The sequence below is a fragment of the Halomonas sp. CSM-2 genome, assembly GCF_002119345.1.
Classification (GTDB): Bacteria; Pseudomonadota; Gammaproteobacteria; order Pseudomonadales; family Halomonadaceae; genus Vreelandella; species Vreelandella janggokensis.
In genome coordinates this window covers 1-57027 of record NZ_NBYR01000001.1, presented here as the reverse complement: position 1 = coordinate 57027, position 57027 = coordinate 1, and the positions used below count along the sequence as shown (strand labels likewise).

Genomic DNA, 57027 nt, shown 5'->3' with positions numbered 1-57027 from the left:
GACGGCATCGAGCGCATCGCCGAAATCTCCTGGCAGGTCAACGAGGGCACCGAGAACATCGGCGCGCGGCGCCTGCATACCGTCATGGAGCGTCTACTGGAAGAGGCTTCGTTCAAGGGTGGCGACATGGAAAGCCCGCTACTGATTGACGCCGATTACGTGAATGCCCAACTCGGTGAGCTAGCCGTCGACGAAGACCTGTCGCGCTATATTCTGTAACCTGTCGGCTCGGCAGGGATGCCGAGCCTTGGCGCGCCACCAATGGCCGCCGACACCCAGCTGCTTTTGAGGTGTATCATGACTGCTCCCACCCCCACCCGCGTTCACTACCACAAGTCGACCCGCGAGCTTGAGCTCGGCTACGCCAATGGCGAAAGCTATCGCCTGCCGGTGGAACTGCTGCGCGTTTACTCACCTTCTGCCGAGGTACGCGGCCATGGCGGCGATACCGCGGTGCTGCAGGTCGGCAAAAAGGATGTAGGGCTGCAGAACATTACCCCAGCGGGCAACTACGCACTCAAACTGCACTTTGACGACGGTCACGACAGCGGCCTGTTCAGTTGGAACTATCTCTATGACCTGGCCCAGCATCAAACGGCCTACTGGGAAAACTACCTGCAACGGCTTGAGGAGGCCGGGGCCTCCCGCGAGCCTGCCAGTATCCAGTTCAAACAGCTGTGACGTAACGCCCCAGAGCAAACGCAGACAAGCCGGGGCGGACAAGGCTACAATGCCGACAACCTTATTAATGCGGCGACCGCTGGGTCGACGCTCATCGCCTCGAACTCTGGAGCCAGAGCCCCATGAGCCCCACGGATAAACGCACGACCGATTTTGGTTATCAGGAAGTTCCTCTCGACGAAAAAGCCTCTCGGGTAGCCGACGTTTTCCACTCGGTCGCCGCACGCTACGACGTCATGAACGACCTGATGTCGATGGGCATTCATCGTGTCTGGAAGCGCCTCACCATTGAGCGTGCCGGCGTTCGGCCGGGTCACCACGTCCTCGATATCGCGGGCGGCACCGGTGATCTGACGCTTAAATTTTCGCGCCTGGTCGGCCCGCGAGGCAAAGTCGTGCTTGCCGATATCAACGCCTCCATGCTCAACGTTGGTCGCGACAAGCTGATGGACAACGGCGTGGGCAGCAACGTCGAGTATGTACAGGCCAACGCCGAATGCCTGCCGTTTCCCGACAACAGCTTTGACTGCATCACCATCGCGTTTGGCTTGCGTAATGTCACCGACAAGGACGCCGCGCTACGTTCCATGGCAAGGGTCCTCAAACCCGGCGGACGCCTGCTGGTGCTGGAGTTTTCCAAGCCTAGCAATGCGCTACTCACCAAAGCCTACGACGAATATTCTTTCCGCCTGTTGCCGAAAATGGGCGAATGGGTGGCAGGCGACGGCGAAAGCTACCGCTACCTGGCCGAATCGATTCGTATGCACCCCGATCAGGAGACGCTGAAAGGCATGATGGAAAATGCCGGTCTCGAGCGGGTGGAGTACACCAACTTAACCGGCGGTATCGTGGCACTGCACCGCGGCATCAAGCTATGACACCAACCACCGAGAGGTCAGCATGCTGCTAACCCCGACCCTGTTGCTGGCCGGATGTGAACGCACGCTGAACGCCCTGCTTGCCCGTGACCCGGCGTCACCAGCGCGGCTTGCCCAGCTCTCGGGTAGTCGGCTGCTCGTGCGTTTCGAACAGCCTCAGTTCGCCCTGGTACTTCATTATCACGCCGCCGGGATTGACCTGCTGCGCGCCGACGATATTGACGAACGCCACGTTGATGCCGTCGTGGAGCTGACTCCGGAAACCCTGTCAGCCTGGATTGGCGGCACGTCGATCGAGCAGTTGATGTTTGAAGGCAAGCTGGCGATACGCGGCCAGGTGCATTTACTCGAAGCGACGCGCACGCTGCTTCTTGACCTGGATCTCGACTGGGAAAACGAACTGGCACGTTGGTTGGGGGATACGCCTGCCCACTCACTGGCCGAGGGGGTGCGGCGAGCGGCTGACTGGGGGCTGCGTACCAAGGACGAGTTGGTGCAGGATGTCTCCGAGTACGTGTTTGAAGAAGCCCGCTTACTGCCCGGCCGCCAGCAGCGCGATGTATTACGCGACCAGTTGACCGCGCTCGAGGTGGCGACTGACCGTCTGGAAGCCCGATTCAAGCGCCTCGAGCGACGGCTGCGAGCAGGAGCACGCCCATGAGTTTGCGGTTGTTTCGCATCAGTTGGGTGATGGCCCGTTACCGCCTGGATACGCTCCTCCCGCTTGATCGGTTTCCCTGGTGGTTGCGCCTTCTGCTGTGGTTCTCGCCACTGCGCCTGATGCCCGTCGGCCATCGCACGCGCGGCGAGCGCCTGCGCCTCGCGCTGGAAACACTGGGACCGATTTTTATCAAATTCGGCCAGATGCTCTCCACCCGACGCGACTTGTTACCCGAAGACATTGCCGACGAGCTCAGGCGCTTGCAAGACCAGGTGCCGCCCTTTCCGGGTGAGCAGGCCGTGACCCGGGTGGAAAAAGAACTCGAAATGTCGCTCAGCGATGCCTTTGCGTTCTTCGACACGGCGCCTCTGGCCTCGGCTTCCATTGCGCAGGTTCATGTCGCCCAATTACATAGCGGCGAAGACGTGGTGGTCAAGATCATTCGACCCGGCATCGAGCGCATCATGCGTCAGGATATGGCGTTGATGTATCAGGTGGCCAAACTCTTGGCCAAGGTACCCGAAGCCCGACGTCTACGCCCGGTGGAAGTCATCAGGGACTACGAGGCCACGCTTTTCGATGAGCTTGACCTGTATAAGGAGGCCGCCAACACCTCTCAGCTCAAGCGCAATTTCAAAGACTCCCCGCTGCTGTTTGTACCGACCATCTACTGGCCGTTTACCCGCCGCCACGTCATGGTCCAGGAGCGTATTCGCGGCGTGCCCGTCGCCGACCTCGACACCCTCAAGGCCAACGGTACCAATCTCAAGAAGCTCGCCGAGCGCGGTGTGGAAATCTTCTTTACCCAGGTGTTTCGCGACAATTTCTTCCATGCCGATATGCACCCCGGCAATATTTTCGTCAACTGTGATAACCCGGAAGATCCGCAATATATCGCCATTGACTGCGGTATTGTCGGCAGCCTGACACGGGAGGATCAGGATTACCTGGCCCGCAACCTGCTGGCGTTTTTCCATCAGGATTATTACGAAGTCGCTGCACTGCACATTGAATCGGGCTGGGTGGGCGAAAACACCCGCGCCAACGAGTTTGCAGCGGCGATTCGCACGGTTTGCGAACCGATTCTGGAAAAACCGTTGAAAGATATATCCTTCGGCCAGGTCCTGCTGGGGCTGTTCCAGACCGCACGGCGCTTTAACATGGAAGTACAGCCCCAATTGGTACTGTTGCAGAAGACCTTGCTCAATATTGAGGGCCTGGGCCGACAGCTTTACCCTGACCTGGACCTGTGGAGCACGGCAAAACCCTATCTCGAGCAGTGGATGAAAGAACGGGCGGGCGTCGGCGGCCTATGGCGCTCGTTGAAGCGCCAGGCACCGGAACTGTCGCACCAGTTACCCGAGCTACCGGTACTGGCGCATCAGGCGCTCAGCCGCATGGAGCACGAGCACCGCCAGCGTCACCAGCAGACCTCTGCCATCAGCGACATGCAACAGCAAATGGCTCGCCAGGGCAAACGCCAGCATCGCCTGCGTATTGGCCTGGTTCTGCTAGGCCTGGCACTGGCCTGGCAGCCACTGAGCCAATGGGCAGGCAGTCAGCAATGGCCGGTGCTTGTCGCAGCCGCCATCGGTCTGCTGCTGCTGGTATGGCAATAGTTCAAGAACCCGAGGATCCCCATGGACACGACGCCTTACACCCCTAATAATGCACCTGTGCTTGATGCGCTCGCCGACGTATTACGTCAGCGTCGTCACGCGTCGCCGGACGATTCTTATGTTGCCTCCTTGCATTACAAGGGATTGAACAAGATACTCGAAAAACTCGGCGAGGAAGCCACCGAAACACTGCTCGCCGCCAAAGACGCCGAACATGGCAGCTTTGACGAGCGACAGGCACTGGTCGCCGAAACCGCCGACCTATGGTTTCATAGCCTGGTGATGCTGTCGCATCTGGACCTGGATCACCAGGATGTACTCAACGAATTGGCGCGCCGTTTCGGCATTTCCGGCCACGACGAAAAAGCGGCGCGTCAACAATAGCCTTCAGGCTTTGCAACACAGCCCCATCACGAGGACACGCTTATGTTAGGTGGTATCAGTATTTGGCAGTTGCTGATTGTACTAGGCATCATCATCCTGGTTTTCGGCACGAAAAAGCTCCGCAACGTCGGTACCGACCTGGGCGGTGCGGTGAAAGGCTTCAAGAAAGCCGTCCATGAAGACGAGAAAGACGCCAGCAAGAAGGACGATGACCAGCCCCAGGCGAAAGTTCGTCACGATGAGGCTGGCAACACTTACGACGTTCAAGCGGAAGAGAAAGAAAAACAGACAGCTGATCATCAAGACGAGCGCAAATAAGCCATGTTCGATTTTGGCTTTTTTGAAATTCTGGTCATTGGCGTTGTCGGGCTCCTGGTACTGGGTCCGGAACGCCTTCCCCGCGCGGCGCGCACGGTCGGCCTGTGGGTCGGCAAGATCAAGCGCACCGTCTCGGGCATGCAGCGCGAAATCAGCGCCCAGCTCGAAGCGGAAGATCTGCGTCAAACGCTCTCTGACCAGCAGAAAAAGCTCGATGACAGCCTTCGCAAAGCCAAGCATGACGTAGAGCGGATAGCGGACGCCCCCGAAAAGCCAACGCCAGCCTCCGGCGACCCATCAACAACGTCGGAAAAGCGTGCCGCCAGTGCCGCCTCGCATCTGGATGAAGCACTGGAAACCGTCCGTGAGAAAGCACCCGCGTCGCCCGACGCCGAGTCATCTACCAAGGACAGCAAGCACCCATGAGCACCTCTGATGATTCGCAGGAGCCCAGCAATGATCAGAAACAAGCGCCGTTAATCGAGCACCTCATTGAACTGCGCTCGAGACTGATGCGCGCGGTTATCGCGATTCTTTTGATCTTTCTCGGGCTTTATGCGTTCTCGAACGACATCTATCTTTTCGTGGCAGAACCGCTGATGGCGCTGCTGCCCCCAGGGTCGCAAATGATTGCGACCGAAGTGGCCTCACCGTTTCTTGCACCGTTCAAACTGACGTTGGTAACAGCGCTATTTATTGCGGTGCCGTTTGTGCTGCACCAGGCTTGGTCGTTTATCGCACCAGGGCTTTACGATAACGAGAAAGCACTGGCAATTCCGATCCTGGTCTCCAGCATTCTGCTCTTCTATGCCGGGGCGGCGTTTGCATATTACGTGGTGTTTCCGTTGCTGTTTGCGTTTTTCACCCAGGCAGGGCCGGAAAACATCACGGTAATGACGGATATCAATCAGTACCTGAACTTCGTGCTCAAGCTCTTCTTTGCCTTTGGCGTGGCGTTTGAAATTCCGGTTGCCACGTTTTTACTGATTCTGTCCGGCGCGACCACGGTCGAGAGCCTCTCCCAAAAACGCCCGTACATTATCCTGGGCTGTTTCGTGATTGGCATGGTGCTCACACCACCCGACGTCATATCGCAAAGCCTGCTGGCCATTCCCATGTACCTGCTTTACGAGGTTGGCCTGCTGTTTGGCCGCCTGGTCCGCAAGCGGCGCGCCGAAAAGGCCGCCGAAGCGTCAGGTGAAGAATAGCTCGCACTAAAAACAAACCGCTGCCCAAAGGCAGCGGTTTGTGGATGGATATAGACGTCCGGCGGAAAGCGTCGCTAATGGGTCAGTCCATCATTTCATCGATCCGATCAACGAGCTTGAAGATGCCGGTGGCCGCTTCACTGATCCGCGTTGCCAGCATATAGGCAGGCGTCGAGACCACGCGGTGCTCAAGATCGACCACGATATCCTCGACACTACAGCTACGGTGAAGGCCGCCCATGGCGCTGATGGCCCCGGATACGCCAGGATCATTGCCCACCGTCACGGCGATCCCGTCGCCCAACAAACGCGTCGCCAACACTGGCGCAATGCAGATCAGGCCGATCGGCTTGGCATCTTCGCGAAAGCCTGACAGGACTTCCCTGAACGACGCCAACACCTGCATGCTGTCTCCCGCCAAGGCGAAATCCGATAGGTTTTGGGCGACACCAAAACCACCCGGTACAATTACCGCGTCAAATTCGTCAGCCGCCAGGTCAGTTAGTGGGCTGACGTCACCGCGGGCCAGACGTGCTGATTCCACCAGCACGTTACGTTTTTCGTCCGTGTCAGTCTCCTGGGTGAGGTGATTGACCACATGGTGCTGCTCGATATCCGGGGCAAAACAACGATATCCTATCCCCAACTGGTCCAAGCGCAGTAGCGTCAGGGTGGTTTCGTAAATTTCCGACCCGTCGAATACACCGCAGCCAGCAAGAATCACTGCTACCTGTTTGGTCATGCTTTTCTCCTTGTGCAGGGCCTGCTCGTTCAGCAGCGTTTGCGCCACTTTAGTCAGTCTTTCAGCGCACCACAAGACGGCTTTCGATGCAGACCAGGGCTGATATACTCAGCCAAGGTCGGCAGATACCCTCATTTACGAGTTTTTGTGGAGAATACCGTTGAGTACACCTACCCCTCGCCACTTTCCCGCGACGCGTCTGCGTCGCATGCGCCGCGACGACTTCTCCCGCCGTTTAATGCGCGAATCAACGCTGACGCCCGGCGACCTCATTCTGCCGGTTTTCGTCCTGGAAGGCAGCCAGCAGCGCGAAGCCATCGCCTCTATGCCGGGTGTGGAGCGCCTGTCGATTGACCTGTTGATCGAGCAGGCCCGCGACGCCTATGCGCTGGACATTCCCGCAATCGCACTGTTCCCGGTTGTCGGCGGTGAACAGAAAACCGAACTCGCCGAAGAGGCCTACAACGCCAACGGGCTCGTACAGCGCAGCGTGCGCGCACTCAAGGAGGCGCTGCCGGAACTGGGTATCATCACCGACGTCGCCCTGGACCCGTACACCATCCACGGCCAGGATGGGATTATCGACGAGAGCGGGTACGTGCTTAACGACCGCACCGTCGACACCCTGCTCAAACAGGCGCTCTCCCATGCCGAAGCCGGTGCCGATGTCGTTGCCCCCTCCGACATGATGGACGGGCGTATCAGCGCTATCCGCCAGGTGCTTGAACAGGAGCATCTGCACAACGTGCGCATCATGGCTTACAGTGCCAAGTACGCCTCGCACTACTACGGTCCCTTCCGCGATGCCGTGGGCTCCTCCGCCAACCTGGGCAAAGCCGACAAGCGGACGTACCAGATGGACCCGGCCAACAGCGACGAAGCCCTTCATGAGGTGGCAATGGACATTGCCGAGGGAGCTGACATGGTCATGGTCAAACCGGGAATGCCTTACCTGGATGTTGTCCGGCGGGTCAAAAGCGAGTTGCGCGTGCCCACCTATGCCTATCAGGTAAGTGGCGAATACGCGATGCACCGCGCTGCTTTCGACAATGGCTGGCTGGATGCCGACACGGTCATCCTGGAGTCTCTGATGTGCTTCAAGCGCGCCGGGGCAGACGGTATTCTGAGCTACTTTGCCCTTGACGCCGCACGTCTGCTGACGAATGCGCGTTGATCCTGGGAGGCTGAAGCCAGTAAAGCGTAGATGACAATGCCGTGACACGTCTTTGTCATCTTCCTCCGCCATACTGCGTTAACAGATGCGTATCAGGCAGTGATATGCTCAGAGACGACTAACGCCGGAGGCAGCTACCATGGACGACCAGGTCACCGATAACTCGCCCTACCCGCGCCATGACAATGACGGTAGCGACAGCGAGATGTCCACGCTTCGCGTCAACCGCACGCCCACGGGCGTTCAGGCCCGCGAAGCGCTGCCTGAGACCGATCTGGACGACCCGCAGCTTTACTTCAATCGCGAGCTCTCCCACCTGCAGTTCAATATCCGTGTGCTGGAGCAGGCGCTGGATGAAGCACACCCACTGCTCAACCGATTGATGTTCTTGCTGATTTTTTCATCCAACATGGATGAGTTCTTTGAAATTCGCGTGGCCGGACTCAAGCACCAGATTGCCCTGGGTGACGATACAACGGGTGCCGACGGGCGGCTGCCAAGGGCGGTGCTTGCCGAGATTTCTGACATTGCCCACGCGCAAATCGTCCGCCAGTATCAGATTCTCAACGATACATTGTTGCCTGCTCTAGAAGCGCAGGGGCTAAGGTTCCGTCGCCGCGACCAATGGACAAAGGCGCAAAAAGACTGGGTCCACGAGCTGTTCAACAACGACATCATGCCGGTCATCAGTCCCATCGGGCTGGACCCCTCGCACCCTTTTCCGCGGTTGGTGAACAAAAGCCTCAACTTTATCGTCGAGCTGGAGGGCAAAGATGCCTTTGGACGCGCCGGGGGCATGGCGATTCTCCCCGCGCCCCGCTCGTTGCCACGCCTCATGGCGCTGCCCAAGCATCTGTGCAGCGAGGGCTATACCGAGTACGTGTTCCTGTCGTCGATGATTCATGCCCATGCTGAAGAACTGTTTCCAGGCATGAAGGTGCGCGGTTGCTACCAGTTCCGCCTGACACGCAACGCCGACATGAGCGTTGACCCGGAAGAGGTCTCCGACCTGGCCTCCGCGCTGCGTGGCGAGCTTTTGGCTCGCCGCTATGGCAGTGGCGTACGTCTGGAGGTGGCCGATAACTGCCCGGACGACCTGACCAACTTCCTGCTGCGCCAATTCAGCCTTGAAGCTGACGACCTGTACCGTGTGCAAGGCCCGGTCAACCTGACCCGGATGATGGCCGTTCTTGGCGATGTTGACCGGCCGGAGCTGCTATACCGGCCGTACACGCCGGGGATCCCCAAAGCCCTGAAAGGCGGCAGCCTGTTTGATGCCATCGCCAAGCAGGACGTGCTGCTGCATCACCCTTTCCAGTCGTTTTCGCCAATTGAGGACCTGCTCAGCGAAGCAGCCCGCGACCCGAATGTGCTGGCCATCAAACAGACGCTCTACCGCACCGGGGCCGATTCGCCGATTGTCAGCGCACTGGTGGACGCGGCCAGCCAGGGCAAAGAAGTCACCGTGGTGATCGAGCTGCGCGCGCGCTTTGACGAAGCCGATAATCTACAGCTGGCATCGCGCCTGCAGGAAGCCGGGGCCATCGTGATTTACGGCATCATGGCGTACAAGACGCATGCCAAGATGCTGCACATCGTGCGCCGCGAACGCGGTGAACTACGCCACTACGCCCATCTGGGTACTGGTAACTACCATTCGAAGACCGCCAAGCTGTACACCGACTATAGCCTGCTGACCGCCAACAAGGCACTTTGCGCCGACGTTCACCGGGTATTTCAGCAACTGTCGGGGATGGGCCGCGCGCGCAAGATCGACACGCTGCTCCATGCGCCGTTTACCCTGCACGAGCGGCTCATGGAAATGATCGACCGTGAAGCCCAGGTCGCCCGCAAGGGCAAGCGAGCCCACATCATCATCAAGTGCAATTCGCTCACCGAGCCGAAACTGATCAAGGCGCTTTATCGCGCCTCCCAGGCGGGTGTTGAATGCGACCTGATCATTCGTGGCATGTGCTGCCTGAAACCCGGCCTGCCGGGTGTGTCGGACAATATTCGTGTGCGCTCGATCATTGGCCGTTTCCTGGAACACACACGGGTTTTCCATTTCCACAACGACGGCAAGCCGGAGATCTGGTGTTCAAGCGCCGACTTCATGTCGCGCAACATGTTCCACCGGGTGGAAACCTGCTTTCCACTATTGGATAAAAAGCTCGCCACGCGGGTACGCAAGGACCTGGAAACCTACCTGGTCGACAATTGCCAGAGCTGGCTGCTGCAAAGCGACGGCAGTTATCACCTTCAAAACCCCGGTAGCGGGGATGCGATCAGCGCCCAGGAAACCCTGCTCTACGCCTACGCCAGCAAAAGCTAGCCCAGTTAAACACCCCGGCACCAAGCCGGGGTTAAACGTCCTGTAGTATGTCGCTTACGTATAGCGCTGACGAATCTGCCGGGCTGCCTGGACCATATTGGCCAGGGCCGGCTCCACCTCCGCCCAGGTGCGGGTTTTCAGGCCGCAGTCCGGATTGACCCACAGCCGCTCGGCGGGCATCTTTTCCAGCGCCTTTTCCAGCAAATCGACCATCCACGCCACATCGGGAATATTCGGCGTGTGGATATCGTAAACACCGGGCCCCATTTCATTGGGATAGGCAAAGTCCTGGAAAGCGTCCAGCAATTCCATATTCGAGCGTGACGTTTCGATGGTGATCACGTCAGCGTCCAGCGCCGCAATCGCACCTATGATGTCGTTGAACTCCGAATAGCACATATGGGTGTGAATCTGGGTGCTGTCGTCGACGCCTGAGGCACTTAATCGGAAACACGTCACTGCCCAGTCCAGGTAGCCCTGCCATTCATGCTGGCGCAGCGGCAAGCCCTCGCGCAGGGCGGGCTCGTCGATTTGAATGATCCTGATGCCGGCGCGCTCCAGATCCTGCACTTCGTCGCGCAGCGCGAGGGCAATCTGCTGACAGGTGGTTTCCCGGGACTGATCATCGCGTACAAACGACCACTGCAGGACCGTCACCGGCCCCGTCAGCATGCCCTTCATGGGCTTGTCGGTCAGCGTTTGCGCATACTCGCTCCAGCGTACGGTCATGGCGGCCGGACGGTTCACGTCACCAAAAATGACCGGCGGCTTGACGCACCGCGAGCCATAGCTTTGCACCCAGCCAAAATGGGTAAAGGCAAAGCCGTCCAGCTGTTCACCAAAGTACTCCACCATGTCATTGCGCTCGGCCTCACCGTGAACCAGCACATCCAGACCCAAGGCTTCCTGACGCTCGACCGCGTAGGCAATGTCCGAGCGCATGCGCGCCTCGTAGTCGGCCTGGCTTATCTCACCCGCTTTAAAAGCACGCCGCGCCGCACGAATATCGGAGGTTTGCGGGAAGGAGCCAATCGTCGTGGTCGGCAACAGGGGCAGGTTCAGGGCACGCCGTTGCGCCACCGCGCGTTCTGCATAGGGAGAGCCGCGCTGGCTGCCCTCGGACGTGATAGCGGCAACGCGAGCACTGACGGCTGGCTGATGAATACGCCCTGATTCACGCCGGACATCCAACGCCTGCGTTGCCGCTTTCAAGCGCTGCTCATCAAGGTCGGTGGCGCGATTATCGATCAGCCGGGCCAGGGAAACCACTTCGTCGAGCTTTTGGCGGGCAAAGGCCAGCCAACTGACCAAAGCTTCATCAAGGCCTGTCTCCTGGGCAAGATCCACAGGCACGTGCAGCAGCGAACAGCTTGGCGCCAGCCAGAGCCGCTTGCCCAGGCGAACCTTGAGCGGCAGCAGGCGTTCGCGCAGCGCGGCAAGGTCGGCACGCCAGATATTGCGGCCATCAACAAACCCCACCGATAGCACCTGGTGCGGGCTCAGTCGATCAATCACGCTGTCTACCTGCTGAGGCGCGCGCACTGCATCAATGTGAAGCCCATCCACCGGCAGCCGGGTCGCCACCGACAGATTATCACCCAGGCCGCCAAAGTAGCTGGCCACCATCAGCTTCAAGGGAGCGGACTGCAAGCGGTGATAGGCACGTTCAAAGGCCTGCTGCCAGGCAAGGGGCAAGTCCTGCACCAGTGCTGGCTCATCCAGTTGAACCCACTCGACCCCCTGGGTGGCCAGGCGTGCCAGCACGTCGCAGTAGACATCCAGGATGCTATCCAGCAGCGTCAATCGGTCCAGCTCGGCGCTTTGGGATTTCCCCAGCCACAGCCAGGTGAGCGGACCGGTCAGGGTCACCTTGGGGGTAAATCCCGCGGTCAATGCTTCATCGACTTCGTCGAAAAGCCGGTGGGAGGCCAGAGCAAAACGTTGCCCTTGGTGCAGCTCCGGGACCAGATAATGATAGTTGGTATCAAAGTACTTGGTCATTTCGCAGGCAGCTGCCGGTTCGCCGCTGGGCGCACGTCCCCGCGCCATGCGAAAGGTGGTATCCAGGTCAACGTCACCCGCCGCCACTTCCTGTGCCGCATTGAAGCGCTCGGGCACCGCGCCTAACAGCACCGAGACATTCAGCACCTGATCGTAAAACGCGAAATCGCCCACGCTGACCATGTCGAGTCCCGCCGCCTGCTGGGCTTGCCAATGGCGCAAACGCAAGTCCCGGCCGGTCTGTTCAAGCACTTCGCGGGAACACTCGCCCTGCCAGTAGGCTTCAGTGGCTTTTTTGAGCTCGCGACGAGCGCCTATTCGGGGATAGCCGAGGATATGAGAAACTGTCATGATGAAACCTTGCAACGTGAATGATTTCACTTAGTCTGGGCATCGACAGAAAGTGAATCAAACTAAAGTTTTTAATATTAAATATGAAAAACCTTCATCATGATTGAATTACGCCACTTGCGCACCCTGCTGGCGCTGCGTGAGACAGGGTCTCTGGTAGAGGCGGCCGAGCGGGTCCATCTCACCCAATCTGCGCTGTCACATCAGTTGAAAGACCTTGAAAGCCGGGTGGATAGCCCACTGTTCATGCGCAAGACCCGGCCGGTTGAATTCACCCGCGCCGGACTGCGTTTACTGGCACTCGCTGATGAGGTTCTGCCCGAAGTGCGCAAGGCCGAGCGCGACCTGGCACGCATGGCCGGAACCGAAATGGGGAGACTGCACATGGCCATTGAGTGCCACAGCTGCTTCCAGTGGCTGATGCCCACGGTGGACTACTTTCGCGATCACTGGCCCGAGGTCGAGATCGACATACCCAGCGGCCACCACTTTGACCCGCTGCCCGCGCTGGCGCGCGAACAGCTCGATCTGGTGATCACGGCTGATCCGCAGCCCATCGAGGGGGTGCACTACGCGCCGCTGTTCCGCTATGAAGGATTGCTCGCGGTTGCCAGGCAACATCCACTTGCCGGTCAGAGCTTCGTGACGCCCGAGGCACTGGCCGATGAAACCCTGATCACCTACCCGGTCGAGCAGTCACGACTTGACGTCTTTAGCCAGTTTTTAACACCCGCCAATGTGCGCCCCCGGGAAATCCGCACCGCCGAGCTGACGATCATGATGATGCAGCTTGTCGCCAGCGGCCGTGGTGTCTGTGCGCTGCCTAACTGGGCGCTCTCGGAGTACCTGGAACGCGACTACGTTAGTGCCGTGAAGCTTGGAGAGCAGGGTGTGTGGAGCACGCTGTATGCCGCCGTGCGGGAAGAAACGCTGGAGGCGCCATGGATGCAGGATTTTTTACGCACCGCACGGGAAACGTCGTTTGCCGTCCTCAACGGTATCAAACCGGCGACTCGCGACGCGGAATCAGTAGCGTGAAGCGCGCGCCACCCAGGGAAGGGCTGGTATCCACGGTGACGCTACCGCCATGGCCTGCCATGACTTTTTGCACAATCGACAACCCCAGCCCGTAGCCCCCCGAACTGCGCGCACGGCTATCGTCCAGACGGGCGAAGGGTTTGAACACGTCGGCCCGAGCATCGGCTGGAATCCCCGGTCCATCATCCTCCACGTCAATACGCACCAGGTGGGGCTCATCCCATAGTCCAATCACCACCTTGGACTGACCATGTCGGCAGGCATTACTGACCAGGTTCTGCAGCGCGCGCTGCAGGTAGCGAGGCTCCGCCAGGAGCTCGACGTCAGGCCCCGGCGCCAGCGTTATCGACAAGCCTTCATGAAGCGGCGAAAGCGAATCGATCACCCGCTCGGCCATCGCCCGACATTCCACCAGCGACGTTTCCAGCTCGGCGCCGTTGACCGTCTCGCCCCCCAGCCGGGCATAGGTGAGAATTTCATCGATCAGCTCATCCAACTCGGCAATATCGGTATCGATACCCTGAAGCTGGCGTCGTATCGCGGGCTGATCGGTCATATCCTCGACCATTTGCACGGCAAAACGGATACGGGCTACCGGCGTTCGCAGCTCGTGTGACACGGCGCGAATCATCTCCTGCTGCCCACGCAACAGCGACTGCACCTGATTGGCCATCCCGTTGAACGCCATGCCCAGGCGCCCAAGAAAGTCGCCGCTTTCGACTTTGACGCGGGTTTCCAGGCGACCACTGGCAATCCTTGTCGCCGCCAGCTCGAGACGCGCCATGCGTGATTCGATACTGCGCATCACCAGGTAGATAATCAGCGCCAGCACGACCATCAGAGCCATCAATAACGGCAGGTGAAGGTTCAACGGCAGGACGGAGCCCCCGGCTGCAGGCCCTACTTCAAGCCATTGGGAGCCGTCGGACAGCTGATAGACGAAGCTTATCGATAGTTGTTCACCGCGTAAACGCGTGACGACCTCGCCGCGATCGAGCTGGCGACGCTGCGCATCACTCAACGCAGCAGGGGGGCGATCGGTCAGCGAAAGTGGCCAGCCACCCTGCTCCAGTGCACCAAGCCGCTCACGACGTTCGTTACCGTCAAGCGGCGACAGCCACGCACCGAGTATCTCTATGGTGGCGTGCCACTGTCGCTCGCTCCAGTAAGGGAAGTCGGCCTGTAACAGCCAGGGTTGGCCAGGGAGGCGGCGCTGTAGTCGCCAGGGAGACGTCGCCACCAGTACTTTTCCCCGCTCCAGGCGGGCACGCTCGAAATAGCTCAGGGAAGCATCTTCCAACGGCAAAAGTGTCAACTGCATATCGAGCTGCTCAGCCCAACCCGCTAGCTTCGCCTGGCGTTCGCGCGGCGTGCTGTCGGCGAGTTGCTGCGTCATTAATGACATTGGCAGCGCCGTTAATGCCTCGCGATAGTCCTCGCGGCTAACCTGCTCGATAAAGGCGCGCCCGCCCAGGGCAATTAAAAACACCATTAGCAGCGCGGCACCCAGCAGCAGATAAAAGCGTAAAAACGAGCCGTGGCTGAGCACCCGCCGCATGTAGCTGTCCTTCTTAGCTGTCTCTTACAAACAGGTAGCCCTTACTACGTACCGTCTTGATACGGTGGGGCTGGTTGGGGTCATCACCAATCTTGGGACGAATACGTGACACTCTCACATCGATCGAACGATCCTGCCCATCATATTTGATCCCACGCAGATCATTAAAAATCTCTTCACGGGTGAGCACACGCCCGGCATTGCGCGCCAGCAACCAAAGCAGGTCGAACTCGGCGCTGGTCAAATCGATGCGTTCCCCCGACAGCCAGGCTTCACGGGTGGCATTATCGATTTCAAGATTCTCGAAGCGCAGACGTATTTCGCCTTCCGAGGCTGGCCCGTCGGCACGCCGCAACAGCGCTCGCATGCGGGCCAGGAGTACCCTTGGCTGAACAGGCTTGGGCACATAGTCATCCGCGCCCATTTCAAGTCCCAATACCTGATCCAGATCGTCCGTACGTGCCGTCAACATCATGATCGGACCTGCAAAGTTGGGTCGCACGCGACGACAGATCGCCAGGCCGTCTTCCCCGGGCAGCATTAAATCAAGAATCACCAGATCCGGCTGCAGGGTCAGGATGCGATCCACTCCCTTCGCCCCATCAGCCTCCAGCGTGACTTGAAAGCCGTTGGCTTCCAGATAATCCCGGGTCAGCTCAGCCAGGCGCTGATCATCCTCAATGATGAGCACGTGATCCTGGTCGGGATAATCAGGCTTGTGCGATTCTTGACTTCCAAGCGTCTGAAACCGTTCTTCTAAGTGATCCACCATCCTAGTTGTCAACTCCACTTAAGCTATGTGTCTTATCGCCTGCTTACCCCACACAGAAGCAGGCTGTTTATGTTTATTTACAGAATACCTCAAAAGTGCTCAAGCGCTTGTCAGCTGACGCAATATGCACGTTTCTTAAACATTTTACCCAAAAGCCGCCGCTTGATTCTTGCCACACCGACAGCTAATGTAAGTGACTACGCTGTCGTCAACCTGACAGGAGGAGACGGTCATGGGAAGTGACAAACCCAAAAGTGTCATCAAACGTGTTTACGTTCCTACCCAAGTGCGTGATTTGCCTAACGGGGAGAAACTTAAAATCCCTGGGCATTACAAATCCCCTCCCGGTGAAGAACAAAGCTGATCGCCATTTATCTATAGTAGTGACTTAATAAGGCAGGCTCAGGGCCTGCCTTATTCATATCTACATCACCAGTAACGTTTCGCTATCCTTTCGGCCCCAGCAGCAACCACACGATCAGCCCGACCAGCGGAAAAAACAGCAACACCAATATCCATAGTAACTTGGCCAGGCCACCGGCAGTGCTTTTCGCTACCTTAATGATGGCCCAGACGATGATGACGAGCCAGATAAGCCCCAGTAATCCACCCACTTCAATGCCCATATCAACTCCTTGTATTGGGATCCATGACTGTGCAGCTAAGCATATAGCTACAGCTGACACAAGCGACTAAGAGGATGCCTGCCAGTTCAGGGCGGCCTGGCGACCACGCGCTTCATTTACCCTTGCGCAAACCAGCATCGCCACGCCAAACAATACCGCGCACAGTAGGATAGATGCCTGGAGACCGACCAAGGCCTGCAACCCTCCCAGCAGCACAATCCCGATGACACCTGCCAGCTTGTTGGCCAGCCCCCAAAAGCCAAAGAACTCCGCTGACTTGGTCGTTGGCGAGAATAAACCGACCAGCGCGCGGCTTGCCGATTGACTGGAACCCAGGCTCAGCCCGGCTAAACACCCCACGAACAAGAAGACATACTGGGGTTGCCATTGCCATTCAGTGACCTGGTTCACCCAGTCGGTGAACTGCGGGGTCAGCCAGATAGCCAGAATGGCGGCGATCCACAGCCCCAGAGTAATCTGATAGGTACGCTTGGCACCCAGCCGGTCCTGAATCCAACCAAATCCTAACGCCCCGGCGGCCGCCGTAATTTGCACAATAATGAACATGATATTGCGCACGCTTGCTTCCCAACCAATCACCTGGGCGCCGTAAATAAAGGCAAAGGCGATGATGATGTACACCCCCGCCATCGAAAACAGCAGCGATACCAGAAACACCGACAGATCCCTGAAATGCTTCAGGTCATGAAAGGTAGCCGTGACGCGCCGACGCGCCGTATGCCAGTAGGATCCGCGATGCGGTTGCGGCATTGCCCGCTCTTTCAGCCATATGAAGGTGGGTATGGCGGCCACCAGGAAAAATCCAGCAGCGAAGGGACCTACCCAGCGAATGCGCTCGAAGTTATCAGCGCTTGCTTCGCCCAACACCACCAGCGTGAACCCCGCGGCAAAGAGCCCACCGATATAGCCCAGCGCCCAGCCAAACCCGGAGATCTTACCCAATGCCTCGGGAGGACCCAGCGAAGGCAGAAAGGCCGCGATAAATGACTCACCCATCGAGTAGGCATAGTTCGAAATGATGATGAGTATGAGCCCGATGACCACATAGCCAGGCGCCACAAAATACAGCATAGCGGTCGTCGCAACCGTCGCCAGGTAGCTGAACAGCAGGAAGCGTTTCTTTTCTGCCCGCTCATCCATGATTGCGCCGCATAAGGGTGCGGTGACAACTACCAACAAATAACTGGTAGCCAGGGCGAGACTCCATAGCAGATTGGCAAGACGAAAGTTATCGCCGCGGTCACCCACAATCACGGTGGTAAACAATTCACCGAAAACCACAGTGATAATCAGCAAGGTATAGGCTTGGTTGGCAAAATCGAACATCGCCCAGCCAAAAATTTCACGACGCGAAGCGAAGCCTGAAGCAGCTTGGGTAGGTTGAGCGTGCACCATGATGTCTCTCACCAGCAAACAAGGTGCCAAGCGTATCAGGTTGGCGCACAAAAGCGACACGCCTATCGTTGGAAGAATAGAGGTGACAGTCGCGGCAGCTTGCTCTAAGTTTGATTGATCATCTAATAACAGGGACGTTAATGCATGAAGGAAGCGGGGGAGTGAGGTGTCGTCGAAAGCCAATCGTAGGGCGCTGGCTAGCAGGCCTGCTGTTGCTTCTCGCACCGCTGGCACTCGCTGGCGGCTCGTCTTCTGACCTGACATCGCTCACCTTTGTTACCGAAGAATACCCTCCCTATAATTATCAGGACCCACAGACTGGCCAATTGGAAGGCCGAGCGATCACGCTGCTTGAGTCAATACTTGAGCAGGCTGGCACACCTTTCAAGCGTGAGGATATTCTCTACTACCCTTGGATACGCGGCTACGAGTTGGCGCAAAGTGCACCCAATACAGCGTTATTTTCGACCACCCGCACCCCTGCCCGAGAAGCACACTTCAAATGGGTAGGCCCCATCGCACGCGACCGGGTCGTACTGTTGACCTGGGATAACCAGGTCGCTCGGCTCGCGTCGCTGGAAGAGGCAATTGACAAGCGGTTGAGCATCACGGTGATTCGTGAAGATATTGGCGCTCAGGCGCTGCAAGAAGCCGACTACCCGGCCGAGTTACTCCGCCCGGCCATTGATAACCGCAGCGCCTTGCACATGTTACGTCGTGGGCGCGTCAATTTATGGGCCTACAGCGATGAAGTGGCGCGCTGGATCGCCACACAGGAAGGCGTTGAGGCCAGTCGATTGACTGCCGTGCATACGTTAAGCGAATCGGATTTATACTTTGCTTTCAACCCGGCCACGGCTCAAGGCCTGATTAATCGCCTGCAGAAGGCCCTGGAGAATGTTCGTGCTGGACAAAAAGACCGGGAGGCCGGCCATCATGCGAACTAACCCAATACAACAACGCATCGCGTCATGCTGGCGGTCTTTGCTTGCTACGTTATTGCTGGCCCTGAGCCAGCCACTCAGCGCGACACCGCTGATCATCAATACCGAAGATTACCCACCCTTCAATTACCCAAGCGAGCAAGGACAGATCATGGGTAGTGCCACCCAGGTGCTGCGCGAGGCATTGCAGGCGGCAGATATTGACGCGGAGTTTCGGGTGCTGCCCTGGGCAAGGGCGTATACGGCTGCACGCCTGCGCGAGCAACACTGCGTTTACTCGACCACCCGCACCACTGAGCGCGAGGCGCTCTTTCGCTGGGCGGGGCCGCTGGCTATCAACGAGTGGGCAGCATTCAGCCTTGCTGGCCGGGATATCCAGGCGAGTTCAATACAAGAACTGGCTCACTTTCGTGTGGGTAGCTTCCGCGAAGATGCGGTGGGTAATCATGTCGCTGCTCAGGGAGTCGACGTGCTGCGCGCACCAAATGAACGCGAAAACCTGGCGCGCCTGGACGCGGGACTCGTTGATGTCATCGTCACCGGCAAAGCCACCGGCGAGTTTCTGGCCAACGCGAAAAACGTGGCGTTACGGCACCTGTTTACGTTTTATCGCGCACCGCTTTATCTTGCCTGTCATCCCAGCGTATCCAAGGATCTGATCAAGCGGCTACAGCACCACCTTCCTCCCCTTGGCGAGGCGCGCGGAGTTTCGCGCCATGAATAAAACTTCCATACCGTTGCGCTCGGGTAGCCTGACGTCCAAGCAAGCGCTGCTCACCATATTGCTGGCTATCTTGATCAGCGTTATTGCCGGCAGTGTAGAGTTGTTTAATCACGCCTTGTCGATGCGCCAGAATGTTGCCCAGCGTGTTGAACAGCAGTTGGCTATCGTCAGCGGCGCTGCCGCCGAAGCCGCTTTTCAACTGAACCCTGACCTGGCTCACCAGATCGCCTATGGGTTATTCAGCGATAACGAAATTGCCGAAGTCGCCATCCGCGACGATTTCGGCAGCCCCCTGTCCGAGTTTGCTCCCACCGAGGCGGTTGAATCGAGTTGGTTAAGCCAGCGGCTGTTTGGCGATATGCTGCATTACCAGATTCCGCTGAATTATTACGTGGCCGTCGACTTACCCGAAGCCGTGGTGGGCGAGGTCGAACTTCGGCTTGATGAGCAGCGCCTTACCCAACAATTCCTTGATCGCAGTATATCGGTCGTTGGCTCCAGCGTGCTGGAAGCCTTTATACTCAGCCTGTTGATTATTGCCTTCTTCCATTACTTTATTACCCGACCACTGCTCAAGGTCCACGACGCCATCGCGCATGCCGATCCTGAACGCCCCGGCGAGTGGGATAAACCGCAGTTGCGGGGCCACCGTCATGATGAGCTGGGGCATTTGGTCGACAGCCTTGACCACTTGCTGCAGGCCTTCCAACAAGGGTTGGACCAACGCGACCAACTCCACCACCTGTCGCATATTGATGGACTGACCGGTGTCGCCAACCGGCGGCATTTTGATCTGTTTTATCAACAGCAGTGGAAGCGCGCCAAGCGAGGTGCCCAACCCTTCTCGGTTATCTTTATCGATATCGATAACTTTAAAGAATTTAACGACCATTACGGTCACGCCATGGGAGATGACACGCTTCGCGCGGTGGCACAGGTGTTGAATAACTGCATCGACCCGGCCCATGACCTGCTTGCACGCTATGGCGGAGAAGAGTTTGTCTGCGTCCTGCCCAATCAAGATGAAGCGGCCGCGCTTGACGTCGCCCAGCGTTTACGCCGGGCAGTGCTGTCTTTAGCCATTCCTCACGCTTACTCAAGTACGCATACCCACTTGACCGCCAGCATGGGGGTCGCCAGCACATCAGCCCAGACAACGCTCAGTGCAGCGGCACTGCTGGCACAGGCAGACCAGCACCTGTATCACGCCAAGCATCTGGGCCGAAACCGCATCGAAACCCGTTCGCGGACAGCTTGAACGACCGGCTCACAGCCACCAGTGTGCGACGACAGCGGCAAGCCCGATCACCAGCGCCGTTATGACAGCGACACACACGGCATGGTCCAGCCAGCGATCAAAGGCAGCCCCTTTGGACTGCCGCCGTGTGGCTCCGTGCCGTGTTTGCCTGACCATCAGTCGTTACCCTTCATGGGACACCTTCAGTGATTGATACGCCGATTGACGACGTTGGGCGCACGGCGTAAACGCTCTTCTTCGCCTAGCTCTTCCGCTTCAAAAGCATCGGCCCCCACAGGCGTTTCACCGTGGCGACGGTAGAGCTGGGTAAGCATCGCTTTACGGTCGGCACGCAGTTCGCGCACCAGCACGATCACCATCATATAGAGAATAAAGGTAAACGGCAGCGCGGACAGCACCGCTGCCGATTGCAGGCCGGTCAGCCCGCCCGCCAAAATCAGGGTAAAGCAGATCGCGGCGATCAGCACACCCCACAACACCCGCTTGTAAAGCGGCGGATTGATAGAACCATTATCGGTCATTTGCGCCACGATGTAAGACGCCGAGTCGGCGGACGTCACCAGGAAAACAAAAATCAGCATGATGGCAATGAGTGAAAGCACGCCGGAAAACGGCATCAGTTCGAACATTTCAAATAACGCCACCGTAATATTGTCCTGGGTCGCCGCCGCCAGACCAATATTCTCACCGACAATTTCCATGTTGAGCGCGGCGCCGCCGAATACACCAATCCACAAGCAGGCCAGTAGCGGCGGCACCAACAGCACGCCAAAGACATACTCCTTGATCGTACGCCCCCTGGACACGCGGGCCACAAAGGTACCCACGAAAGGCGACCAGGCGATAACCCATGCCCAGTAGAAAATGGTCCAACTGCTCGCCCAGTTCTCATCGCTATACGGCGCGGTACGCAAACTCATACCGATAAAGTTTTGCAGATAATCGCCAATCCCGACCGTAATGGTCTCGAGAATCGCGACGGTCGGGCCGGTAAACAACACATAAAGCATCAGGCCAATGCACAGGATCATGTTCAGATTGGACAAACGCTTGATGCCTTTATCAAGGCCTGACCAAGTGGAAAGCATATAAGCGCAAAACATTACGAACAGGATGACGAACTGCCAAAAGCCGTTTTCCGGCAGGCCAAAGACGGCATTCAACCCGCCATTCATCTGCAACACACCAAGGCCTAGCGAAGTCGCCACCCCCATGACCGTGGCCACGACAGCAAACACGTCCAGCCAGGAGGCGTAAGGACGTATTCTTGGGTGCTTCGCCGTGACCGATGACAGAACCGAGGACACCAGCCCCGCCTGGCCCTTACGAAATTGGAAATAGGCAATGATCAAGCCGACGACGGAAAACGCTGCCCACTGGTGAATCCCCCAGTTGAAATAGCTGTATTGGATCGCGTAGCGTGCCGAGGCTTCGCTTTCTGCGGTCACATCTCCGTAGGGCGGGTCAATGTAATGAAACATGGGTTCGGCCATGCCGTAGAAAACCAGGCCTACGCCGAATCCGGCGGCCAGCAGCATGCTGATCCAGGAAAAGAAGGTATAGTTGGGCCGACTGTCCTGAGGCCCCAGGCGCACCTTTCCGTATTTACTGAGCGCCAGGCCAAACAAAAACACCACAAAGCCAAACACGGAAAATAGGTAGAACCAGCCGAACAACTCGGTGATCGTTGCGAGTGCCGACTCTGCGGCACTGCCAAAACTTTCCGGGAAAGATGCGCCGACAACCACCAAGCCAAAAATGATCAGTGTCGATGCGATGAACACCGACTTTCCTCCATGATTTGCCATACAACAACCCTGTTAAAATGAACTCGTTACGCTGCAAAGGAGCGTAACACCTGCGCCCTTGCTCTGCATGCAACGCGACTTTAACTTATGGTCCAGCCAGGTGACTGAACTCTCCCCAACCGGTGTGTTCCAAGCAGTGACACCAAACGAGGGAGGCTTTCATGCCCCACATGAATCGTGATCAACGCAATGCCGCCTGGCAGGCCGCCCACCAGTGGCGCGCCCGGGCAACCCGGACTCAACCAAATGGCGTCATGGGTAGCTTGAAGCTGCTCTTTACCTGGCTGGCATTTGGCCTGTTAATGATTGTCGGCGTCGTGCTGGGTCTTTTTTTCCTGTTGGTGGGTTGGGCCATGATGCCCTTTGTCCGCCACAAGATGAAAAAACGCATGGAGCAGATGCGCGCCCAACAGGCCCAGGACATTGGCGGCAACCATTCCGAACCTTCTTCAGGCTCTCGCCATCAGGATGTTCTCGAAGGACAGTATGAAATTAAAACTGAAACGGGCAAGAAAACTGACGATGGCGTTAGTTAGATAGTGCTTGAATGCCCCCGTTTCCACGGCAGGTGGCTTTATTGGGGTGCATGAAGCCAGATAAAGGCCGCCGCCAGGGTAAGCGGCATTACCACCAGGCTGCCCAGGTTACCTATCAACACGATGGAAGCCACCTTGTGCGGCGACAGTCGATACTGCTCCGCAACCAGGTAATTCAACACGGCAGGCGGTAGCGCGCCGAACACCAGCAATACCGCCGCCTGAAGACTATTAAGCGGCAGCAGCACAATCAGCGGTAGCGCAATGACCAGTCCCGACAGAGGACACAGCAAGGCGCCGAGCAGGCCGGTTCGCCAGTCGCTGAAATCGATATCCAGCAGCCGCACCCCGAGCGCAAACAGCATCAGCGGAATGCATACCCCACCCAGCATGTTCATTGCTTCTAAAAGCCAGTCGGGCAACGGCATTCCGCTAACGTTGACGGCCAAACCCGCCAGACTCGCCGCGACAATCGGCATGCGCAGCAAACGCCACAGCGACGTGCGTGGATCAAGCATGTAGAGGCCGACCGAAAAATGCAGCAGCATTTCTATAATAAATACCACGACCGCCGCCGGAAGCGCTTCCTCTCCAAATGCCAGGACCAACAAGGGCACGCCCATGTTGCCGGAATTGTTGAACATCATCGGAGGTAGGAAGGTTTTGATATCCAGACCCAGCCAGCGTGCAACCGGCCACAACACCACCCCCGAGCCCAGCACAACGGCTACGGCGGCACTTGCCAGCCAGGCGTAATCGGCCAGTGGTGCCTGCCGGTCGGCCAGTACAGCGAACACCAGAAGCGGGACGAACAGCTCCATGTTCAGGGTATTCAAACTGCGAATATCCGGCGTGCGAAAGCGCCCATAGGCAGCACCCGCTCCCGCAATCAGAAAAACGGGCAGCAAGGTGCCAATAATATTACCGATCATCGCGCGCCTCTACTCTTCTGCTTACCTGCTGTACTGTGTTCATCCACTGTCCTTGTCAGCCTTCAAGGCGCCAAAAAGCGCTGCCACAATGCCGTTACGACATGACGATGGGCCTCGTAATCAGCGGCACGCCCCACGGCTTTGTCACCGGTCAGCGCGGCCCGGTGGGTCGCGCTCCGGTATGCAAGATACGCCTCGCGAAGCTGTTCCGCCTCTTCCTCTGGTAAGTGCCCACTCTCTGCCAGGGCCTCTAAAATACGAATGTTATCGCTATAGGTCAGCAGCGACGGCGTCTGGTTAGCAAGTGCTAACACCGCGTATTGACAGAAGAACTCGATATCCACCATGCCCCCGGCGTCATGCTTGAGGTCGAAGGTATCCCCCTCGCTTTTGGTGGCAAGATGATCGCGCATTTTTTGACGCATGTTGACCACATCGTCGCGCAAAGCGATCGTATCCCGACTGCGCCCCAGAATATCACCGCGCAACTGGTCAAACTTGTCTGCCAACGATGCGTTACCCGCCACCACGCGCGCTCGCACCAGCGCCTGGTGTTCCCAGGTCCAGGCGTGCTGGCGCTGATAATCGGCAAAGGCGGCGAGCGAGGTGACCAATAGACCGGAATTACCCGAAGGCCTGAGCCGCATGTCAACCTCGTACAGGCTGCCCGCCGGGGTTACCGCCGTGAGCAGATGAATAACCCGCTGCCCCAAGCGGGTAAAAAATACCGGCGTATCGATGGGCCGCGGGCCATCAGTGGTCCCCTGTCCATCGCTATCGTGGAGAAACACCAGATCCAGGTCGGACCCATAGCCAAGCTCGATTCCCCCTAGCTTGCCGTAACCCACAATCAAGAACGCGGGCTCGCGGGCATCACACCCGCTGGGTACGCCATGCTTGGCAGCGAGATGCTTCCAGGCCATCGCCAGCACGGCATCCAGGATCACCTCGGCGATATAAGTTAAGTAATCACTCACTTTCATCAAGTGCCGAGTGCCTACGATATCCGAAGCTGCCACGTGGAGCATCTGGGCATGCTTGAAGACCCGTAGCGCTTCGATCTGGGCTTCTTCGTCATCCTCGGGAAGCCGGTTCAGTGTCTGGCGCAGTTCATCCGCCAGACGGTCTTTATCGGCCGGCGTATAGAGGGTATCGGGGGTCAGCAACTCATCCAGCAGAATGGGGTAGCGCGCCAGCTGCTCGGCGATCCAGGGGCTTGCCGCGCATAAACGCATCAGATGTTCAAGCGCATGGGGGTTTTCACGCAGCAGGGCCAGATACGCCGTTCGCCGCAGCACCGCTTCGATCAGCGGCTGAACACGCGAAAGCGCCGTATCCGGCGTGTCATTATCGGCCAGGGCATCCAGCAGCAGAGGCATCAACGCATCCAGGCGCTCAAAGCCAATACGCTGCATGCTTTGCACCTGACGCGAATGATACAGACGGGACAGTCGCGTGAGTGTCTTGTCAGGGGCCTTGAACCCTGCCTCCCCCAGGCGTTCCAGGGCTTCGTCCTGCTCCAGCTCGCCACGCCAAAGCAGCCGCCACTGCTCAAGCCCCGGCGCTTGCTCATCGCTGTCGTTCTCCACTTCGTCTTCAGGCTCGGCAATCACCGCGTCGAAGTGCTGACGGACACGTTCGCGTACTTCATCCAACTGGTGCACAAGGCTCGGCCAATCATCATGCCCCATGGCAAACGCGACCCGTTCACGATCCGTTTCCGCACCGGGCAGTGTTTGCGTTTGGCGGTCTTCCAGGGCCTGCAGGACGTGCTCGATATCGCGCAGGAAGGCGTAATCCGGCAACAGATCATCCACCACTTCCTGAGGTAACAGCCCAAGCGCTGGCAAGCGTGTCAACGCCGTATGCAAGGAAGCCACCTGAAGTTCGGTGTCGCGCCCACCGCGAATCAGTTGAAATGCCTGCACCACAAACTCGACCTCGCGGATGCCGCCAGGCCCCAGTTTGATGTTTTGCTGCATGCCTTTACGCTTCACCTCGCGATTGATCATCGCTTTCAGTTCGCGCAGCGACTCGATGGCGCCAAAATCCAGATACTTGCGGTACACAAAGGGGCGTAGCCCGGCCAGCAGCGCCTCACCCGCGTCCAGGTCACCCGCAACAGGACGCGCCTTTAGCATCGCATACCGCTCCCACTCGCGGCCCTGGTCCTGATAATAGCTGGAAAGCATCGCAAAACTGCCCACCAGCGGCCCGCCGTCGCCCAGCGGGCGAAGACGCATGTCAACACGGAAGGCAAAGCCATCGGCGGTCATGGCATCCAGCGCCGCGATGAGCTTCTGGCCTAACTTGGTGAAATACTCCTGATGCTCAAGCGGCTTGCGGCCGCCCTGGGTTTCGCCGTTTTCGGCAAACGCAAAGATCAGGTCAATATCCGAGGACAGGTTCAGCTCGCCGGCCCCCAGTTTCCCCATACCCAGCACCACTAGTCGCTGCGGCTCGCCATCACGTGTAGGGGCTGGCAGCCCCCAGCGCGGTGCATAAAACTGTTCGAGCCAGCCAAGCGCCGCTTCAAGACAGATCTCTGCCAGTTGGGAGACTGCATGGGCGGTATCCCACATGGTGTAGCCCGGCGGCCGATTGAGGTCCCGCCACACGATACCCAGCATACGCGCGCGCCTGAAACGGCGAATGGCCCGATGCATGGCGTCTTCGTCATCGGCATTTTCCAGCGCGCTGGCTAACAGCTGGATTTGGTCGTCCCTTGTCGGCGTGGCATCCAACTCACCGCCACTGTCGAGCGTCGCCAGCCAGTCGGGATAACGGATCAGCGTATCGAGCGCAAAACTCGAGACTGAAAGAACGCGGGTCAGGTCCTTGCGGCGTTCAGCGGACAGCGATGGCCAATCAGCAGACGGCAGTGGTTGCTGGGTCATGTCAGCCACGTTGTCCGCCTGGGAAAGCGCCTCACAAAGCCGCTGCCAAGCTTGCTTCGTCACCGGCTGAAGCGCTTTGGGTAAGATATCAAGCGGTAAAAACGCCTCATTGAGTTGCATAATGACCTCGCTGCCCTGGAGTGAGTCTTACGTTAGCCGACGAATTTCAGCCAGCCTAACAGGCCCCAGGTCAGCCCGGCGAGTATCAACGACAGCATCACCGCCGCTGAGCCAATATCCTTGGCCCGCCCGGAAAGTTCATGGTGCTCGGTGCCAATACGGTCCACCACGTTTTCTATCGCGCTATTGAGCAACTCAACGACCAACACGAAAAAACAGCTGCCGATCAGCAACAGCCAGCTCACCGGGCCTTCGCCAATCCACCAGGCAAACGGTATTAGAATGGCCGTAATGGTGACCTCTTGACGGAACGCGGCTTCGTTGCGGAACGCCGCTTTCAATCCTTTCCATGAGTAGCGCGTTGAATGCGCCAAATGCGTCAAGCCGGTGTGCCCTGGTTTCATGGCGGTTGCCTCAAAATAAAGTCGTCAATTGGCGAGTATCATGGCTTCAAGATCTTTGGTCAGCGGATCCAGCACCTGCGACCAGTTCAGGTAAGGTGTACTGGCATTACCGTTGACCAACACGCTGAATACCCCCCAACGCCCCTGAGCCGTGCGAAAGTAGCCGGCAGCAGCGCGCACGGCGAAGGGCTGATTAAGCGTACCGGTTTTTAACATGACATTGTGTTGAAAGGTATCGGAACCGCGCCGAATAAAACGCATCACGCCGTTGGCGGGTGACTGAAAGGCCGCTATAAAACTCGGAAATAGCGCACTTTCATGGAACATCTCGGTCAGCATTACATTGATACCATGCGCCGATGTACGGTTTTCGGTGGTCAGCCCGCTACCGCTGTATAGCGTCAGCGGCCCGTGCCCCGGCAGGCTCTCGGCATAACGCTCCAACGCCAGCCCCGCTTCGCGAAGCTGTACCTGGGGAGGCTCCACCAGGTTGAGGGCCAGCACATCGGCCATGTAATTATTTGAATAGTTCATGATGCGCAACAGCAATTCCTGTAGCGGCTTGCTATCCACCGCGGCAAGCCGCTGCGCATCACCTGGCGGCCGTATCGAGGTGATGCGCCATCCATCACGCACGCTAATCCCTGCCTGCCGGAGCATGCCCAGCACTACCTCGGCGGTGACCTCAGCGGCATCTCCCGCACCACGATAAACATCCCGTGCCCGGGCATTCGTTGATATTTGCCCGCTCAATCGAAAGATATCACCGTCGGCGTTGGTGATCCTTTCGGCGCTGATCTCGGTGCCACTGTTATCGGGCTTGGTGACCACCCGATTGTCAATCGTGGTCCCCAAGGACTGACCGTCGCATAGCGATATTCGCGCCGGGTTGCCGGGCACCGGCGCGGGAGCGACATTGGCACACCAGCTACCAAAATTCACACCCGCTGACGACAGCGGCGCGCTATAAGCATTGGCAACACGCGTCAGCGCGTCACAGCGGTCGGTGGTGATGCAGTCAACAGGGCCAAAGCGCCACTGATTGACAACCAGAGCACCCTCAACCTGACGCACGCCTGTTTGCTGCAACCGTTGCACCAGACGCCAGATATCTTCGGTGGTGAGACCGGGGTCACCGCCGCCCTCGAAAATCAGATCCCCGCGTAAAACGCCGTCTTGAACACGCCCGGAACTGACCAGTTGACTGGTAAACCGATGCTGGGGACCAAAGCGCTCCAACGCAGCAGCAGCCAGATACGCCTTGGTAACCGATGCCGGGGAAAGCTGGCTCATCGGCTCAATGCTTGCCAGCGGTGCCGCATCGGCATTCAGCAAACGCGCCTCGGCGCTGACAGCAAACCCTTTATCCTGAAGCTGGCCTACCCGGCTAAAATCAGCCCACAACGGGCAACTGATCAAAAAGCTCAGCACACCCACTGCTGACCGCCATCCCCAATCACTGCTACTAAAACGCTGCCAGCCACCGCGCAACATCCGCCTCTCCTTAATGCACGCTCATTTTCGAAAATACTTGCAACGTCACCACACCGGCGACGATCAGGCTAATACCGACGACCGCGGGCACATCCGGCTTTTCGCCGAAAACCACTATACCCACCAGCGTGACCAGTACGATCCCCAGCCCTGCCCAGATGGCGTAGGTGATCCCGACTGGCAAGCTACGCAGCACCAGACTCAACAAATAGAATGCCATCCCATAACCGCCGACTACCAGAAGGCTTGGTAACGGACGGGTAAATCCCATTGACGCTTTTAAAGCGCTGGTAGCAATCACTTCGGCAATAATCGCCAGCACCAAATAGACAAATGTCATGTCGACTCCAATGCCACACGCAAGCGCCATAGTGTTTGGCCGCTTTGATGATACTTGGCCTCAAACGGTGTTAAATATTCACCGCTGGGCACCCATTCAGTGACGTCGGCCCGCTGACCGGTCACCTGGCAGGCCGCCATGGCGAACTCCTCAATATACAGCGACCAGTTTGAGCGGACTTCCAGCAAGCCTCCCAGCGCCAACAGTGTGGGGAAGACCGGATGTCCATGCCAGCGCATTTTCAAATGCGACGCCTTTGGGTAAGGATTCGGGTAAAGCAGATAGTGCCGTTCGGGTGCCCACCCGGCCTCGTGCGCCAACCGCCAGAAATCGACCAGATCGGCGCGCACCAGCCGGGCATTGGCGGGCAGCTCGCCATGAGCCCGGGTGAGCCGGTCCTCGCTGCGATCAACACCGATAACCGTATGATCAGGGAACTGCTCCGCCAGCCGCCGGGTCGAAAACCCAACGCCGCAACCCGCATCGAGTATCAACGGACCTGACTGGCACTCATACCACTGCGCTACGGAGGCGAATGCTTCCTGGGTATGCCTCGCAATCGGCTTACGCAGTGGATGAGTGAGCCCACGGCTGACCCGGCGGGCCAAATCGTGGTGCGGGCCTGGCTGATTGGTCACCACCGGCCTCGAAGGCTGCTGCATATTGACTCTCTTGTAAAAGGATCTGTCGACCATCGCGCCATGTCACCCGCACCCGGGCACCAGCGCACAATAAATCGCGTAAATAATGCGATTCTACCAGTCCAGCATGGTTGCGGCATGACGCCGCTGCTCGCCCGGTGATATGATCACTGGCAGCAATACGCATTTTGTCATATTTATTAAGTGCAAAGCGGCGGGTAAGACTCTTTGCTTATAAGCAACAGGTGTTACTGTCAGTGACGCATTGCCGATAACTGTTATTTAAACCACCGCACCACGAGGAACCCGGCTTGTCACACTTACCGGTGATTGTCGGCATGGGCGGCATCAATCCCGCTGGCAGAACCTCGGGCCATCAGGCCTTCCGCCGGACCGTGCTTGATGCCCTCTCTGCTGACCAGCAACGCCAGACAATAGAGGGGCTGGCGGCACTGATGCGCCTGGCTTCGCCGTCTCCCCAGGGGTGGCACGACAGCGCAGGACAGCCCATCAAGGCCCCGGCTGATACGTTACGCGAATACGTTCTGAACCACACGCTGATTCGCCGCAATGAAGACCCGCGTTTCAGCGAGCCTGGGCTCCCAGCCAATCGCCATGTGAGCATGCAACTCGCTGAGCCGCTGCGTTTTCGGCTGCGCCGTCGACAGCTGCCTGAACAGCTACCCTACAGCTGGCAGGTTCAGGATATCGACCTGCGTACGGTTGAAGTCTGCGTGCCCGCAGGTGAGATGAATGCCCTGCTCCCCGATGCGCAGCCCCCAAAGGTGCGCGCGGCGGCTCAATTGCCTACCGGCTTCGACCCCGCCAGCCTTTACCGCAGCGTACATCACCCTCGCGGCTTGGCGATGTCAGTGTTTGGGGCCAGTGATTGCCTGGGCGCCAGCGGCCTTTCGTGGGAACACCTTCGCCAGCAGTTGAACCCGGACCATATTGCCGTTTATGCAGGTAATTCGATCGGTCAGCTAGACGAACTGGGCTGGGGAGGACTGCTGAAGAGCCTGGTCAGCGGACAGCGCGCCACCTCTAAGCAGATGCCGTTAGGCTATGGCCAGATGCCCGCCGACTTCTTGAACGCCTACGTGCTGGGCAGCGTTGGGGGCACCGGCGCCGCGCTGGGTGCCTGCGCGAGCTTTCTCTACAACCTGCGACTGGGTATCGACGATATTCGTGCCGGGCGACGCCGTGTGGTGATGGTCGGCACCGCCGATGCGCCGATCACCCCCGAGATTATCGAAGGCTTCCGGGCCATGGGCGCCCTGGCCGATGATGCCAGCCTCAAGGCGCTCGACACGCTGGAGCTGTTGACCGATGCAGATTACCAACGTGCCTGCCGCCCCTTTGCGCGCAACTGTGGTTTTACCATGGCCGAGGCCAGCCAGTTTGTGCTGTTGATGGACGATGCCTTGGCCCTTGAAGTCGGCGCCGATATTCTAGGCGCCGTGCCGGAGGTATTCGTCAACGCCGACGGCTACAAACGGTCTATTTCAGCTCCCGGTATTGGCAACTATATTACGCTTGGCAAGTCAGCATCGTTGATCCGCAACATGCTGGGCGACAACGCCTTGAGGTCACGCAGCTTCCTGCACGCTCATGGCACCAGCACACCCAAAAACCGCCTTACCGAATCCCACGTCTTTGATGAGATCGCCCGCGCCAACGGCATCGACGACTGGCCGGTGGTGGCGGTCAAAGCCTTTATCGGCCACTCCCAGGGTAGCGCGGCCGGCGATCAACTGGTCAGCGCACTGGGCAGCTTTGCCCACCAATTACTGCCCGGCATTCCCACCCTGGACGCCGTGGCTGACGATGTTTACGCCAACCGCCTGCGCTTCTCGTCAGTTGCCCAGCCGTTTAACGCCGATGCCGCCCTCATCAACGCCAAGGGATTCGGCGGTAATAACGCAACCGGCGTTGTGCTGTCTCCTGCGGTGACCGAACGCCTGTTAACGCAGCGCCATGGCGCAGCTGCCATCCAGGCTTGGAAAACACGCCGCGAAAGCGTTCGTGAGAATGCCGCCGCCTATCTGGAGCATGCCGACCAAGGCCATTACGCACCCCGCTATCAGTTTGGTGAAGCGGTACTTGAAGGACCCGAACTGGATATTCGGGTGGATCGCATCCATATTCCCGGATATGACCACGCGGTATCGCTGGAAAGCGATAACCCCTTCGGCCGCCTGGATGATGAGGAGCCAACGTCATGACGGATCAGCGCGTCAATATCGCCGTCTACCCGGGCACCTTCGACCCCATCACTCACGGCCATTACGATTTAATCGAGCGCGGCGCCCGCATGTTCGACAAGGTGGTAATTGCGATCGCCGCCAGTCCCGGCAAACACCCAACCCTGGATTTAGCCACCCGCATCGAGTTGGCTCAGGAGGTCTGTGCAGGGTTACCCAATGTGGGCGTCATCGGCTTTTCCAATCTGCTCACCAGCATGATGCACGAACAGGGCGCAACGATTATTCTGCGCGGACTGCGTGCCGTCTCCGACTTTGAGTACGAGCTTCAGCTCGCCAACATGAACCGCGCCCAGAACCCGGAGCTTGAGAGCGTTTTCCTCACGCCAGCAGTGGAAAACTCCTATATCTCCTCCACGATGGTGCGGGAAATTGCCAAGCTTGGCGGCGATGTATCACCGCTGGTTCATCCCAAGGTCGCAGAGACGTTGCGTAAGCACTACAATGGCTAAGACGCTAATGTTGAGCAAAACACTCGGGTAATCGCATTACCCGAGTGTGAACGCCATCCGTGAGGTATACCCATGGCCCTGATGATTACCGACGAGTGCATTAACTGCGACGTCTGTGAACCCGAATGCCCCAACGACGCCATCTCGCCTGGCGAAGAAATCTATGTAATCGATCCCAATCTGTGCACCGAATGCGTGGGTCACTTTGACGAACCCCAGTGCCAACAGGTTTGCCCGGTCGACTGCATTCCACTTGACCCGGAACGCCCCGAAACGCACGACCAACTGATGCACAAGTACCGTCTTATCACGGCTGCCTAGGCTAATCAGGTGCGTATATGGCAGCTAGCCTGGCCCATCATCATCTCCAACATCACGGTGCCGCTGCTTGGGCTGGTGGATACAGCCGTGGTCGGCCACCTGCCTGACTCCCGCTACCTGGCTGCCGTTACCCTGGGTGCCACCCTGTTCAGCTTCCTGTATTGGGGGTTTGGCTTTCTACGTATGGGCACTACGGGGCTAGTCGCCCAGGCAGTCGGCCGAGAAAGCGACAGCGATGTGCGCAACCTGCTTGGCCAATCGCTGATCATGGCCGTCGTTATCGGCAGTTTATTGATTGCCTTCGCATCGCCGATTATTGCCCTGGGACTATGGCTGCTAGATGGTAGCGAGGCCGCCACAGCCCTTGCGAGAAGCTACGCTGAAATACGTCTATGGTCGGCCCCGGCGGTTTTGGCCAATTACACCATTCTGGGCTGGTTCCTCGGCCAGCAGAACGCTCGCGTCACGCTGATGATCCTGGTGCTTACCAACAGCGTGAATATCGTCCTTGATGTGTGGTTCGTGATGGGCCTGGGCCTCACCAGCGATGGCGTGGCGTGGGCCAGCGTGATCGCCGACTATTCCGCCCTGGCATTCGGCGGTTTTCTCGTCTTGCGTCAGCTAGGCAAGCTCGAAGGGACGTTTCTGCGTAGCCGTCTGGGGGTTCTTTCTGCCTATGCGGCGTTGTTTAACGTCAACGCCAATCTTTTTATACGCACACTCGGACTTTTGTTTGCCATGGCATTTTTCACTGCCCAGGGTGCACGCCAGGGCGACACCATCCTCGCCGCCAATGCCGTACTCCTGCAGTTCATCATGCTTACCAGCTATGCCCTTGACGGCTTTGCCCACGCAGCGGAATCGCTGGTGGGGCGTGCCGTTGGCCGTGATGACTGGCCAGCGTTTGCCGACACGGTGCGGGCGGCGGCGCGATTTTCCTGGTGGACTGCCGCCGGCGCCGCACTCGTGTTCGCTGTGGGCGGCAATGGGTTGATTGCCATGCTCACCGGTCTTGAAGCAGTTCGCGCCACTGCCGCCACTTACTTACCCTGGATGGTCGTGATGCCACTGATCGCCGTGTGGAGCTACCTGCTGGACGGCGTGTTTATCGGCACGACATCCATCGCGGCCATGCGCAACAGCATCTTTATCGGCCTGGCGGCCTACCTGCCTACCTGGTGGCTAACCCAAGAACTTGGCAACCATGGTCTGTGGCTCGCCTTCATGGCATTTACCTGTGTACGCTCGGCTGTCTTGATAGGCTATTACCGTCACTACCGTCTTACTCGCTGGCGTTGATCAAGCACTTGTCAAACCTGCCTGTGAGGATGAAAAAACGGTCGTTGCCCAGTATATTAGCGGTGCACTTCCTAATAATGAAAAAGTGAGCCTGCCATGTTGAAAATGATATCCAAACCGGCGGTGAAGATGGTCGAACGCTATCTTCCCGATCCATACATCTTTGTACTGCTGCTGACCCTGATTGCCGCTGTCGCGGCGATTGCCATCGAGCGTCAGACGCCACTGGCTGTCCTGCGTTTCTGGGGCGACGGCTTCTGGGGCTTATTGACCTTCTCCATGCAGATGCTGCTGGTACTGGTCACCGGCTTCATGCTGGCCAGCTCTCCCCCGGTCAAACGACTACTGCAACGCCTCGCCAGTACGGCGAAAAGCCCCGGTGGCGCGATTATTCTGGTCACCCTGGTATCGCTTACAGCAAGCTGGATTAACTGGGGCTTCGGCCTGGTGGTAGGCGCGCTGTTTGCCAAGGAACTGGCTCGCCTGGTGCGTGTCGATTACCGACTACTGGTCGCCAGCGCCTACTCCGGCTTTGTGGTCTGGCACGGTGGGCTGGCGGGTTCAATTCCGCTCACCATTGCCACCGAGGGCCACTTTGCCGCTGACGATATCGGCATTATCGGCACCGGCTCAACGGTATTTGCGTTCTTTAACCTGGCCATTGTGGCGTGCCTGTTCATCTCCATTCCGCTGGTCAACCGGCTGATGCTGCCGGACGAAAAAGACAGCGTCTATGTAGACACCAAGCTGCTGGACGATGAGCCAGAGACCAAAGGCCGTATTACCCGCCCGGCTGAAAAGCTGGAAAACAGCACCTCATTGGCCTGGCTGGTAGGTATTCCAGGACTGTTGTTCCTGGCCGATCATTTCCTGCTGCGCGGGGGCGGCTTGAACCTCAACGTGGTGAACTTTCTTTTCCTGTTTCTGGCGATTGTTCTTCACCGCACACCGCGCAACCTGCTCAACAGCCTGCACGAAGCCATTAAAGGTGGCGCTGGCATTGTCATCCAGTTCCCCTTCTATGCCGGCATTATGGCCATCATGGTCGAGTCCGGCCTGGCACAGAGCATGTCCGAATGGCTGATCTCGTTTGCCACTGAAACGTCACTACCCTTCTGGTCGTTCATCAGCGCGGGGATCGTCAACCTGTTTGTGCCTTCAGGCGGTGGTCAGTGGGCTGTTCAGGCACCGGTCATGCTGCCCGCGGCGGAAGCCCTGGGGGCGGACATTTCACGCATTGCCATGGCGGTTGCCTGGGGTGATGCCTGGACCAACCTCCTGCAGCCATTCTGGGCCTTGCCGGTTCTGGCGATTGCGGGCCTGAAAGCCAAGGATATTATGGGCTTTTGCCTGGTTCAGCTGTTTATTACCGGTGCCATCATCTCGGTTGGCCTTGTCTGGTTTTAAGCTCAGGCAATGCGTCTGCGCCTGCCATGAAGGCAGGCGCTTTACATTGATCTCAAGAGACGAGTAGAGCCCATGTCGGATACCCCTATGACCGCCCTGCCCGGTCAGCATGAATTGTCCATGACTGTCTTAATGACGCCTGACATGGCGAATTTCAGTGGCAAAGTTCACGGTGGTGCGATTCTCAAAAAACTCGACGAGATTGCCTACGCCTGCGCCAGCCGCTATTCCGGCCATTACGTAGTCACCCTGTCGGTCGATCAGGTGCTTTTCAAGCAACCCATTCACGTTGGTGAACTGGTCACCTTTTTGGCCAGCGTCAATCACGTAGGGCGTTCGTCGATGGAAATTGGCATCAAGGTGGTGGCGGAAGATATCCGCAATAAACTGATCCGCCATACCAATAGCTGCTATCTCAGTATGGTGGCGGTAGACGCCGACGGAAAACCCGCTAAAGTTCCGCCACTTGCCTTGGCAACGCCATTGCAGCAGCTACGCTTTGAGAAAGCCGCCCTGCGCAAAAAAATGCGCAAACAAGCCGAGCATCAAGAACAGCTGGCCCAACAGCAGCATCAATCACAAACGCCGACTTGATCCGTCTTGCCGACGCCCGCCAACTAAGCCAAAGGAGCTGCCATGCCTGCCAGGGAGCGCTATCCCCATCTTCCCAAGGGCGTTGAGTACGCACACATTGGCTGGGACTTTTTCATTCTTGCGGCCGTGGTGATCAACCTCGGTTTGTTGTTGTTCGATTCACTATTTTTACTTGCTCCGATCAACCAGACGATAGAGGCGATATCGCCGAGCTTTCATGGCGCCTACGCGACCACCATTCATAGCCGCTTCATTACCATCGACCTGTTTTTTGTCAGCATTTTTATCGCTGACGTGTTGCTGGGCTGGGCCGTGGCGATTGCCGAGCGCCGTTACCACCGCTGGTTTTTCTACCCCTTTGTACACTGGTACGACGTCCTTGGTTGCATCCCGCTGAGCGGGCTGCGCTGGTTGCGCATTCTGCGGGTTATCTCGCTGCTTTACCGGCTGCACCGCCTGCGTCTTATCAACGTCGAGGGTTGGTGGATCTATAAGTTCTTCGGCAAGTATTACGATATCTTGCTGGAAGAGCTCTCCGACCGTATCGCCCTGCGGTTGCTTGGGAATGTTCAACAGCAAATACGCTCAAGCGACTCATTGACCGAACAGGTCATAGACCGTGTCGTCATGCCGCGCAAACAGCAACTCATCCAGGAAATTGCCCAGCGGCTTGAGACGTCTGTGGGCACTGCCTACCAGCACAACCGACACGCCATCATGGCGGCGATCAGCGAGTTGGTCAGCCGTACGCTGCGTGAAAGTCCCGAAATCCAGCGACTACGCCGCCTGCCCATGGGAGAGACTGCCACCAGCGCCATGGAAGCATCGTTAAGCGGCGTTGCCCAACGGCTGGTGGATGAAGTCGCCCTGTCGATTCACTCCCCCGAGTTTCAACGGCTCGTTGAAGGCGCGGCGGAAAATGGCTTTGATAGCTGGCTGACCCCAGACGAAGGCAGTGACCGGGTCACCGAACAGGTGGTGTACGACGTCCTGGAATTACTCAAAGAACAGGTCAACCGCCAGCGCTGGAAGGACCGCTACGACTAGCTGACAGACAAAAAACCGATGACACTGAAGGATCAATGCGGGCTAACCGCAGCTTAGCTTTTCGATCACGTCATTATCGTCGAGGTGGATATTCAGCCGCCCCGGGCGATGGTCCAGGGTGGCAGCCTCCTCTGGCCGCAACACGCGAACTTGTTGAGCACCGCTTTGTTGCGCCAGCGCGTCGCTTGAGGTGCCATCTATCGGCGCTCCCAAGGCAAATTGAATATCTTCCAGACGGCAGGCTGTCCTTTCATCATCGGTGGTGTGAGCGCTACCAACCTGCGGCGGCGGGGGCGCACTCGGGACATCATCACCCGCGCCGGGGGTCTGGGCACAGGCCGCCAAGAAGAGAGATAAAAGTGTTAAAACACTAAGCTGCCAACCTCGCCAACACATCATCCTTGAGACTCCTGTTACATGAAAAATGCGTTTATAACGCAGCGGACCGACGCTAAACGTCGGTCCGCCTGGTACCACTTTGCTTAGCTTGCCGCGTCCTGAACGGCTTCACCGCCCTCTTCTATATCCTGGCCTGCGCCACTGAGGGTATTGCAGCCCGCCAGTACGCCTGCCGACATTAAAAGAATAAAGCTCATTGCCAGTAGTTTTTTCATGAGTGTTCTCCTTAACAAATTCAATCACTATCGGGATACTTCAACTCAATACGTATGAGCCAAAAGCACTTTCAGGGTAACAGCCTTTTCAGTATGGCGCCTACTTTGAAAGCCATACCTTTTCCTACCCGATGAGGATCACCGTAATGACAACCTTTGCACTTGATGAGCGCCTGGCCAAGGATACGCTGCTACTGTCAGACTTGCCGCTCTGCCGCGCTTTGTTAATGCTCGACGCGCGCTATCCCTGGGTAGTACTGGTGCCCAGGCGTGCTGCGCTGAGCGAGGTGTTTGAACTGACGACCGACGACCAGCAACAGCTCTGGCGGGAGGCAGGCCAGTTGGGCCAGATGATGAAGACCGCCTTTAACGGCGACAAGCTCAATATCGCCACGCTGGGTAACGTGGTCAGCCAATTGCATGTGCATGTAGTGATTCGCCACCACGACGACGAGGCCTGGCCAGCGCCCGTTTGGGGGTATGGCAGGGCCGAGCCATACACGCCCAACAAACAGCAAACCATGCAAGCACGTCTTTCGGCGCTGATTGAAACGCTGGACTTACGCTAACCACCGGTGAGCGGGTTGCCTGACCGAGACGGCGGCTCGCCTAACACCGGGTCCCCCACCGGCTGTGCGACACCGGCCGCCCAGAGCGAAACGCCCAGCGTGACAATCACGATGCCCCCCGCAAGGGCCACCCAACCCGCTGCCCGCTGAACGCGGTGGTAAGCTGCCCCCTGACGCGCCAGACGACGCTGCGCCCAGCCTCGCGCCACAACACTGGCCAGCGCAAGCATCGATACGGTGAGCCCAGTGCCCAACGACATGGCGGCAACAGCGGCCACCCCCACCGCAAACTGACCCAACAAGCCTGCTGCGCCTAGCATCAGCACCGCCCCGCTGCACGGGCGCATGCCAATCGCACCGACGGTCATCAGCGCGGTGCGCCAATCAAGCGATTGCTGCGGGCCAATATGGTGCCCCCCGCAGCATGCATGGTCATGGTCGTGGTCGTGGTCGTGGTCGTGGTCGTGGTCGTGGTCGTGGTCGTTCACAGCATAGGCTCGGCGCAGTTGGCCAACAGCCCGCCAGCAAAGCCATACCCCCAGGGTCGCCACCAGAAGAAAACTGGCGTATTCCACCCATACGACGCTGCCCATCGCCTGGCGCGTTACCCAGCCGAGGCCGTAGACCAGGATGGCCACCAACACGATGGCCGTTAGCCCCTGGAGCAGCGCTGCGGCAAACGAAAGCCCCAGGGCACGCCCCACGGCACCACCGTGAGACATCAGGAATGTTGCCAGCACCGCCTTACCATGCCCTGGCCCGGCGGCATGAAACACGCCGTAGCCAAAACTTACCCCCAGCAGTGTTGCCCAGGTTGCCACCGCTGACTGCTCTGAAAGCGCCGTCAGCGCAAGGGTAAGGTCCCGGTGCAACTCACGCTGCCAGCCGAGCAAGGTGTAACTCATTGACGCTAACCCGCCCTGCCACACGACAAGGCTTGCGACGGCAACTCCCAGGGCTAAAAGGCATAGCAACCCTAAAGGTAAACGCCGAGACATCATGGACACACCACCTGACCCGTTTCAGCAAAATAGCGCCCTAACCCCGGCTCGCCGCTTTCATCGGCATCCAGGCGTGACGCTTCCATGATCTTCTCGGGATCCGGGTCAGCGGGCATGATGGTGAGCTCGCACTCGGGCATATCACGCAGCACAAGGGCATTGTCGCTTGGCTCGTCACCTTCCGCTTTATGCACCACCTCAAGGTAATAGGTCGGGTCATACACTTGATACGTGAGCGTGCTGCCGCTTAATGCTGGCGTGGATGCGAACGGCAGGATAAAAATAAACGTCAGTCGATTATCGCGTCGCATGGCGGTGTATTCGCTAACCTCTTTAAGCGGCAGGCGCTCACCGTCTACCCGCGCTTCGGTAAAGTAGCCTTGGCTGGCAAGATTGTTGCGTATTTCGCCACCTAACTGATCAAGCCCCTCGTCGAGCGTCGCCCCATCGACACGTTGCAGCTCGTCGAATACCACCAGGCTATAGAACGGATCCATTTGCCAGGTTTGGTGCAGGCCCGTTACCCGTCCCTGGTCATCGGTGAGCACACGGACGCTGATATCTATCCATCCGTGGGGATGCGCCATGGCGCTCGCGCTTGCCAACAGGCTCAACGCACCTATAAAGCCGACCCAGCGGGGTGCCAGCCAGCGGAGCAAATACGTCATGGTACCAACCCCAGGCGGCTTTGGAGCGCCACTAACCATGGATCCAGACGGTTCGGCGGTAACGGCTGCCCACCACGCCACGCCGAAACGCTCACATGGCTGTCTCTGCCTACCTCACTCACCTCGAGCACTAGCCGGTAACCTGGCCAGCGTGCCAACACGCCTTCGGCACGCCCAAGCGATAAATCGGCGTGGCGCAGGACATAGCCTTGCTCGATCATCAGGCTAACTGCCGCGCGAAAGGTGTCTTCAGCCGGGGCCTGATAGACCAGTTCGCGTGGCTCCGGCGGCGGTGTCGTCGCGCAGCCGCTGAGCATTACCAGCAAGCCAGCCGCGGCCCAATGAATCACTCTCATGGTGCGCTGTCTCCTGTGGTCGTATACGCGTCCAGGGCAGTTTGGAATCGCGCGCAAAAATCGTCGGTACTGGCGCTACGCCCCGTGCGCAAACTGCCATACTGATCAAACCGGCGGATATCGCGTGACACTCGCACGTGATGGTTATCCCAAAGCAGCGATACCCGTTCTACTTCGGTGGGCAACTGGCCAAACCCACCACCCAAACCAACCCCCAAATGCGACCGGCCACCAACGCCCATCCCGCCGAACACGCTCAGCGACATTCGTGAGCTGAAATGCGGCGAGGCGTAAAGGTCTGACGCACCATGTAGCTCACGCTCTCGACTGGCGCTTAAAAAACCTAACCGGGTATCGCTTGCGTCCAGACTGAAGCCCCATTCAGTCAGCACATCGACACTGGCAGTCAAGGTTGAAGGCGCCTCGCTTGGAAAGTAGCACGCCGGGGAAGGCAGGGGGTCCGCATTGGGCAGCGATGACGGTACCGCCTGACAGCCGCCAAGGGCGAGCAGGCATATGAAACTGAACGGCATCCACTTCATAACCACTCCTTGGGTTGACGGATGGTGCTGGTTTGCTTCGGCATGGCGCGCTAAGCTCATTCTACAGACCATGATCATTGAAAAGGGTGCCCATGCATATCCTGTTTTGCCCTGATAGTTTTAAAGACGCACTCAGCGCAGAAGAAGCGGCACATGCCATGGCCCGGGGCGCCGCATGGGCGGACCCTGACCTGCATCCGCTGATCTGCCCATTGGCTGACGGTGGCGAAGGCAGCCTTGATGCCCTGATCGCGGCAACCGGGGCCGAGCGTCGTCAACAAACGGTGTTGGATGCCCTGGGCCGCCCGCGCCTGGCCTATTGGGGCTGGCTTGCCGAGCAGCGTACCGCGTTTATTGAACTGGCAGAAGCCAGTGGCCTGCAACCACTTACCCAGAATGAGCGCGATGCGCGTTATACGTCTACCTATGGCGTGGGCCAGCTGCTTCTCGCAGCACTGGACCACGGCGCAGAGAAGGCGCTACTGCTACTAGGCGGTAGCGCGACCAACGATGGGGGTGCTGGCATGCTCCAGGCGCTGGGGGCTCGCCTGCTCGATGGCCAAGGACAAGCGCTGCCCCCAGGCGGAGCCGCGCTTGCCGACCTGGCGACGCTATCGTTAGAGGAGCTGGACCCTCGGCTTGGCAAACTGGCCATTGATGCCGCGGTGGATGTCGATAACCCGCTGCTGGGCGAGCACGGCGCCAGCGCCGTTTTCGGACCACAGAAAGGCGCGACACCCGCTCATGTTCAGCAACTTGACCAAGCGCTCAGCCATTTCGCCGACATTGCGGCCGATACATTGGGCCGTGATGACCGCGACCTGCCCGGCGCGGGTGCGGCGGGCGGCATGGGCTTTGCTGCGCACGCATTCCTCGGCGCCACGCTGAAACCGGGCATCGACATGCTCATGCAGCAGGCCGGGGTTGATACCTTGCTCGCCCAGGCCGACCTGGTAATTACCGGAGAGGGACGTCTGGACGGCCAAAGCCTTTCCGGCAAGACACCCATCGGCGTTGCGCGAGCGGCCGCGAGGCATCAGGTGCCGGTGGTTGTCTTGGCCGGCAGTCTGGGCGATGGCTGGCAGGCCTGTTTGCAGGAAGGCGTGACCGCCGCCTTTGCGCTTGCGGATGGCCCGATGGCGTTAAGCGACGCATTGCCCAGAACGGCTGAGCTGCTTGAAGCCCGTTGCGAAAACCTGGTTCGGCTTTGGCAGTCGGCCCGCCCTTGAAAAACGACGGCCTCGTCTGCATTTACTGGTTATAGATTGATAGGTAATGGGCTAGCGCTATGGCGGCAATGCAAAAAACCTGCTTTGCAACGCTAGTCCGCCCTCTTAACCTAATCACCAACATTTGTCGCCGCGCAGCGGTGCCCATCAAGGAGTCTAGATATGTCCGATACCAACAGCATCGGTCTTCACGAAGGCAGCGCCAGCCAGTTGGCAGAAAAACTCAATCACCTGCTCGCCAACTATCAGATCTTTTATATGAACGTTCGTGGCTATCACTGGAACGTCAAAGGTAACGACTTTTTCGAGCTGCACGCCAAGTTTGAAGAATTTTACACAGACTTGCTGACGAAAGTGGATGAAGTTGCCGAGCGTATTCTCACACTGGGCCACAAACCTGTCCACGCCTACAGTGACTACATCAAGCTCTCGCGTATCGAGGAAGACAAAGACGTCCACGACGGCACCGCCTGCGTCAATGGCGTACTGCGCGGCTATCAAGCGCTGATCGAATTGCAGCGTGAGTTGCTGTCCATCGCGTCAGATGCTGACGATGAAGGCACCGCATCGCAGGCAAGCGATTACATTCGCGAGCAGGAAAAAACCGTCTGGATGCTGAACGCCTACCTCAGTAAATAAGCGTTTCAGAAGCCGGTCGTCGAATGAAAACGGCACCCATCGGGTGCCGTTTTTGGGTTCAGGGGTTATGCGCCAGGTCTTCCACCAGCGTTTTCAGCAAGCGCCAGAACTCGTCCACCGTTGCCAGCTCCACGCGCTCATCCGGCGAGTGCGCACCGCGAATCGTGGGGCCAAAAGACAACATATCGAGATGTGGGTATTTACTGCCCAGAATACCGCATTCAAGCCCCGCATGAATTACCTTGACTGCTGGCTGTTTCCCTAACAGCGACTGGTGGCAGGCGTTAAAGCGCTTAAGCAGATCACCGTTGGGGTTGGGTACCCAGCCCGGGTAGCCGTGCTCGACGTTAACTCGTGCCCCGATCAGTTCAAACAGTGCTTTAAAGCGGTCCGCCATCGCCGTGACGGCGCTGTCGTGTAGCGAGCGCACCAGTGCACATAGGTGAAAGCGCCCTTTATCGAGGCTCACCACCCCCAGGTTGTTGGACGTTTCAACCACACCGGGCACATCGGCACTCATCCGCTCGACGCCACAGGGGGCTGCATGCAACGCGGCCACCAGCATCGTGCTGGCATCCAGTGTCAGCGGTTCAACATTTCTACTTGGGCTTAGAGGCTCGGCAACCAGCCGCATACCCTCATCACCACTGCCCAGTTCGCGCTGCAGCGTTTGCGTCAATTCGCTAACAATAGCCAGCGCCTCTTGCTGCTCGTCAACGGGCAGGGCGATATCGGCAAAGGCTTCGCGAGGGATCGCATTGCGCAGTGTGCCACCCTGATAGTTAAGCAACCGGGCATCGACATGCTCGAGGGAGCGCAGCACGCGTACCAACAGGCGGTTGGCGTTACCTAGCGGCTTATGAATATCCATCCCCGAATGGCCGCCCTTTAATCCCGTCAGCGACAGTCTGAGCAGGCACTCATTGTCCCTGAGTGCAGCACTAGGTAGTTGGGCATTAACGACCACATCGGCCCCACCCGCGCAGCCAATAAACACCTCGCCATGATCCTCGCTGTCGAGATTCAGCAGGCGCTCTCCTTCCAGCCAGTTTTCGGCCAGATGCAGGGCACCGCCCATTGAGGTTTCTTCCTCAAGGGTAAACAAGGCTTCCAGAGGGCCATGGGTAAGCGCGGGATCTTCAAGCAGCGCTAAAATCGCGGCCACCCCAAGGCCATTATCAGCCCCGAGGGTCGTGCCCTCGGCATGCAGCCAACCGTCAGCGACATAGGTCGCGATCGGGTCACGCTGGAAATCATGCGCGTGCCCGGCATTGGCTTGAGCCACCATGTCCAGATGACCCTGCAAGATGAGCCCTGGGACGTGTTCATAACCCGGGGTGGCCGGCTTGCGCAGGCGCAGGTTGCCAAAGGCATCACGGTCGTGGGCCATGCCTTGTGTCGCTGCCCAGGCTTCCAGCAACTCAACAAGCTGGGCCTCATGGCCGGATGGGCGAGGCGTATTACACAGCGTACGAAAGTGCTGCCACACGAGTGTGGGGGTCAGCGCATCAAGATGTTCGTTCATGGAAACTCTTTATCATGGATAACCGGCTTACTTTAACGGTCCCGGGCAGCGGGGGGAAGCGGTTGCTGAGCCCAAAGGGTTCGCACCGCCTCGCGTAGCGCTTGCACAGACACGCTCGGCGCATCGTCAAGCGGCTGATTCTGGAACGCCCAGGCGGCCAGTTGCTGGTGCGCTGATTGACCCGCTGCCGACAGCGGCCAGCGACTCGCTTCGCGGGCCAGTGCCTGCAAGGACGACCGGGCAAGCGCGGGAGCTCGATGTGCTGTCGCCACATCGTCGATATCCTGCCACTCAACCTCAGTCAATGGCTGCTCGGGCAGTTCGTTAATCACCAGGCTCACCACCTCAGCGGGCAAGCGCGCCAATTCAAATGCCAACAAGTTGGGCAGCTGGGATATAAATCGTCCGGAAAGGGCATCCAGCACTTTTTCACCTGCTGGAGTCAGGGCGCTTGCCACCATAATGGCGAACTCACCGCTTGACGGTTCACGAGTAACGCCCAGGCGCACCGTTCTAAACCCTTCGGCACGCCAGAAACGCAGCAGCCCTGCATCGGCCCCAAAGGTCGCGCCATACAGCATGGCGCCCTGACCGACGGCTTGTTGCCGGTCGTCGCTCAACAGCCTGCCCCCCACCCCCTGACGACGCCAGTCAGGGTGGCAGGCAATGCGAACCACCCGCCGCCAACACGCTGTCAACGCATCCCGGCAGCCCGAATGTGCCGCCAGTGATTGAGCCATTAAATGCCCCTGGGGGCGGCGTTCTCCGCGCGCCACCTGATCAGCAAGGTCCACCGCAAAGCCTCCTTCTTCACGGGTGACCAGCACCGCCTGCGGCCGCTGCCGATGGCCGATAACGCGCAGGCGCATACCGGGGCCATCCAGCAACTGGCGCAAGTCGCTGGGGGTCGTTCGATAGTGAGACTGCACCAGCAGACCAAATAGTGGGGCAAGAGCCTCTTCGTCCAGGACAAGTTCATCTCTGGAGACCTCATAGGAAGCAGCGGGTAGCGCTAATGCTTCTTTAGCGGTGGGCAGCGGCGCGTTCAATAGCAACAAACGATTGAGCGTTTCTTCAAGCGGATCCGCCGCCTGCCAACGAACCGGTGTATCAAGGGTGAGTGCCTTCCAGTCCGGTGTTTTCACATTCAGCACTTGACGAAAACGCAGCGCAAACCCGCGCCCGGAACCTTCGTAGCCGTGGACGGTGGTGGCAAACGCAAGTCTGGGAAAGGCGGCCAGCCATTGTGCTAACAGCGCTGGCGGCAGTGCTGCGGCCTCATCGACCATCAGGTAGCTGCCGTCGCCACCCAGCGTACCTGCTGTCACGTGTTCGCCAAGCGCATCGGGCGCAACGAACAAAAGTTCAGCGCCGTTGGTGAATATAAATCGCTCTGGGGTGGTTCGATTGCCATCAGGGCATAGCGCTGCCACACGCTCAAACACAGCTTCCACGGCGGCCAGGCGTGGGGCGGTGACAATCACTCGCGAGGTTTTTTGCTGCTGTAGCAGTAGAACACAGGCAATGCCCAGCGCGGCGCTTTTACCACGACCTCGGTCGGCGGTGATGACCAGCGGCCGCCTGCGTTTGAGACCGACCAGTGCCCTGACGGCAGTGGCCTGATCCAGCGTGATGCAGTCGGTATCCTCGGGCTTTTGCATTATAGGCGGCGTGGCCACAAGACGCCCCAGTCGAGGCAGCGCTCCGGGTAACCAGCGGATGATCTGTTCTGACGTTTTCAACTGAGCGGCCAACCGTGCCAGGTAGCGCGCTGTCAGGTCGTTCCACTGCCAAGGGGAGTCAGCGATGCGCGCGTAGTCCGGGTCGGGCTCCCGGCCCCAGTCGGTGGGCGTGATCAACACCAGCAGCCCACCCGCTGTCAGGGTCCCGCCAATGGCGCCTAGCGCATCAGGATTGAAGCCACCTGCGTGATCATGGGCATTGACCACCACCAGTTGATGCTCGGCACCGAGCCGATTAGGGGCCTGATTGGCTTTCATTGCGGGTTGAACAGGCGCGGCCTTGCCTATCCATAATGGGGAACGCCATGCCCGCGACTTCCATAACGCAACTGCTAGCGCTTCACATTGCCTGGCACCGCCTTGCAGCCAGACAAGCTGACGCCAACGCCGCCTTTCCAACTGTCTTGCCCGTTGAACCAATAGCGTGATCGACCGTGACGCTACCGCTTCGCCGGTTGGTAACGACGACATAACATCTCCTCGACGGGATAGACAGCTTACAACTTTGGTTGCATCACCGAGACCCTTTCAACGTTTTTCACACTTAGACCCTGTTGCCCGAACAATCCAACAACAAACTAACCACATGATTTATATATAAATAAAAAACATCTTCACCCTGCTTGCCAGCCATCAACCTAGCACAGCACGGATGTTGCATTGCAACGGCCAGAATGTGCTAATTTAAGCATGCAGGGTAATTCATTCCTTTACGTAAACGTAATGCATGCCAACTGCACGAACTGCATCCAAATCCCCTAATAAATCTAACGGCGACCAACAGGATCCAACATGAAAAAAACTGCCAAGTTTGCCATCACAAGCCTCGCTGCTGGTGTTGCATTAGCAGCCATCTCTTCGACCGCTCATGCCCAGCAAGAGTGGACCATGACCACGACATGGCCAGACAACCTGGATCTAATTAAAATTGATCAGCATTGGGTCGAGTTGGTCAACCAGTTGGCGGGCGACGAGCTGCAGATCAACTTCCGCGCCGGCGGCACGCTGATGCCGGGCACCGAGGTGTTTGACGCCACCGAAACCGGCGCCATCCAGGCCTCGGGCGACTGGCCAGGCTACTGGGCAGGCCGCAGCCCGGCGTTTTCGCCGCTAGCCACAACCACCAGCCTGTTCAACGGCGTTGACTACCTCAACTGGATTCAGCAGTGGGGTGGCTGGGACCTCTATCAAGAAGTATATGGCAACTACAACATGGTGTATCTGCCTTACGGGATCACCAATAACGAATCCGGCTTCATGGGCAACACGCCCATCGAAAGTATCGCCGATCTTGAAGGCAAGCGCCTGCGCCTGTCAGGCCGCGATCAGGGCCGCGTCCTTGAAGAGCTGGGTGGCTCACAGGTCACGCTGGCCGGTGGTGAAGTTTACCAGGCGATCGAGCGCGGCGTGATCGATGCGGGTGAATTCTCGACACCAGGCGTCGACTATAACGCTGGCTTCTCTGAAGTAGCCGATTACTGGTCGACACCTGGCTGGCACCAATCGGCCAGTGTCTTTGGTGTAATGATCAACAAAGATGCGTGGGATGAGCTTTCCGAGGAAACCCAGGAGACGCTGAAAATTGCTGCCGACGCGACAATGGCGTGGTCACTGGCATGGTCAGAGCGCCAATCCACCGAGGCAACAGTGAAATTCCAGGAAGATGGCGTCGAAATCAGCACCCTTTCGGCCGAAGACCTTGCCACCATCCAAGATGCGACTAACGAAGTGATTCTGCGCGGCGCATGTGAAGACCCGATGCATGCAAAAGTTTATCACTCCATGATCAGCTATATGGAGCACTACGCGAACTGGCGTGACATCACCGTGCCGTTCAACATGAGCCGCTCCATCGACAACCTGCCATCGCTCGAAGAAATCGAAGCCTGCATGTAATTGATTGTCGATAGCCGCCCCGATGCCACCGTCGGGGCGGTTTTACGTCAAGTGCCTATACTTTAGAAGCGGGAGATGTCCCATGCATGCGATCGCAAAAGCCATTGACAGGTTCAATGAGCTCTTTGGGCGAATTGTTGCGCCTCTTATCGCGGTTATCACACTGATTGTGCTGTATGACATCGCGATGCGTTTTTTCCTTGGACGCCCAAGCGACTGGGCCTTTGACGTGACAAAAATGCTCTTCGGCGCCCATTTTATGCTGATGGCCGCCTATGGACTTCGTCACCATGCTCACGTGGAAGTCGACGTATTAAAACGCCTTTTATCCCGAAAAAAACAGGCAGCACTGGAACTCGCCGGCTACGCCATCTTTTTTGTACCATTTATCTGGCTGCTGTTAACCCAAGGCTGGGCCTTCTTCGAGCGCTCCATTAGCCGTGGCGAGACCACTTACGGCATGGTGGCCCTGCCGGTTTATCCTGTAAAAGGCGTGATTGTCCTGGCAGCGGTTTTGATATTGCTGCAGGCCATTGCCATCGTGCTGCGCGCTATTATCCAACTGCGTGAGGAGAACCACGCATGAGTGCAGAATTACTGACTCTGGTGATGTTTGGCGGCCTGTTAGTCGGCCTGTTCATGGGGCATCCGTTAGCGTTTGTGCTGGGGGGCGTGGCCGTCATTGGTGCCTTTTTGGGCCCGGGCGCCAACACCCTTGGCATTATTATCAATAACGTCTATGGCAACGCCATGGATAACTACGTCCTCGTCGCCATTCCGCTGTTTATCCTGATGGCGCGGTTTTTGAACGACTCAGGCGTGACCGAGAAAATGTTCGATGTCATGCGTTTATTACTCGCCAACCTGCGCGGCGGGTTAGCCCTGACGGTGGTCGTGGTCTCGGTGTTGCTCGCTGCCACAACAGGTATTGTCGGTGCTTCCATTGCCGTGATGGGTATGATTGCCCTGGTACCGATGCTCAAGTATGGCTACAACAAAGAACTGAGTGCCGGTGTCATCATGGCCAGCGGCTGCCTGGGGATATTGATTCCGCCCAGCATCATGTTGATCCTGATGGCGAGCTATTCCCCCGTATCGGTGGGTGCGCTATTTGCCGGAGCGCTGGTACCCGGCCTGCTACTCGGCGTCATGTATGCGCTTTACGTGCTGATTATCTGCTATGTAAAACCCTCATATGGCCCGAAGGTGCCAGCAGCGGAACGCGCCGAAGTCAGCACTCGGCAGCTTATGGTCATGCTTGCGAAGTATGTCGTTCCGCCGATGTCATTGATTTTGGGCGTATTGGGGGCTCTGTTTACCGGTATTGCAACGGCCACCGAAGCGTCCGCCATCGGGGTTTTCATCGCCTTCATCCTGTTCATGATTTTCGGCGACCGCAAACTCTCCACCTGCTACAGCACGATGATCGAAGCGGGCAAAACCACCACCATGGTAATGCTGGTACTGGTAGGCGCCACGGCGTTTACCGGCGTGTTTTCGATTGGTGGCGGTATGGAGGTTATCAGCGAGGTCGTCCTGTCCATGCCAGGTGGTACGTTCGGCGCTCTGCTGCTGATGCTCTTTCTGGTATTCATCCTGGGAATGTTCCTGGACTGGACAGGAATCGTGCTGCTCAGCTTCCCCATCATGCTACCGATTGTCGAGACGATGGGCATCGATGTGCTGTGGTTTGTGGTAATGGTCGCCGTTGTGCTCCAGACCTCCTTCCTTACCCCCCCATTCGGCTATGCCCTGTTTTATCTCAAAGGGGTGGCACCGCCTGGGGTAGAGATTGTTGACCTCTACAAAGCGGTTATTCCGTTTGTGGCGCTCATTCTATTCGCGTGCGCACTGATGGCTTTCTTCCCCGTCCTGATTACCGGCTTACCCAGCTTATTGGTCGGTTGATCTTCATCATCCTTCAAGTCGTTCAGCCCGGCATAAAGCCGGGCTTTTTTTTAACAGCACGTCACAAGAAGCCAAGTGGCTGCAGCTGTCGACGGCCGATGGTACTATTCCTCGCCGTGCGCACCCTATGTCGCTGCGATATCCGTTTGCTTTTGCAAGGAGTCTTCTCGTGTCCCGCTCCACTTCTGGTGAGTCAGCCGCACAGCGGCCCAGCCCTCAGCGAAAACTGAACCTCTGGTCGGCAGTACTCATCGGCGTCGCGTTAGTGGTGGCGCTGCCTGTCATCGTGGTATTTGCACATATTGCACTGCCCACCGATGGCGTATGGCAACACCTCGCCAGTACCGTGCTACCGCGCTACCTGAACAATACCTTCTGGCTTGTCGTCTGGGTGGGAGTCGGCACCCTGATCATCGGCACGGGAAGCGCCTGGCTGGTCGTCATGTGCCGCTTTCCGGGCAAGCGGTTATTCGAGTGGGCATTACTTCTTCCCCTGGCTGTGCCTACCTATGTCATCGCCTACGCCTATACCGACTTCCTACAATTTGCCGGGCCCTTTCAGAGCGCCCTGCGTGACATGTTCGGCTGGGAACACGGCGATTATTTTTTCCCTGACGTTCGCTCGCTAGGCGGTGCTGCCACCCTTATCACCATGGTGCTTTATCCCTATGTTTACCTACTGGCCCGGGCTTCCTTTCTAGAGCAGTCGGTCTGCGTTCTCGACGTTGGCCGTACTCTGGGTCGCGGCCCCTGGCGCCTGTTTTTCAGCATTGCGGTTCCGCTAGCACGCCCGGCGCTGGTAGGCGGCGTATCATTGGTACTGATGGAGACCCTCAATGAGTTTGGCGCGGTCCAGTTTTTTGGTGTAGATACTTTCACGACGGGCATATATCGAACCTGGTTTGGCATGGGCGAGCCCGTCGCCGCCGCCCAGTTGGCTGCCTGCCTGCTCAGTTTTGTGATTGTACTGGTGTTACTTGAGCGCTGGTCCCGCGGCAAGCGGCGCTACTTCCACACCACAAACCGGTATCAGCAATTGCCTGAATATGCGCTTCATGGGTGGCGGGCAGCCGCCGCCACTGGGGCATGCGCCATTCCGATCATTGTCGGATTTCTACTGCCCAGCGGCATTCTGCTCGATTTGGCGCTGACGCAAGGCGATTCTCTGTGGGGATCGCGCTTTCTTGGCTTTGCGTGGAATAGTCTAAGCCTGTCGGCGCTAGCGGCCATCATCGCCGTCGGTACGGCGGTACTGATTAGCTATGGCGTTCGGGTACACGACACAGCGCTTGCGCGCTTTACAACACGTATTTCGGCGATGGGCTATGCCATTCCCGGTTCGGTAGTGGCAGTAGGGATTCTGATCCCCTTTGCCTGGCTGGATAACATCATCAATACGGGCTTGCAGGCGTATAACGGCCAGATCATTGGCCTGATCTTCAGCGGCTCGGCCTTTATTCTGCTCTACGCCTACGTCGTGCGCTTTCTAGCCGTTTCCTTCAATGCCGTAGAAGCCAGTCTCGGCAAGGTCACTCCCAGCATGGATGCGGCCTCTCGAACCCTGGGGCAAACGGCGGGCGGCACTTTGCGCTACGTGCACACTCCCTTGATGCGCAGCAGCTTGCTTGCGGCGGGCATTCTGGTATTTGTCGATGTCATGAAAGAACTTCCCGCGACGATCATACTGCGGCCGTTCAATTTCGATACGCTTGCCGTCAGAGCGCATAACCTGGCATCTGATGAGCGCCTGGCTGAAGCCTCCACTTCATCATTGGCGATCGTGATGGTCGGCATTCTGCCGGTGATACTGCTGAGTATGGCCATGCGTCGTTCACGCCCAGGGGCATAGCCGTAACCGCCAAGAATGTCGTTAACTGTCCTCAGACGCGTGAGGAAACACGAATACCTGAGACAAATCCAAATGAATATCGATCGGTTGGCCTTCAGCAGGCAGAAAAACCCCGGGCACCCTGGCATGCAAGTGGGCTTCCTGGCCGTCGTCTGCATGGGCACAAAGATGCAACAGACTACTGCGGCCGAGTAACTTCGCCATCACGATATGACTATGTGCATGGGAATTAGCCGGCAGATCGCGCTCGATGACACGCAAGGCTTCCGGGCGAATCATCACTTGCACGGCCGTCCCATCAGCAATGCCTTCAGCCGGCACCCACCCCACAGGCGTTGTAACGTGCCCTTCTTCAACCACGCCTTCGATCTCATTGACCTCACCAAAAAACGTCACCACGAATGGATCCTTGGGTGAACAGTAGAGCTCTCTCGGCGTGCCTGTTTGTACAATACGCCCATCGCGCATCAGTGCAATACGATCCGCCATGAACATGGCTTCTTCAGGGTCATGGGTAACCAGTAAGGTCGCAGCTCCGACCTTTTTTAAAACGTGTAGCGTATCGTCCCGTATCCGATCCCTCAGCCTTGCATCCAGGCTTGAAAAAGGTTCATCCAACAGCATCAGCCTCGGCTCAGGCGCCAACGCCCGGGCAAGTGCCACACGCTGCTGCTGACCGCCCGACAGCATATGCGGATAGGTTGACGCATAGTTCGCCATCCCCAGCTGAGATAACAGCTCCTCGGCACGCTCACGCCTGGCACTGGCCGACAAGTGCTTCAGGCCAAAGGTGACATTTTCCAGCACGGACAGATGAGGGAATAGCGCCGAGTCCTGGAATGCCAGCCCCACGTTACGCTTTTCTGGCGGCACGTGACGCAGTCCCGGCGCGGCAATTTGTTCATCTTGCAGGCTGACGCTGCCTTCTTGCAGCATTTCCAAGCCCGCTGCTATTCGCAGCAAGGTGGTCTTGCCACAGCCGGAAGGGCCCAGCAGGCAGACCACTTCTCCCGGCGCCACGGTAAGATCCACACCCTTTACAACGGTATTCTGGTCAAAAGCGTGTTGCACCTGATGCATCGCTAGCGCCGTTTCATTAAGCGCTTTTTGCGCCGCCTTCATTGTTGCTGTCATTGCATCACCGTTCTATTCCCGGTTGCCTGACCAGCAGACAACCATATAATACGTTTGAAAGTAATTAACATTCTATTTTCTATTTATCCTATATGCACCCTTCAACGGTAAGTCATCTTGACGTTAACGCTGCAAAAAGCTGTAATAATCAAGTTAATAATACAACTTATTATCATTAGCAATATAAGGATTATCGCCGATGAAAACTGCACGTTTCGCCGCACCTATCGCGTTTGCTCTCGCCAGCTCTGCCTTCGCAAGCCATGCACTGGCGGATGAGCTTAATATCTACTCTGCTCGTCACTACGATTCTGACGAGCGACTTTACGATGCTTTCACAGAAGAAACGGGTATTGAAGTCAATATCCTGGAAGGTGATTCCGATCAGTTGATCGAACGCATCCAGCGCGAAGGTGTTGCCAGCCCTGCCGACATCATGATGACGGTTGATGCTGGCAGGCTGTGGCGCGCTGAACAGGAGGGGATTTTCCAGGGAATCGAATCCGATGTGCTAGCTGAACGCCTACCTGAATCCATGCGTCACCCTGAAGGGCTGTGGTTCGGATTTAGCCAGCGTGCACGGGCGATCTTCTATAACCGTGAGAACGTGGATCCCGGTGACATCACGCGTTACGAAGACCTTGCCAGCGACGACCTGGGGTATAGCATCTGCATTCGTTCGTCCAACAACATCTACAACCAGTCCTTGCTCGCTTCGATGATTGAGCATCACGGTGAGGAAGGCGCTGAAGAGTGGGCTCAAGGCGTTGTCGATAACATGGCACGTGACCCAGAAGGCGGTGATACAGATCAGATCCTTGGCGCCGCCAGCGGCGAGTGCGATCTAGCCGTCGCCAACCACTATTATTACGTTCGCCTGCTGAAATCGGACGATGAAGCGGATCGCGAGGCTGCACGCAACGTCGGTATCATCTTCCCCAATCAAGATGATCGAGGCGCTCACGTCAATGTCGGCGGTGCCGGTGTTGTTGAGGGTGCTCCTAACCGCGAAAACGCGGTGGCATTCCTTGAGTTCCTGGCATCCGATACGGCTCAGGAAATCTTCGCGTCGGGTAACAATGAATTTCCCGTCGTGAATAACGTCAAGCGTGACCCTGTCCTCGAATCATGGGGCAACTTCAAAAAGGATGATGTAAATATCAGCATTCTGGGAGAAAACAATCCCGAAGCGATTCGCATCTTTGATCGGGTCGAATGGCGTTAATACCCAGCGTTAACCACGCAAAAAGCCCCACGGTCGACCGTGGGGCTTTTTTTGTCACTGCATTACAGCCGCTTACTCTTCAGCAGCCTCTTCCATTTCGTCACCGGCCTCTTCAATTTCATCGCCAGCTTCTTCCATGGTTTCATCAATATTTTCGCCCGCCTCTTCTGCAGGGCCTTGATCATCGCCACAGGCGGTCAGACCGACGGCGAGAAATGCTAATAAAAGCGCCACACCAATAGCTTTGAATCCTTTATCCATCACCATGCTCCTTCTATCACGGTAGTTAAACAGTTAAACGCCGTTTCATATTAGGTGCTACACATAAATCACGCCAATAAATGGCACATACAAACAAAAAACCCAGCCGATTGGCTGGGTTTTCTGCGGTATAGGTGCCTGACGATGACCTACTCTCGCATGGGGAGACCCCACACTACCATCGGCGCGAAGCGGTTTCACTGCTGAGTTCGGCAAGGGATCAGGTGGTTCACGCTTGCTATGGTCGTCAGGCGTAACTTTAAATGCCTATCATGCTGTGCTTTGTGTGCGTCTCTTACCAAGCCCTGTGTCATCAACACTTGCCTCAGTACGCGTATCCGGTTCTCTGAGTGCTTCAACACTCATCGTTATCATCACGACCAGACCCCTTGGGTGTTATAGGGTCAAGCCTCACGGGCCATTAGTACACGTTAGCTCAACGCCTTGCAGCGCGTCCACACCGTGCCTATCAACCAGCTGGTCTCGCTGGGCCCTTCAGGAGGCTCTAGGCCTCAGGGATGTCTCATCTTGAAGGGGGCTTCCCGCTTAGATGCTTTCAGCGGTTATCCCGTCCGCACATAGCTACCCGGCAATGCCACTGGCGTGACAACCGGAACACCAGAGGTGCGTCCACTCCGGTCCTCTCGTACTAGGAGCAGCCCTTCTCAAACATCCAACGCCCACGGCAGATAGGGACCGAACTGTCTCACGACGTTCTAAACCCAGCTCGCGTACCACTTTAAATGGCGAACAGCCATACCCTTGGGACCGACTTCAGCCCCAGGATGTGATGAGCCGACATCGAGGTGCCAAACACCGCCGTCGATGTGAACTCTTGGGCGGTATCAGCCTGTTATCCCCGGAGTACCTTTTATCCGTTGAGCGATGGCCCTTCCATACAGAACCACCGGATCACTAGAACCTGCTTTCGCACCTGCTCGACGTGTCTGTCTCGCAGTCAAGCACCCTTATGCTCTTGCACTCATTGCACGATGTCCGACCGTGCTGAGGGTACCTTCGTGCTCCTCCGTTACGCTTTGGGAGGAGACCGCCCCAGTCAAACTACCCACCACACACTGTCCTCGATCCGGATAACGGACCTGAGTGAGAACGCCAATGATGCCAGGCTGGTATTTCAAGGCTGGCTCCACCCGAACTGGCGTCCGGGTTTCTAAGCCTCCCAGCTATCCTACACAGGCAACATCAGCGTCCAGTGTGAAGCTATAGTAAAGGTTCACGGGGTCTTTCCGTCTAGCCGCGGGTACACCGCATCTTCACGGCGATTTCAATTTCACTGAGTCTCGGGTGGAGACAGCGTGGCCATCATTACGCCATTCGTGCAGGTCGGAACTTACCCGACAAGGAATTTCGCTACCTTAGGACCGTTATAGTTACGGCCGCCGTTTACCGGGGCTTCGATCAAGAGCTTCGCCTTACGGCTAACACCATCACTTAACCTTCCGGCACCGGGCAGGCGTCACACCCTATACGTCCGCTTACGCGTTAGCAGAGTGCTGTGTTTTTACTAAACAGTTGCAGCCACCTGGTATCTTCGACCGGTTCTCGCTGAAGCCGCGAGGGCTCTCACAATACGCCGGCGTGCCTTCTCCCGAAGTTACGGCACCATTTTGCCTAGTTCCTTCACCCGAGTTCTCTCAAGCGCCTTGGGATTCTCACCCTGACCACCTGTGTCGGTTTGGGGTACGGTCGCACATGATCTGAAGCTTAGAGGCTTTTCCTGGAAGCGTGGCATCGATGACTTCAACACCGTGGTGTCTTCGTCTCGTCTCTCGGCCTTGAGCGCCCGGATTTACCTGAGCCCTCAGCCTACCGACTTTCACCAGGACTACCAACGCCTGGCTCACCTAGCCTTCTTCGTCCCCCCATCGCAATCATGTCCGGTACGGGAATATTGACCCGTTTCCCATCGACTACGCCTTTCGGCCTCGCCTTAGGGGCCGACTCACTCTGCTCCGATTAGCGTCGAACAGAAACCCTTGGTCTTCCGGCGAGGGAGTTTTTCACTCCCTTTATCGTTACTCATGTCAGCATTCGCACTCGTGATACCTCCAGCGAACTTCTCAATTCACCTTCATCGGCGTACACGACGCTCCTCTACCGCTCACACCTAAGTGTGAACCCGTAGCTTCGGTACCTGGTTTAGCCCCGTTACATCTTCCGCGCAGGCCGACTCGACTAGTGAGCTATTACGCTTTCTTTAAAGGATGGCTGCTTCTAAGCCAACCTCCTAGCTGTCTGAGCCTTCCCACATCGTTTCCCACTTAACCAGGATTTCGGGACCTTAGCTGACGGTCTGGGTTGTTTCCCTTTTCACAACGGACGTTAGCACCCGCTGTGTGTCTCCCACGCTCGCACTCACCGGTATTCGGAGTTTGCCTCGGGTTGGTAAGTCGGGATGACCCCCTAGCCGAAACAGTGCTCTACCCCCGGCGGTGATACGTGAGGCGCTACCTAAATAGCTTTCGAGGAGAACCAGCTATCTCCGAGCTTGATTAGCCTTTCACTCCGATCCACAAGTCATCCAAATCTTTTTCAACAGATCCTGGTTCGGTCCTCCAATTGATGTTACTCAATCTTCAACCTGCTCATGGATAGATCGCTCGGTTT

The 57027-nt window shown here is 57.7% G+C and carries 55 protein-coding genes and 2 rRNA genes (1 of these 57 only partly in view); 31 read left to right on the top strand and 26 right to left on the bottom strand.

The features are described from left to right. From hslU to tatC, 9 genes are all read left to right on the top strand, one after another. Positions 1-219, top strand: the 3' end of a protein-coding gene (hslU, locus tag B7L15_RS00280; RefSeq protein ID WP_085917068.1) for an ATP-dependent protease ATPase subunit HslU. It extends 1104 nt beyond the left edge of the window; only the last 219 of its 1323 coding nucleotides appear in the window; its start codon lies beyond the left edge, outside the window; its stop codon occupies positions 217-219. A 78-nt stretch (positions 220-297) separates the two neighbouring features. After that, positions 298-681 carry a gamma-butyrobetaine hydroxylase-like domain-containing protein gene (locus B7L15_RS00275; RefSeq protein ID WP_066318303.1) on the top strand — a complete coding sequence of 128 codons (384 nt, stop codon included), beginning with the start codon at positions 298-300 and terminating at the stop codon, positions 679-681. Between the two features lie 122 nt (positions 682-803). Beyond that, positions 804-1559 (top strand): bifunctional demethylmenaquinone methyltransferase/2-methoxy-6-polyprenyl-1,4-benzoquinol methylase UbiE, encoded by a 756-nt coding sequence (ubiE, locus tag B7L15_RS00270; protein WP_085917067.1) that lies wholly within the window; start codon positions 804-806, stop codon positions 1557-1559. 22 nt (positions 1560-1581) lie between these two features. Then, positions 1582-2220 carry a ubiquinone biosynthesis accessory factor UbiJ gene (locus B7L15_RS00265; RefSeq protein ID WP_085917066.1) on the top strand — a complete coding sequence of 213 codons (639 nt, stop codon included), beginning with the start codon at positions 1582-1584 and terminating at the stop codon, positions 2218-2220. Further along, positions 2217-3839: a ubiquinone biosynthesis regulatory protein kinase UbiB gene (gene ubiB / locus B7L15_RS00260; RefSeq protein WP_085917065.1), complete on the top strand. Its 1623-nt coding sequence runs from the start codon at positions 2217-2219 to the stop codon at positions 3837-3839. Before B7L15_RS00265 ends, ubiB begins: the two co-directional genes overlap by 4 nt. 21 nt (positions 3840-3860) lie before the next feature. Beyond that, on the top strand, positions 3861-4223 hold the full coding sequence (locus tag B7L15_RS00255; protein ID WP_085917064.1) for a phosphoribosyl-ATP diphosphatase: 363 nt from the start codon (positions 3861-3863) through the stop codon (positions 4221-4223). 42 nt (positions 4224-4265) lie between these two features. After that, positions 4266-4541, top strand: a complete 276-nt coding sequence (gene tatA, locus B7L15_RS00250; protein ID WP_085917063.1) for a Sec-independent protein translocase subunit TatA — start codon at positions 4266-4268, stop codon at positions 4539-4541. Between the two features lie 3 nt (positions 4542-4544). Continuing rightward, positions 4545-4967 carry a Sec-independent protein translocase protein TatB gene (tatB, locus tag B7L15_RS00245; RefSeq protein WP_085917062.1) on the top strand — a complete coding sequence of 141 codons (423 nt, stop codon included), beginning with the start codon at positions 4545-4547 and terminating at the stop codon, positions 4965-4967. Continuing rightward, positions 4964-5749 carry a twin-arginine translocase subunit TatC gene (gene tatC / locus B7L15_RS00240; RefSeq protein WP_085917061.1) on the top strand — a complete coding sequence of 262 codons (786 nt, stop codon included), beginning with the start codon at positions 4964-4966 and terminating at the stop codon, positions 5747-5749. The genes tatB and tatC overlap by 4 nt, the downstream gene beginning before the upstream one ends. A gap of 82 nt (positions 5750-5831) precedes the next feature. On the opposite strand, the gene elbB is transcribed toward tatC, so the two are convergent. Then, entirely contained in the window at positions 5832-6491 is a 660-nt protein-coding gene (elbB, locus tag B7L15_RS00235) for an isoprenoid biosynthesis glyoxalase ElbB (RefSeq protein WP_085917060.1), read from the bottom strand. A 160-nt stretch (positions 6492-6651) separates the two neighbouring features. Between elbB and hemB the strand changes: the two genes are divergently transcribed. Further along, complete coding sequence (gene hemB / locus B7L15_RS00230) at positions 6652-7665, top strand: porphobilinogen synthase (protein WP_085917059.1); 1014 nt, start codon at positions 6652-6654, stop codon at positions 7663-7665. A 205-nt stretch (positions 7666-7870) separates the two neighbouring features. After that, positions 7871-9997 carry a polyphosphate kinase 1 gene (gene ppk1, locus B7L15_RS00225; RefSeq protein WP_422823606.1) on the top strand — a complete coding sequence of 709 codons (2127 nt, stop codon included), beginning with the start codon at positions 7871-7873 and terminating at the stop codon, positions 9995-9997. A 54-nt stretch (positions 9998-10051) separates the two neighbouring features. On the opposite strand, the gene metE is transcribed toward ppk1, so the two are convergent. Continuing rightward, positions 10052-12349 (bottom strand): 5-methyltetrahydropteroyltriglutamate--homocysteine S-methyltransferase, encoded by a 2298-nt coding sequence (metE, locus tag B7L15_RS00220; protein WP_085917057.1) that lies wholly within the window; start codon positions 12347-12349, stop codon positions 10052-10054. A gap of 99 nt (positions 12350-12448) precedes the next feature. Here metE and B7L15_RS00215 point away from each other — a divergent pair, with 99 nt between their 5' ends. Beyond that, positions 12449-13387, top strand: coding sequence for a LysR family transcriptional regulator (locus B7L15_RS00215; protein WP_085917056.1), 939 nt, complete (start codon positions 12449-12451; stop codon positions 13385-13387). Here the strand turns inward: B7L15_RS00215 and B7L15_RS00210 are convergent. From B7L15_RS00210 to B7L15_RS00195, 4 genes are all read right to left on the bottom strand, one after another. Next, positions 13350-14945 (bottom strand): ATP-binding protein, encoded by a 1596-nt coding sequence (locus tag B7L15_RS00210; RefSeq protein WP_085917055.1) that lies wholly within the window; start codon positions 14943-14945, stop codon positions 13350-13352. The two genes, B7L15_RS00215 and B7L15_RS00210, sit on opposite strands and share 38 nt — an antisense overlap. Positions 14946-14958: 13 nt before the next feature. After that, complete coding sequence (locus B7L15_RS00205) at positions 14959-15717, bottom strand: winged helix-turn-helix domain-containing protein (protein ID WP_085917054.1); 759 nt, start codon at positions 15715-15717, stop codon at positions 14959-14961. Between the two features lie 446 nt (positions 15718-16163). Then, positions 16164-16343, bottom strand: a complete 180-nt coding sequence (locus tag B7L15_RS00200; protein WP_085917053.1) for a PLDc N-terminal domain-containing protein — start codon at positions 16341-16343, stop codon at positions 16164-16166. A 66-nt stretch (positions 16344-16409) separates the two neighbouring features. After that, a complete protein-coding gene (locus tag B7L15_RS00195; protein WP_085917052.1) occupies positions 16410-17759 on the bottom strand; it encodes an MFS transporter in 1350 nt (449 codons plus the stop codon). 161 nt (positions 17760-17920) lie between these two features. Here B7L15_RS00195 and B7L15_RS00190 point away from each other — a divergent pair, with 161 nt between their 5' ends. The 3 genes from B7L15_RS00190 to B7L15_RS00180 are packed head-to-tail and all read left to right on the top strand — an operon-like array spanning position 17921 to position 20685. Continuing rightward, complete coding sequence (locus tag B7L15_RS00190; protein WP_254902813.1) at positions 17921-18706, top strand: substrate-binding periplasmic protein; 786 nt, start codon at positions 17921-17923, stop codon at positions 18704-18706. Next, positions 18696-19427, top strand: a complete 732-nt coding sequence (locus tag B7L15_RS00185; RefSeq protein WP_085917050.1) for a substrate-binding periplasmic protein — start codon at positions 18696-18698, stop codon at positions 19425-19427. The genes B7L15_RS00190 and B7L15_RS00185 overlap by 11 nt, the downstream gene beginning before the upstream one ends. Further along, positions 19420-20685, top strand: a complete 1266-nt coding sequence (locus B7L15_RS00180; RefSeq protein WP_085917049.1) for a GGDEF domain-containing protein — start codon at positions 19420-19422, stop codon at positions 20683-20685. Before B7L15_RS00185 ends, B7L15_RS00180 begins: the two co-directional genes overlap by 8 nt. A gap of 9 nt (positions 20686-20694) precedes the next feature. On the opposite strand, the gene B7L15_RS19495 is transcribed toward B7L15_RS00180, so the two are convergent. Beyond that, positions 20695-20841, bottom strand: coding sequence for a hypothetical protein (locus B7L15_RS19495; RefSeq protein WP_176243600.1), 147 nt, complete (start codon positions 20839-20841; stop codon positions 20695-20697). 26 nt (positions 20842-20867) lie between these two features. Continuing rightward, entirely contained in the window at positions 20868-22493 is a 1626-nt protein-coding gene (locus tag B7L15_RS00175) for a BCCT family transporter (protein WP_085917048.1), read from the bottom strand. Positions 22494-22654: 161 nt separating this feature from the next. Between B7L15_RS00175 and B7L15_RS00170 the strand changes: the two genes are divergently transcribed. Continuing rightward, positions 22655-23029 carry a hypothetical protein gene (locus tag B7L15_RS00170; protein WP_085917047.1) on the top strand — a complete coding sequence of 125 codons (375 nt, stop codon included), beginning with the start codon at positions 22655-22657 and terminating at the stop codon, positions 23027-23029. A gap of 38 nt (positions 23030-23067) precedes the next feature. On the opposite strand, the gene B7L15_RS00165 is transcribed toward B7L15_RS00170, so the two are convergent. The 6 genes from B7L15_RS00165 to trmB all read right to left on the bottom strand — a co-directional run bounded on the left by B7L15_RS00165 (position 23068) and on the right by trmB (position 29878). After that, positions 23068-23961 (bottom strand): AEC family transporter, encoded by an 894-nt coding sequence (locus B7L15_RS00165; protein WP_085917046.1) that lies wholly within the window; start codon positions 23959-23961, stop codon positions 23068-23070. Positions 23962-24023: 62 nt separating this feature from the next. Then, complete coding sequence (gene glnE, locus B7L15_RS00160) at positions 24024-26978, bottom strand: bifunctional [glutamate--ammonia ligase]-adenylyl-L-tyrosine phosphorylase/[glutamate--ammonia-ligase] adenylyltransferase (protein ID WP_085917045.1); 2955 nt, start codon at positions 26976-26978, stop codon at positions 24024-24026. Positions 26979-27010: 32 nt separating this feature from the next. Beyond that, the gene (locus tag B7L15_RS00155; RefSeq protein ID WP_085917044.1) at positions 27011-27382 is read right to left on the bottom strand and encodes a diacylglycerol kinase; all 372 of its coding nucleotides are present in this window, start codon (positions 27380-27382) and stop codon (positions 27011-27013) included. Between the two features lie 24 nt (positions 27383-27406). Next, a complete protein-coding gene (dacB, locus tag B7L15_RS00150; protein WP_085917043.1) occupies positions 27407-28876 on the bottom strand; it encodes a D-alanyl-D-alanine carboxypeptidase/D-alanyl-D-alanine endopeptidase in 1470 nt (489 codons plus the stop codon). Positions 28877-28886: 10 nt separating this feature from the next. Then, the gene (locus tag B7L15_RS00145; protein ID WP_085917042.1) at positions 28887-29216 is read right to left on the bottom strand and encodes a DMT family transporter; all 330 of its coding nucleotides are present in this window, start codon (positions 29214-29216) and stop codon (positions 28887-28889) included. Continuing rightward, positions 29213-29878, bottom strand: coding sequence for a tRNA (guanine(46)-N(7))-methyltransferase TrmB (gene trmB, locus B7L15_RS00140; RefSeq protein WP_085917041.1), 666 nt, complete (start codon positions 29876-29878; stop codon positions 29213-29215). Before trmB ends, B7L15_RS00145 begins: the two co-directional genes overlap by 4 nt. A 317-nt stretch (positions 29879-30195) precedes the next feature. On the opposite strand from trmB, the gene B7L15_RS00135 reads away from it, so the two are divergent. From B7L15_RS00135 to B7L15_RS00105, 7 genes are all read left to right on the top strand, one after another. Then, positions 30196-32082, top strand: coding sequence for a beta-ketoacyl synthase (locus B7L15_RS00135; RefSeq protein WP_085917274.1), 1887 nt, complete (start codon positions 30196-30198; stop codon positions 32080-32082). Then, complete coding sequence (gene coaD / locus B7L15_RS00130) at positions 32079-32573, top strand: pantetheine-phosphate adenylyltransferase (protein WP_085917040.1); 495 nt, start codon at positions 32079-32081, stop codon at positions 32571-32573. The genes B7L15_RS00135 and coaD overlap by 4 nt, the downstream gene beginning before the upstream one ends. 72 nt (positions 32574-32645) lie before the next feature. Then, on the top strand, positions 32646-32894 hold the full coding sequence (locus tag B7L15_RS00125; protein ID WP_085917039.1) for a YfhL family 4Fe-4S dicluster ferredoxin: 249 nt from the start codon (positions 32646-32648) through the stop codon (positions 32892-32894). Positions 32895-32903: 9 nt separating this feature from the next. After that, positions 32904-34193 (top strand): MATE family efflux transporter, encoded by a 1290-nt coding sequence (locus B7L15_RS00120; RefSeq protein ID WP_085917038.1) that lies wholly within the window; start codon positions 32904-32906, stop codon positions 34191-34193. A gap of 96 nt (positions 34194-34289) precedes the next feature. Continuing rightward, complete coding sequence (locus B7L15_RS00115; protein ID WP_085917037.1) at positions 34290-35600, top strand: short-chain fatty acid transporter; 1311 nt, start codon at positions 34290-34292, stop codon at positions 35598-35600. Between the two features lie 72 nt (positions 35601-35672). After that, positions 35673-36194: an acyl-CoA thioesterase gene (locus tag B7L15_RS00110; protein ID WP_085917036.1), complete on the top strand. Its 522-nt coding sequence runs from the start codon at positions 35673-35675 to the stop codon at positions 36192-36194. A 42-nt stretch (positions 36195-36236) separates the two neighbouring features. Next, a complete protein-coding gene (locus B7L15_RS00105) occupies positions 36237-37241 on the top strand; it encodes a hypothetical protein (RefSeq protein ID WP_085917035.1) in 1005 nt (334 codons plus the stop codon). Positions 37242-37283: 42 nt separating this feature from the next. On the opposite strand, the gene B7L15_RS00100 is transcribed toward B7L15_RS00105, so the two are convergent. Together B7L15_RS00100 and B7L15_RS00095 are read right to left on the bottom strand one after the other, a co-directional pair. Then, positions 37284-37640, bottom strand: a complete 357-nt coding sequence (locus tag B7L15_RS00100) for an I78 family peptidase inhibitor (RefSeq protein ID WP_085917034.1) — start codon at positions 37638-37640, stop codon at positions 37284-37286. 83 nt (positions 37641-37723) lie between these two features. Further along, complete coding sequence (locus tag B7L15_RS00095; RefSeq protein WP_085917033.1) at positions 37724-37855, bottom strand: entericidin A/B family lipoprotein; 132 nt, start codon at positions 37853-37855, stop codon at positions 37724-37726. A gap of 146 nt (positions 37856-38001) precedes the next feature. On the opposite strand from B7L15_RS00095, the gene B7L15_RS00090 reads away from it, so the two are divergent. Continuing rightward, entirely contained in the window at positions 38002-38424 is a 423-nt protein-coding gene (locus B7L15_RS00090; RefSeq protein WP_085917032.1) for an HIT domain-containing protein, read from the top strand. Here the strand turns inward: B7L15_RS00090 and B7L15_RS00085 are convergent. From B7L15_RS00085 to B7L15_RS00070, 4 genes are read right to left on the bottom strand one after another with little or no spacing between them, the layout of a single operon-like run. Further along, positions 38421-39425 (bottom strand): nickel/cobalt transporter, encoded by a 1005-nt coding sequence (locus B7L15_RS00085; RefSeq protein WP_085917031.1) that lies wholly within the window; start codon positions 39423-39425, stop codon positions 38421-38423. The two genes, B7L15_RS00090 and B7L15_RS00085, sit on opposite strands and share 4 nt — an antisense overlap. Beyond that, positions 39422-40093 carry a DUF1007 family protein gene (locus B7L15_RS00080; protein WP_085917030.1) on the bottom strand — a complete coding sequence of 224 codons (672 nt, stop codon included), beginning with the start codon at positions 40091-40093 and terminating at the stop codon, positions 39422-39424. The genes B7L15_RS00085 and B7L15_RS00080 overlap by 4 nt, the downstream gene beginning before the upstream one ends. Beyond that, positions 40090-40449 carry a hypothetical protein gene (locus B7L15_RS00075; protein WP_085917029.1) on the bottom strand — a complete coding sequence of 120 codons (360 nt, stop codon included), beginning with the start codon at positions 40447-40449 and terminating at the stop codon, positions 40090-40092. Before B7L15_RS00075 ends, B7L15_RS00080 begins: the two co-directional genes overlap by 4 nt. Beyond that, positions 40446-40991: a hypothetical protein gene (locus tag B7L15_RS00070; protein WP_085917028.1), complete on the bottom strand. Its 546-nt coding sequence runs from the start codon at positions 40989-40991 to the stop codon at positions 40446-40448. The genes B7L15_RS00075 and B7L15_RS00070 overlap by 4 nt, the downstream gene beginning before the upstream one ends. Before the next feature lie 92 nt (positions 40992-41083). Between B7L15_RS00070 and B7L15_RS00065 the strand changes: the two genes are divergently transcribed. Together B7L15_RS00065 and B7L15_RS00060 are read left to right on the top strand one after the other, a co-directional pair. After that, the gene (locus B7L15_RS00065; protein WP_085917027.1) at positions 41084-42220 is read left to right on the top strand and encodes a glycerate kinase; all 1137 of its coding nucleotides are present in this window, start codon (positions 41084-41086) and stop codon (positions 42218-42220) included. Between the two features lie 162 nt (positions 42221-42382). After that, on the top strand, positions 42383-42859 hold the full coding sequence (locus B7L15_RS00060) for a Dps family protein (RefSeq protein ID WP_085917026.1): 477 nt from the start codon (positions 42383-42385) through the stop codon (positions 42857-42859). A 58-nt stretch (positions 42860-42917) separates the two neighbouring features. Here the strand turns inward: B7L15_RS00060 and B7L15_RS00055 are convergent, their stop codons facing one another. Continuing rightward, positions 42918-44384 carry an aminoacyl-histidine dipeptidase gene (locus B7L15_RS00055; protein ID WP_085917025.1) on the bottom strand — a complete coding sequence of 489 codons (1467 nt, stop codon included), beginning with the start codon at positions 44382-44384 and terminating at the stop codon, positions 42918-42920. Between the two features lie 32 nt (positions 44385-44416). Further along, the gene (locus B7L15_RS00050) at positions 44417-46597 is read right to left on the bottom strand and encodes a tRNA(Met) cytidine acetyltransferase TmcA (RefSeq protein ID WP_085917024.1); all 2181 of its coding nucleotides are present in this window, start codon (positions 46595-46597) and stop codon (positions 44417-44419) included. A 321-nt stretch (positions 46598-46918) separates the two neighbouring features. On the opposite strand from B7L15_RS00050, the gene dctP reads away from it, so the two are divergent. The 4 genes from dctP to B7L15_RS00030 all read left to right on the top strand — a co-directional run bounded on the left by dctP (position 46919) and on the right by B7L15_RS00030 (position 51779). After that, on the top strand, positions 46919-48022 hold the full coding sequence (gene dctP, locus B7L15_RS00045; protein ID WP_066318211.1) for a TRAP transporter substrate-binding protein DctP: 1104 nt from the start codon (positions 46919-46921) through the stop codon (positions 48020-48022). An 82-nt stretch (positions 48023-48104) separates the two neighbouring features. Beyond that, positions 48105-48608, top strand: a complete 504-nt coding sequence (locus B7L15_RS00040; RefSeq protein ID WP_085917023.1) for a TRAP transporter small permease subunit — start codon at positions 48105-48107, stop codon at positions 48606-48608. Beyond that, entirely contained in the window at positions 48605-49930 is a 1326-nt protein-coding gene (locus B7L15_RS00035; RefSeq protein WP_085917022.1) for a TRAP transporter large permease, read from the top strand. The genes B7L15_RS00040 and B7L15_RS00035 overlap by 4 nt, the downstream gene beginning before the upstream one ends. Before the next feature lie 226 nt (positions 49931-50156). Continuing rightward, positions 50157-51779, top strand: a complete 1623-nt coding sequence (locus B7L15_RS00030; protein ID WP_254902827.1) for an ABC transporter permease — start codon at positions 50157-50159, stop codon at positions 51777-51779. Between the two features lie 21 nt (positions 51780-51800). Here B7L15_RS00030 and B7L15_RS00025 read toward each other — a convergent pair whose 3' ends face one another. After that, positions 51801-52913: an ABC transporter ATP-binding protein gene (locus B7L15_RS00025; protein WP_085917020.1), complete on the bottom strand. Its 1113-nt coding sequence runs from the start codon at positions 52911-52913 to the stop codon at positions 51801-51803. Positions 52914-53112: 199 nt separating this feature from the next. Here B7L15_RS00025 and B7L15_RS00020 point away from each other — a divergent pair, with 199 nt between their 5' ends. After that, positions 53113-54138, top strand: a complete 1026-nt coding sequence (locus B7L15_RS00020; protein WP_085917019.1) for a Fe(3+) ABC transporter substrate-binding protein — start codon at positions 53113-53115, stop codon at positions 54136-54138. A 72-nt stretch (positions 54139-54210) separates the two neighbouring features. Here the strand turns inward: B7L15_RS00020 and B7L15_RS00015 are convergent, their stop codons facing one another. From B7L15_RS00015 to B7L15_RS00005, 3 genes are all read right to left on the bottom strand, one after another. Continuing rightward, positions 54211-54399, bottom strand: a complete 189-nt coding sequence (locus B7L15_RS00015; protein WP_085917018.1) for a hypothetical protein — start codon at positions 54397-54399, stop codon at positions 54211-54213. A gap of 136 nt (positions 54400-54535) precedes the next feature. Then, positions 54536-54651 (bottom strand): 5S ribosomal RNA (gene rrf, locus B7L15_RS00010). A gap of 148 nt (positions 54652-54799) precedes the next feature. Beyond that, positions 54800-57027, bottom strand: a 23S ribosomal RNA gene (locus B7L15_RS00005); the annotation flags it as partial.

Coding starts and splice junctions, on each gene's coding strand:
- B7L15_RS00080 (WP_085917030.1), bottom strand. CDS start 40,093: ATGACGTATTTGCTCCGCTGGCTGGCACCCCGCTGGGTCGGCTTTATA.
- dacB (WP_085917043.1), bottom strand. CDS start 28,876: ATGTTGCGCGGTGGCTGGCAGCGTTTTAGTAGCAGTGATTGGGGATGG.
- B7L15_RS00100 (WP_085917034.1), bottom strand. CDS start 37,640: ATGATGTGTTGGCGAGGTTGGCAGCTTAGTGTTTTAACACTTTTATCT.
- glnE (WP_085917045.1), bottom strand. CDS start 26,978: ATGCAACTCAATGAGGCGTTTTTACCGCTTGATATCTTACCCAAAGCG.
- ubiB (WP_085917065.1), top strand. CDS start 2,217: ATGAGTTTGCGGTTGTTTCGCATCAGTTGGGTGATGGCCCGTTACCGC.
- B7L15_RS00255 (WP_085917064.1), top strand. CDS start 3,861: ATGGACACGACGCCTTACACCCCTAATAATGCACCTGTGCTTGATGCG.
- B7L15_RS00170 (WP_085917047.1), top strand. CDS start 22,655: ATGCCCCACATGAATCGTGATCAACGCAATGCCGCCTGGCAGGCCGCC.
- B7L15_RS00025 (WP_085917020.1), bottom strand. CDS start 52,913: ATGACAGCAACAATGAAGGCGGCGCAAAAAGCGCTTAATGAAACGGCG.
- B7L15_RS00125 (WP_085917039.1), top strand. CDS start 32,646: ATGGCCCTGATGATTACCGACGAGTGCATTAACTGCGACGTCTGTGAA.
- B7L15_RS00215 (WP_085917056.1), top strand. CDS start 12,449: ATGATTGAATTACGCCACTTGCGCACCCTGCTGGCGCTGCGTGAGACA.
- B7L15_RS00275 (WP_066318303.1), top strand. CDS start 298: ATGACTGCTCCCACCCCCACCCGCGTTCACTACCACAAGTCGACCCGC.
- B7L15_RS00035 (WP_085917022.1), top strand. CDS start 48,605: ATGAGTGCAGAATTACTGACTCTGGTGATGTTTGGCGGCCTGTTAGTC.
- B7L15_RS00175 (WP_085917048.1), bottom strand. CDS start 22,493: ATGGCAAATCATGGAGGAAAGTCGGTGTTCATCGCATCGACACTGATC.
- B7L15_RS00065 (WP_085917027.1), top strand. CDS start 41,084: ATGCATATCCTGTTTTGCCCTGATAGTTTTAAAGACGCACTCAGCGCA.
- B7L15_RS00210 (WP_085917055.1), bottom strand. CDS start 14,945: ATGCGGCGGGTGCTCAGCCACGGCTCGTTTTTACGCTTTTATCTGCTG.
- B7L15_RS00015 (WP_085917018.1), bottom strand. CDS start 54,399: ATGGATAAAGGATTCAAAGCTATTGGTGTGGCGCTTTTATTAGCATTT.
- B7L15_RS00200 (WP_085917053.1), bottom strand. CDS start 16,343: ATGGGCATTGAAGTGGGTGGATTACTGGGGCTTATCTGGCTCGTCATC.
- B7L15_RS00145 (WP_085917042.1), bottom strand. CDS start 29,216: ATGACATTTGTCTATTTGGTGCTGGCGATTATTGCCGAAGTGATTGCT.
- tatA (WP_085917063.1), top strand. CDS start 4,266: ATGTTAGGTGGTATCAGTATTTGGCAGTTGCTGATTGTACTAGGCATC.
- elbB (WP_085917060.1), bottom strand. CDS start 6,491: ATGACCAAACAGGTAGCAGTGATTCTTGCTGGCTGCGGTGTATTCGAC.
- B7L15_RS00195 (WP_085917052.1), bottom strand. CDS start 17,759: ATGGTGCACGCTCAACCTACCCAAGCTGCTTCAGGCTTCGCTTCGCGT.
- B7L15_RS00135 (WP_085917274.1), top strand. CDS start 30,196: ATGGGCGGCATCAATCCCGCTGGCAGAACCTCGGGCCATCAGGCCTTC.
- B7L15_RS00085 (WP_085917031.1), bottom strand. CDS start 39,425: ATGATGTCTCGGCGTTTACCTTTAGGGTTGCTATGCCTTTTAGCCCTG.
- B7L15_RS00070 (WP_085917028.1), bottom strand. CDS start 40,991: ATGAAGTGGATGCCGTTCAGTTTCATATGCCTGCTCGCCCTTGGCGGC.
- trmB (WP_085917041.1), bottom strand. CDS start 29,878: ATGCAGCAGCCTTCGAGGCCGGTGGTGACCAATCAGCCAGGCCCGCAC.
- B7L15_RS00265 (WP_085917066.1), top strand. CDS start 1,582: ATGCTGCTAACCCCGACCCTGTTGCTGGCCGGATGTGAACGCACGCTG.
- B7L15_RS00055 (WP_085917025.1), bottom strand. CDS start 44,384: ATGAACGAACATCTTGATGCGCTGACCCCCACACTCGTGTGGCAGCAC.
- ubiE (WP_085917067.1), top strand. CDS start 804: ATGAGCCCCACGGATAAACGCACGACCGATTTTGGTTATCAGGAAGTT.
- ppk1 (WP_422823606.1), top strand. CDS start 7,871: ATGTCCACGCTTCGCGTCAACCGCACGCCCACGGGCGTTCAGGCCCGC.
- B7L15_RS00115 (WP_085917037.1), top strand. CDS start 34,290: ATGTTGAAAATGATATCCAAACCGGCGGTGAAGATGGTCGAACGCTAT.
- B7L15_RS00165 (WP_085917046.1), bottom strand. CDS start 23,961: ATGATCGGTAATATTATTGGCACCTTGCTGCCCGTTTTTCTGATTGCG.
- B7L15_RS00075 (WP_085917029.1), bottom strand. CDS start 40,449: ATGAGAGTGATTCATTGGGCCGCGGCTGGCTTGCTGGTAATGCTCAGC.
- dctP (WP_066318211.1), top strand. CDS start 46,919: ATGAAAAAAACTGCCAAGTTTGCCATCACAAGCCTCGCTGCTGGTGTT.
- B7L15_RS00205 (WP_085917054.1), bottom strand. CDS start 15,717: ATGGTGGATCACTTAGAAGAACGGTTTCAGACGCTTGGAAGTCAAGAA.
- tatB (WP_085917062.1), top strand. CDS start 4,545: ATGTTCGATTTTGGCTTTTTTGAAATTCTGGTCATTGGCGTTGTCGGG.
- metE (WP_085917057.1), bottom strand. CDS start 12,349: ATGACAGTTTCTCATATCCTCGGCTATCCCCGAATAGGCGCTCGTCGC.
- B7L15_RS00040 (WP_085917023.1), top strand. CDS start 48,105: ATGCATGCGATCGCAAAAGCCATTGACAGGTTCAATGAGCTCTTTGGG.
- tatC (WP_085917061.1), top strand. CDS start 4,964: ATGAGCACCTCTGATGATTCGCAGGAGCCCAGCAATGATCAGAAACAA.
- B7L15_RS00060 (WP_085917026.1), top strand. CDS start 42,383: ATGTCCGATACCAACAGCATCGGTCTTCACGAAGGCAGCGCCAGCCAG.
- B7L15_RS00095 (WP_085917033.1), bottom strand. CDS start 37,855: ATGAAAAAACTACTGGCAATGAGCTTTATTCTTTTAATGTCGGCAGGC.
- B7L15_RS00050 (WP_085917024.1), bottom strand. CDS start 46,597: ATGTCGTCGTTACCAACCGGCGAAGCGGTAGCGTCACGGTCGATCACG.
- B7L15_RS00185 (WP_085917050.1), top strand. CDS start 18,696: ATGCGAACTAACCCAATACAACAACGCATCGCGTCATGCTGGCGGTCT.
- B7L15_RS00180 (WP_085917049.1), top strand. CDS start 19,420: ATGAATAAAACTTCCATACCGTTGCGCTCGGGTAGCCTGACGTCCAAG.
- B7L15_RS00110 (WP_085917036.1), top strand. CDS start 35,673: ATGTCGGATACCCCTATGACCGCCCTGCCCGGTCAGCATGAATTGTCC.
- B7L15_RS00090 (WP_085917032.1), top strand. CDS start 38,002: ATGACAACCTTTGCACTTGATGAGCGCCTGGCCAAGGATACGCTGCTA.
- B7L15_RS00105 (WP_085917035.1), top strand. CDS start 36,237: ATGCCTGCCAGGGAGCGCTATCCCCATCTTCCCAAGGGCGTTGAGTAC.
- coaD (WP_085917040.1), top strand. CDS start 32,079: ATGACGGATCAGCGCGTCAATATCGCCGTCTACCCGGGCACCTTCGAC.
- B7L15_RS00020 (WP_085917019.1), top strand. CDS start 53,113: ATGAAAACTGCACGTTTCGCCGCACCTATCGCGTTTGCTCTCGCCAGC.
- B7L15_RS00155 (WP_085917044.1), bottom strand. CDS start 27,382: ATGAAACCAGGGCACACCGGCTTGACGCATTTGGCGCATTCAACGCGC.
- B7L15_RS19495 (WP_176243600.1), bottom strand. CDS start 20,841: ATGGTCAGGCAAACACGGCACGGAGCCACACGGCGGCAGTCCAAAGGG.